The sequence below is a fragment of the Pseudomonas sp. SIMBA_067 genome (assembly GCF_046534675.1).
GTDB lineage: Bacteria > Pseudomonadota > Gammaproteobacteria > Pseudomonadales > Pseudomonadaceae > Aquipseudomonas > Aquipseudomonas putida.
Window position 1 is genome coordinate 1 of record NZ_JAWRYH010000003.1, and the last position, 57,178, is coordinate 57,178.

Here is a 57,178-nt window from a genome sequence, read left to right on the forward strand (position 1 = left end):
CACCCACACGAATTGCTTGATTCAATTTGTTAAAGAGCGTTTGGTTAAGAGCTTTTCGTCTCAACCGAGGCGCGCATCCTACGCTTTCCTCACTTGCTGTCAAGCGTTTATTTCGAAGTTTTTTACAACCGCTTCCTTTCGAAAGCTAACAACTTCAAACACTTACCGCTTGCCCCGAAGCGTTTGTCGCTGCGAGGTGGCGAATAATACGCGCTTTGAAATTAGAGTCAACACCTTGATCTAAAAAACTTTTCAAAGGTGTTTCGCTGCCTCCTGGCAACTAATGGAAGCGCAGCGGATCTGTAATGAAACACCCCCACGGAGCGTAGCGGCCATGAGCGATGGGCAAAGCGAGAAAACCCCGGGCCTGTCTGCAGATGAAGAGCAGGAAGTCAGCCACAACCAGCCGCCGCGGGCGGCAGTGCTGCACGAGATGATTCGTTCCCAGGGCGACCAGGAGCTGGAGCGTACGCTCGCCGCGCTGTGGTGGTCGGCACTGGCCGCCGGCTTGTCCATGGGCCTATCGCTGATGGCCATGGGGCTGTTCTACGCCCGCCTGCCGGACGGCGACAGTGCCCAGGTGATTGCCAGCATTGGCTACAGCGCAGGCTTTCTCGCCGTTATCCTGGCACGCCAGCAACTGTTTACCGAAAACACCCTCACCGCCGTGCTGCCAGTCATGACCGCCCCTACCCTGGCCAACTTCGGTCGCCTGTTGCGCCTGTGGGGCGTGGTACTGCTCGGCAACCTGGCCGGCACCCTGCTGGTGGCCTGGGTCATGCTGGAGCTGCCGATCTTCGACAGCAAGACGGATGTAGCCTTTTTGGAGATTGGCCGCAAGGTCATGAAGAACGACGTCAGCCAGATGTTCGCCAAGGGCATCGTCTCGGGCTGGATGATCGCCACCATGGTCTGGATGATCCCATCCATGGAGCACGCCAAAATCTGGATCATCATGATGATCACCTACCTGATGGCCCTTGGCGACTTCACTCATATAGTAGTGGGCTCGGTCGAAGTGTCTTATCTGGTCTGGGCCGGCGATGAGACCTGGCGCAGCTTCTGGCTGGAATTCGCCTTGCCGACCCTGGCGGGCAATATCATTGGCGGCAGCTTTATCTTCGGCCTGATCAGCCATGCTCAGGTACGCAGTGACAGCGGCAAGCCGCCCTCGCAACTATTGAAAGACGACCAGGACCGGCCCTCGCGCAGCAGGGACGACAAACATTGAAGCTCAGCGTGCCGCCATTGTGCGCTCGTTCGCCTGGCCCCGCTGGCGCACAGGCCGCGGCTTCCACCAGTTCTGCCCGGCATGCGGTGAGCCAAGGCTGACCCGCTCGCCCATCTGCGGCGTACTCAGGCGCACCTGAGCCTGATTGGCCAGCGTCAGTATGCGTTCGAAGGGCTCCTGCCAGCCGTGGGTAGACAGGTCGAAAGTGCCATTGTGAATCGGCAGCATCCAGCGCCCGCGCAAATCCAGGTGGGCCTGCAAGCTCTGCTCCGGCTGCATGTGCACATCGGGCCAGGCGACGTTGTAGGCGCCGGTTTCGATCATGGTCAGGTCGAACGGCCCGAAACGTTCACCTATCTGCTTGAAACCGTCGAAGTACCCGGTATCGCCACTGAAGAACACCCGCACATCCTCATCGACAATCACCCAGGACGCCCACAACGTCCGATTGCTGTCCAGCAACCCGCGCCCGGAAAAGTGCTGTGCCGGGGTAGCGACGAAGCGCACGCCTTCCACCACGCTTTCCTGCCACCAATCCAGCTGCCGGACTTTCGCCGGGGCCACCCCCCAGCGCATCAGCAGGTCGCCCACCCCCAGTGGCGCCAGAAACACCCCGGTGTGCGGCGCCAGCTGGCGAATCGCCTGCTCGTCGAGGTGGTCGAAGTGATCGTGCGACAGCACTACCGCAGCCAGCGGTGGCAACTGGTCCAATGCCAGCGGCGGCGCATGGAAGCGCAAGGGGCCCGCCCACTGCACGGGCGAGGCGCGCTCGGCGAACACAGGGTCGGTGATGAAGAAGCGCCCGCGCAATTTCAGCAATACCGTGGAATGCCCCAAGCGCCATAAGCTGTGGTCCGGGGCATCGAGCACCTGCTGGCGGGTCATGGGCTGGAGGCTGATTGGCATGGCTGGCCGGGTTTGCGGGGGCTTGCGCAGGAACAGGTACTTGAGCCCGATGCGCAGCTTTTTCAGCACGCTATCCTGCGGCCGCACCGCCTGGTTATGGAAACGCCCATCCTGCTGGGGTGCCGGCTCGCCAGCGTGGTTGGCCAAAGGAACCATCAGCAGCACTCCAAGCAACAGGAAAGCCTTCATGTTACCCCACAGTGATCGCATCAACCGTGAATTGGCTTGTAAGGTCATTTTTCGCCGATGAAACTGTGTTCAACAATATTCACGTGAGTTATGCGATAAACGGCACCCCGGCAGAAGAACAATGACCATGATGGACAATCGCAGCGGCAAAGGCCTTTCATTCGTCAAGCGCATCTACCTGCCGCGCGTTATCGGCATGGGCATCGGTCTGCTCAGCGTCATGGCCGGCATGGCTCCGCTGACGCCGCCTGCCTGGCTATGGGGCCTGCTGCTGTTCAACGGGCTGCTGTGGCCGCACGTGGCCTACTGTTGGGCTACCCGCTCGGTAACCCCTTACCAGGCGGAACAGCGCAATTTGCTGCTCGATTCACTGATGGGCGGGTTCTGGACCGCCGCCATGCACTTCAACCCGTTGCCCAGCGTGACCGTGCTGTCGATGATGACCATGAACAACGTATCTGCCGGCGGCAAGCGGCTGGTCGTGCGCGGGGCAGTGGCCCAGCTGGCCGGCATGCTAGTTGCCGTTCTGGTGCTCGGCCCCGGCTTGCAGCTGAACGCCACGCCCCTGCAGGTTTATGCCTGCCTGCCGATGCTGACGCTGTACCCGCTGGCCCTGGGCTGGGTGTGCTATCAACTGGCGATCAAGCTGGCCGACCACAAGCGCCGGCTGAGCGCCCTGACCCTCACAGACAGCCTGACCGGGCTGCTCAACCATGGCGCCTGGAAAGACCTGCTGCTGCTGAAGTTCCAGGCCTGTAAACAGCAACAAGGAGGCGCGGTCATTGCCCTGATCGACATCGACCATTTCAAGACCATCAACGACACCTTCGGCCACGTGGTCGGCGATTGTGTACTGCGCCAGCTCAGTGCCGAGCTACGGCGCAACCTGCGCGATGGCGACCAGGCCGGGCGCTACGGCGGCGACGAGTTCTGCGTCATCCTGCCGGACACCAGCGAAGCTCAGGCCTGCCTCGCCATGGAGCGCCTGCGCGAACGGGTCGCCAACTACCGTAACCCGCAGTTGCCGCACCTGCGTATCAGCCTCAGCATCGGCCTGTCAGCATTCGAGGCTAGCCTCGAGTCCCCGGAACACTGGCTGGAACAGGCGGACAAGGCGCTTTACACCGCCAAGCACGCAGGCCGTGACCAAGTCAATTTTGCCCGCGGCGAGGCTGCGACGCTTAGGCTGGCCTATCCTGATTGAACCTCCTGCCTGATTGCCCGGTGGGGGCTGCTTGAAGGAGCCGCTCGCGCATGGCCAGGACCGCCAACCTTCCACCCGCAAGCCCCACGCCGCGCTTTCAGGTACGCCACCTGATCGCCGGTTTCAGCGCTGTTTTCGGGCTGGCCTGCCTGGTCACCCTCGGAGCGCTGTTCAATATCGCGACCACGCTTGACCAGCAGGAGCGCCAGCGTAGCGCCTTTCATGCGACCCAGGCGCTGGAGCAACGGCTGCTGGCCTCACGCCAGTTTCTGTCCAGCTATGCCGTATGGGATGCCGCCTTCGAGCACCTGGCGGGGAATGCCGACTGGAAGTGGGCCTACGAGGAAAAGAACATAGGCGAGTCGCTGTACAGCGCCAGCGGCTACGAAGGGGTGTTCGTGGTGGAAAACGACCGCACCATCTATGCCTTGTTCAAAGGACAACCCAGCCAGGCAGGCGCCAACACCTATATAGATGCGCCGTTGCAGCCGATCATCGACCTGGCCCGGGCGGCGGCCATTCCCCGCGAGCAGATCACCCGTTTCGTGCTGTTCAATGGCTGGCCGGCCGTACTCAGTGCCGCAGCCGTACGCCCGGACCGCGACGTCACCGACAGCGAGGTAAGCCAGGCGCCAGTGATGCTGTTCGTCGACCAGCTTACCGAAGAAAAACTGGCGCAGCTGGGCAAAGGTGCCGGCCTGGCCGGCATGCATGTGGAAAAGGAAGACATGCAGCAGCATGACCACCTACGTATCGACCTGGGTGACACCGGCTATCACCTGTCCTGGAGCAGCCCGCTGCCTGGTCACCAATTGCTGTGGGCGGTAATGCCAGCCCTGCTGGGCGCGCTGCTGATACTCGGCCTGATCATGCTGTACCTGTTCCGCCTCACCTTGCGCAGCTCGCGGGCAATCGGCCTGACGCTTTCACACTTGCAGCAGAGCAACCAGGCCCTGGAGGCCAGCGAGCAGCGGTTTCGCGCGGTGGCCGAGTCGGCATCCGACTGGATCTGGGAAACCGACCGGCAACAACGCCTGACGTACCTGTCGCAGCGCTTTGCCAATGTCACCGGCTACCCGGTGGACGACTGGCTGGGTCACCCGCTCAACCAGTTGCTGGCCTGCGATACCACGCCGCTCTCACCTTGGCTGGACGCCCTCGCCAACGCAGACCCGCAACAGTTGGCCAACCTGCGCTGTACTTACCGCGACCAGAATGGCCAGAACCGCTACTGCAGGATTTCGGCCCGCGCGATCTGGCATGACGACAAACCCATCGGTTTTCGTGGCACCGCCAGTGACATCACCGACGAGGTCGACGCCCATGCCCGCATCCAGCACCTGTCGCTACACGACCCACTCACCGGCCTGGCGAACCGCAACAAGCTAGCCAGGCACCTGGAGCAGGCCCTGCTGCGCGGCAATGAATCGCCGCCACTGACCTTGCTGCTGCTGGATCTGGACAACTTCAAACCGATCAACGACTCCCTCGGCCATGGCGCCGGGGATGCGGTGCTGCAGGAAGTGGCGACGCGCCTGCGCGACACTACCCGCGATGGCGACCTGGTCGCACGCCTGGGCGGCGATGAGTTCATTGTGGTGCTCAGCGGCATGGACAACCGCAGCGAAGTGGACCGCTTCTGCGCACGGCTGATCGGCCTGCTGCAGCAACCCATCAGCTTTGACAGCCAACCGCTGCACGTCGGGGTCAGTATCGGTGTCGCGCAGACCCGCACCCAAGGCTTCGATGCCGGCGAGCTGATCCGCTGCGCCGACATCGCCCTGTACCAGGCCAAGGCCGATGGCAAGAATACCTGGCGCTACTTTGCCGCTGAAATGAACCAGCAGATCCAGTACCGCCGCCAATTGGAAAACGACTTGCGCCGGGCCCTGCGCAACCAGGAGTTCGTGCTGCACTACCAGCCACGCTACCGCCTCAGCGACCTGCGCATCGTCGCGGTCGAAGCCTTGCTGCGCTGGCAGCACCCACAGGAAGGGTTGCTGGGGCCGGATACCTTCATCCCGCTGGCCGAGCAGAGCGACATCATCGTCGCGCTGGGCCGCTGGGTGCTGCGCGAAGCCTGCCGCACTGCCCACGACTGGCCCGCCGACATTCTGGTTTCGGTGAACCTGTCGCCTGCGCAGTTCCTGCGTAGCGATGTGGTCGCCGACGTGCGCGAGATCCTGCTGGACACCAGCTTCCCGGCCCAGCGCCTGGAGCTGGAAATTACCGAAAACGTGATGCTCAACGACATCGAGGGCGCGCTGGGCACCATGCTGTCACTCAAGGAACTGGGCGTACGCCTGAACATGGACGACTTCGGCACCGGCTACTCATCGCTGGGCTACCTGCGTACCTACCCGTTCGACAGCATCAAGATCGACAAGCGCTTCATCAGTGGCCTGAACAGCAACGGCGGCAGCGACCGCGCCGTGGTGCAGGCCATCATCAACCTGGGTGAGGCGATGGGGTTGACGGTAACTGCCGAGGGAGTAGAGAGCGAACAGCAACTCAGCGCGCTGGAAAAGGACCACTGCCACGAAGTGCAGGGCTTTTACCTGAGCCGGCCGCTGGACAGTGCCGGGCTGGCAGCGCTGCTGCAGCCCCCCTCTCAAAGCACTGCACAGCCCTTGTAGGAGCAGCCTTGTGCTGCGAAGAGGCCGGTACAAGCTGCACAGTTGATGGTGGCTTCACCGGCCTCTTCGCAGCACAAGGCTGCTCCTACAAGGGCCGGGTTTATTGCTGCATGCTGCGTTCGGCCACGATCTCTGGCAGATCCCGGCGGCGCAGGTAGGCGCGCAGTGGCTCAGCAATATTCAAGCGGTCATCCACATGCTGCTCCAGCAGCAGCGCCAGCCGCTCACGGCACAGCGCCATGCGCTGCCCTTGCTCGGCACGCCAGACAAACTCGCTGCAGGGGGTAATGCTGTCGTCGGCCACATCCATGCCGAACGAGTCCTCGGAAAAACGCACGATATGAACGCCGCGCTTGCCATGAAAACCGACAAAGCCCTTGAGCTGGTCGGCGGCATTGCAGATGTCCTGGGAAGTGATGGCCATGACGTAACCTCGCAATGATATCGGAAGATACGCACGCCTGGCGGAGATCGGTCGCCTCTACCGGGCAACTCGCAAACTGGAGCCTAACGCAAGTGCCAGGCCGTTCGCCAAGGTTTTTCGTGCTTGCCCCGCACGTCTGCACCTGCGCCCGGCACCCTGTTCAGCGTTCACTTGGCGCTGGGTCGACCTGCGACGCCAGCACCGACGCCAGCCACTGCATGAACGCCTGAACCCGGCGCGGAACGTGCCGTTGCCGGGCATACAACAGCGACACCGGCATGGCCGGGGCCTGCCAGTCTTCCAGCAGTGAAACCAGCTCGCCCCGCTGCAGGTGCTCGGCAACCCCCACCGCCGGTACCTGAATCAGCCCCAGCCCGGCCAGGCAAGCCGCCGAGTACGCCTCGGCGTTGTTGACCGTGACCACACCCGCCATGGCCTGATAGTGCAGCTCATCCCCTTGCAGGTACTCGAACCCGGCGCTGCGTGCACCCAGGTTGCGCACGTAATGCACCAGCTGGTGCCCGGCCAGTTCCTGCGGCGTCTGCGGTACCCCGTAGCGGGCCAGGTACGCGGGGCTGGCACAGTTGCGCATGCTCAATTGCCCGACCGGCCGTGCCACAACATCCAGGTCATGCAGGGTACCTATGCGCATCACGCAGTCGAACCCTTCGCGCAGCAGATCCACCTGGCGGTCAGTACAACTGAGCTCCACCTCCAGCCGCGGAAAGCGCTGCAGAAACTGCGGCAACGCCGGGATGATGACCCGCCGGGCCATCATGGTCGGCAGGTCGATGCGCAGGCGCCCGGCCAGCTCGGCATCGTCGGCCCTGAACAGGCTCTCGATCTCGTCCATGCCTGACAGCAGGTCTTTGCTGCGCTCGTACAGCAAGGCGCCATCCTGGGTCGCCTGTACCCGGCGGGTAGTACGGTTGAACAACTGCGTACCCAGCAAGCGTTCCAGCGCCTTTACCTGCTCTGACACGGTCGAGCGTGGCAGCCCCAGGCTCTCGGCAGCCAGGGTGAAGCTGCGGACTTCACTGACCCGCACGAAGGTGCGCAACAATTCAAGCTTGTTCATTCGGGCATCGACTATCCGGTTCTGGCGAACAGTATTTCCATTTTTACAGGATTTAACAGCCTCGCGCCGACCAATAATCTGACCTCATCCACCCACCCTGAGGTTTTCACCATGACTCGCAAAATTGCCCTGATCACTGGCGCCAGCCGCGGCCTTGGCCGTAATGCCGCCGAACACCTGGCCGCACGCGGTATCGATGTGATCGGCACTTACCACAGCAAGGCGGACGAAGCCCAGGCCGTCGTTGCCCGACTGGAACAGGCCGGGGTCAAGGCGGCCATGCTGCAACTGGACGTCAGCGACAGCAGCAGTTTTGCCAGCTTCGCCGAGCGCCTGGGCAGCACGCTGCAGCAGCACTTTGGCCGCGAGCGTTTTGACTTTCTGGTTAACAATGCCGGGATCGGCCTGAACGTGCCGTACATCGAAACCAGCGAGGCGCAGTTCGACCAGTTACTGAATATTCAGCTGAAAGGGCCGTTCTTCCTCACTCAGCGCCTGCTGCCGCTGTTGGTCGACAATGGCCGCATCGTCAACATTTCCACCGGCCTGGCGCGCTTTGCACTGCCGGGGTATGCCGCCTATGCCGCGATGAAGGGCGCCATGGAGGTGCTGACCCGCTACCAGGCCAAGGAACTGGGCGCGCGTGGCATCCGGGTGAACATTCTGGCGCCGGGGGCGATCGAGACCGATTTTGGTGGCGGCGTGGTGCGGGATAACCAGCAGGTGAATGAGTACATTGCCGGCAATACGGCGCTGGGCCGCGTGGGCTTGCCGGATGATATCGGCGCAGCGATTGCGCTGTTGCTGGAAGACGGCAATGGCTGGATTACCGGGCAACGGCTGGAAGTGTCGGGCGGCATGTTCCTCTGAGGCTCACGGCACGCCAGGCGATGCGCCGTACCTGCAGGAGCAGCCTTGCGCTGCGAAGAGGCCGGCATGGCCAACACAACTACATTGCCTGTACTGGCCGCTTCGCAGCACAAGGCTGCTACAAGTTAGCAAGGCAGCACCATCACTGCTCGCCCCGGTCTTCATGCACCTGCACGCTCGCGGTCATGCCTGCACTCAGGGTCACCCCTTCCGGTACCTGGTCCAGGCGAATCCTTACGGGTATGCGTTGGGCCAGCCGCACCCAGTTGAAGGTTGGCTCTACCTCCGGCAGCAACTGGCTGTCCGGGTTGCTGTTGCGGTCGGTGATGCCGCGGCTGATGCTCTCCACATGCCCCTGCATCGGCTCGCCCGCACCCATCAGCCAGACTTTCACCGTGTCTCCCACGCGAATACGCGGCAGCTTGGTTTCCTCGAAGTAGGCCTGGATATAGAAGGTTGAATCATCCACCAGGGCCATTACCGATTGCCCGGTGTTCACATAGTTACCCTCGGCCAGACGCAGGTTGGTGATATGCCCGCTGCGTGGCGCCCGCACTTCACTGCGCGCCAGGTTGATCTTGGCAACCTGCAACTGCGCTTCGGCTTCATGCAGTTCGCCACGCGCAATGGCTGCATTGATCTGGGCATTTTCACGCAGTTCGGCACTGATCGCTTCTGGCCCCAGGGCGGTACGCCGGGCTGCCTCGCGCTCGCGCAAGCGCAGTTGCTGCGCGCGGGTCTCAGTCACCGCACTGGCCTGGTCGAAGGCCGCCTGGAAGCGCTCGCGGTCGATGCTCATCAACAGGTCGCCAGCCTTGACCTGCTGGTTATCACGGGCCTTGAGCTCACGTACCCAGCCGGACACGTCAGGGGCGATCACCACCACATCGGCGCGCACACGGGCGTCGCGGGTCCAGGGCGTAAGCATGTAGTACTGCCACAGCTGGTAGCCGGCCCACACGGCCAGAGCCACCACACACAGCGTCACCAGGGTACGTACGGCCGCACGCATCGAAACACTCCTTTATAAAGCTCCCAGCAGCCTCACCACCAGGAACAACACACAAACGAACAGCGCTGCATCGAACAACGCTTCATGCCAGATCCAGCGCCCCAACGGCGTCGCCTGCACCACCAGGCGCAACACGCCGGTTATCACCAGCGCCAGCAACACATAAAGCAGAAACGGGCTGAGCAGCACGCCGCCCACTTCCCATTCACGCAACCCCATGGGCTTCCTCCTGCCAACGGCACCACTTGCCCCAGCTTTTCTGCAACTGCAGCACAGCCCCTTCGGCCAGCCGCAGCGGGTCACTCGCAGGCAGCCGACGCAAGGCGGCAATGAATTGTTCACTGGCGGCGTCCAGGCGCTGCCCACGCCCGGCGGCCGGCCCTTTGGCCAATACCGCCTCCACCTGCTGCAAGTACTCGCGCTCGGCCCGCCCCAAGGGGGCCTGGGCAACCGCCAGGCACATGCGCAGGTGCACCAGTTCATCGCCGATATCCAGCCCGTGCAGGCCGTCATCCCAGCGCTTGCGCTCGTTTTCGGGCAGCTCGCCAGCATGCCGCGCCAGTTGCATCAGGCGGTCGGCCATGCGCCCGCCAAACCAGCTGTCGGCGCCGCGCAGGTCGCGCCTGGTCAGGCGCACCAAGTCGCTCTGGGTGGCGGCACGCAGGCGCCGGCCCAGCCAGGCCGGGTGGCGGAATACCAGTAACCGGAAGGCCATCACCGCTGCCGACACCCCTACCAGCATCGCCAACGCACTGTTGAGCATGGTCGCCACACCAAACTGCATGGCGTTGAGCGGGGATACCAGCACGATGAAGTGCAGGCAATAGGAAGTGGCGGTGGCCCCGGTGCGTGGGTGGGCCATGCCCAATGCGCCGAGAAACAGCGGCACGCCCATGCCCAGGCAAAGCATGGCGAAGCTGCTCCATTGCGGCAGCAGGATCTGCCCCACCAGAAACGCCGCAGGTATCGCCAGGAAGATCCCGCGCAGGAAGCTCAGGCCAATCTGCGCGCCGTTCTCGCGGCTGGCGAACAGGCTGCAGACCACGCAAGTCAACACCAGGCCTCCCGGCGCCGAAGGCCACGCTGTCGCCAGCCAGAAGCCGCTCATCACCAGAAAAGCCAGTGCGCTGCGTGAGCCGAACAGCAAGGCCAGCGACCAGTCGCGGTGCACGGCCAGGCCTTGGGATACATCCTTGGGCGCCCTGCCCGCCTCCACATCCTCCAGCGCCAGGCTGGCGGCCATGGCGTAATCCAGTAGCAAGGCCATGCGCGCCAGGCAGTAGTGCTCCGTCGAACTGATCTGCTCATCATGGGCGGCATCCCAGATGCGCTGGCGCAGCAGCAACAGGCTGGGCTGGTCGGGTTTGGCCAGAAGCGCGCGCACCTCTTCCAGCCAGTGTGCCAGGTGTGCTGCCTCACGCTCATCGAGTTGCCGCCACTGCCGGCGCACCGAGCGCGAGATGCGCAACAGCACCATCAGCTTCTGGCTGAGACCACGAATGGCGCGAGCTCGCTGGCGCCCGCGGTTGCCTTCGAACCAGGCATGTTCACGCTGGCTGTCGATGGCAACGATACGCCCCAGGCTCTCCAGCAAGCCTTTGCGCGCCTCGTCCTCGCCGCCCAGCATGGCACTGGCAGCCTGCAGGCCGTTCTGCCAGGCCTGCCGCGCCTGCCCGCCCAATTGCTGCTCCACCCGCATTGGCCAGAGCAAGGCACTGGTGGCGGTGGCGCAAAAAATGCCCAGGCAGATCTCGGTACACCGTGCCACGGCCTGGTCGAACACCTGCAACGGGTGGTCGATGGCCGGCAAGGCAATAATCGCCGCGGTGTAGCCAGCCAATACAAAGGCATAGGCCCAGGCGCTGCGCAGTTGGGTCGAGGCAGCAGTGCACAGCGCCAACCACAGCGCCAGGGTAATGAGGAACAAGCCAGGGGTCTGGGCAAACAGGCCGATGAACACCACTGACATGACCGTGCCGACCAAGGTACCGGCCAGCCGTGCCAGGCCTTTCTGCACCACCATCCCTGACAGTGGCTGGGCGACGATGAAGGCGGTCATCAGTGCCCAGGACGGCTGCTCCAGGCCCCAGCGCATCGCCAGCCACAACGCCAGGCCGCCACCGAGCAAGGTCTTGATGGCGAACTTGAGGGCGAGGCTGGTGGGGGCGAACAGGGCCTGAAGAGTGATGGGCACTAGGCGGACCTTGCGGGGGATGGTCGTACTGGAAAGATAGACAATGATGAGGAGGATAATGCGGAAACGATTAATTAGCTAGCTAATCATCTTTATTGGAACATCGGTAAGCCTGTGCCGGCCCTTTCGCAGCACCAGGCTGCTCCTACAGAGATCCCGTAGAGCCAGGCATCACGCTCAACCTGTAGGAGCAGCCTTGTGCTGCGAAAGTGCCGGCACAGGCAACACTTAAATCCCAGGCAAAAAAATGGGCGACCGAAGTCGCCCTAAATGCCTTGCGTGCTCGTGTACCCGAAAGGTCAGCGCGGCTTGCGCTTGTTCGAGTCCTTCCAGATGAAAATGCCCAGACCGGCAAAGAAAGCGACCATCAACCCGACCGTTACCACACCAGCGATAACCACGTTGTCGAAGAACATGCTGGCCTCCCATTCGTCTGCCGTTGTCCGATGGGTGAACGTTAACCAATGTGAGGGGGGAGAAAATTGATCGGGGTCAATGGTGCCCGGGGCCGGGCACGCGAGGCGGGTGCAGGGTTGACCTGCGTCAAGTTTCAGCGCTTCTTCGGTTTGCCCTTGGGCTTCTTTTTCTTGCTGGTGCTCAACGGCAGGGCCTGCTCGAACGCGTTGCGCATTTCGTTCAGGCGCTTTTCCTTGAGGTCGTGGACGCGCTTGGCGCGTTCGGCATCAAAATCGATGAGGTTGTCTTGGCTCATGGGCGGGCTCGACGATCAACTGAGGCTTGCATGATGAAGCCAGGCGCAGGCGCTGACCAGCCCCGCGTCAGACTTCGATATCCACCAGCAGCCCCTGGCGTACGTGCTCGCCCATCAACGGGGCGACCGGCACGGTGTTGTCAGCGTTGACCTCGTCACCTGGCACGGCACTGTAGCGATCCTGGTCGCCCTGCTTGCGACGTTGCTGCTGGCGCCGCTGCTCCTCGCGCAGCAACAGCACCTGCTCCTGCGGGTCGCGCTGGTGCTTGAGGTCGATGCCACTTTCGCTGGACGTAGGCTGCGCCGGCACCACCGGCTTGATGTCGGGGGTCGGCTTGACCGGGTCCAGTTGCGAGGTCACCGGGGCAGCGCTGAGCGGGATGATTGGCGGCAGCATGGACGTTCTCCTATGCCCCCTGTATCGGCAGGCGCGGGTTTACCTTGATGTCATGGACAACAATTACTCGGCTTCGTCGTCAGGATCATCGTCGCTTGGCGGGCTGGCTTCGCTCCAGGGCCGCTTGTAAACCTGCTGCCAGACCGCATCCATGTGGTCGCGCAGCACCTGCGGCGCGGCTTTGAGCGAGGCACTGTCATCCCGGTCACCGCCGATCGGCTCCTCACCCGCCGGGCTGATCAGTGACTGGCCGGTGATGGTGTAGCTGGCCTGCCCTTCGCGCATCTCGATAGCGATATCGTGCGGGTCGATGCCGCCGCCACAGAAGGCATGGCTGGCCACCGTAACCTCGGCCACATCATCCTTGTTCAGGTCGCTGACATCACTGACGTCGGTATAGAAGTCCACGTCCAGGTCCAGCCCCGGGCAGGTGGTTTCCTGCTCGATCTGCCAGCGCGCCTTGAATGCATCGCTTTCGGCAGTGCGCCCGTACAGGGTGGCCTTGAGTACCACCTTGTCCACTTCCTGCTCGCTTTCCGGGTCGCTGGCCTGGCCATCGCTGCGGCTCAATACCAACAGGCCTTCACCGTCGCGGTCACGAAAGTGCACGCTCTTGATCGGCGTCTGCACGCCCAGGACCTCAAGTTGCTCCATCGGGATGGCCGGCAAGGTCTCAAAGTTTTTCTGCTCGCAGGCGGCCAGCAGCAACAGGCTGCCCACGGCCATGGAAGCGCTGATCCAGCGGTGCTTGGCAGACATGTTGATCCGAGGCCCTCGTCAGCTGCACGGTGCAGGACGATGAAACGGCTAGACTGACTAACTTCCTGTTGTCGATCGGCACCTTTCGGTGCGTTCGCACTTTGGTCTGACCGGCCGATCCGTTAACATAATCGGCTTTTTCATCGCGGGAGTTCAGGCAGTATGGCGCAGCAGTATCAACCGGGGCAACGCTGGATCAGCGACAGCGAAGCAGAGCTCGGCCTGGGTACCATCCTGGCGCAGGATGGCCGCCTGTTGACCGTGCTCTACCCGGCCACTGGCGACACACGCCAGTATTCCCTGCGCAACGCGCCGCTGACCCGCGTGCGCTTCTCGCCAGGTGACCAGATCACCCACTTCGAGGGCTGGAAGCTGACCGTGCGCGAAGTCGACGACATCGACGGGCTGATGGTCTACCACGGCCTGGACGGTCAGAACCAGCCGCGTACCCTGCCAGAAACCCAGCTGTCGAACTTCATCCAGTTCCGCCTGGCAAGTGACCGGCTGTTTGCAGGGCAGATCGACCCCCTGTCGTGGTTCAGCCTGCGCTACAACACCCTGCAGCACACCAGCAAGCAGATGCAGTCGGCGCTGTGGGGCCTGGGTGGCTGCCGCGCGCAACCGATCGCCCACCAGCTGCACATCGCTCGCGAAGTCGCCGACCGCAGCGCCCCGCGGGTACTGCTGGCCGACGAAGTGGGCCTGGGTAAAACCATCGAGGCCGGCCTGGTGATCCATCGCCAGCTGCTCTCGGGCCGCGCCAGCCGCGTGCTGATCCTGGTACCGGAAAACCTCCAGCACCAGTGGCTGGTGGAAATGCGCCGCCGCTTCAACCTGCAAGTGGCCCTGTTCGATGCCGAGCGCTTTATCGAAAGCGACGCCAGCAACCCGTTCGAGGATGCCCAGCTGGCGCTGGTTGCACTGGAATGGCTGGTCGACGACGAAAAGGCCCAGGACGCATTGTTTGCCGCTGGCTGGGACATGATGGTCGTCGACGAGGCCCACCACCTGGTCTGGCACGAAGACCAAGTCAGCGCCGAATACGGCCTGGTCGAGCAACTGGCCCAGGTGATTCCGGGCGTGCTGCTGCTCACCGCCACCCCCGAGCAGCTTGGCCAGGACAGCCACTTCGCCCGCCTGCGCCTGCTCGACCCCAACCGCTTCCACGACCTGGCCGCCTTCCGCGCCGAGAGCGAGCACTATCGCCCGGTGGCTGAAGCCGTGCAGGAGCTACTCGATGAAGGCCGCCTGTCGCCCAAGGCCCACGCCACCATCCAGGGTTTCCTGGGTGCCGAAGGCGAAGCCCTGTTGGCTGCAGTCAGCGACGGCGACAGCCAGGCCAGCGCACGCCTGATCCGCGAGCTGCTGGACCGCCACGGCACCGGCCGCGTCCTGTTCCGTAACACCCGTGCGGCGATCCAGGGCTTCCCCGAGCGCCAGTTGCACCCTTACCCGCTGGCCACACCCGAGCAGTACCGCGACCTGCCAGCCGGCGAGCACGCCGAGCTGTACCCGGAAGTCGCCTTCCAGGCCCAGGGTGATGTGGCTGACGACGAGCGTTGGTGGCGTTTCGACCCGCGCGTCGACTGGCTGATCGACACCCTGAAGATGCTCAAGCGCACCAAGGTACTGGTCATCTGCGCGCACGCCGAAACCGCCATGGACCTGGAAGACGCCCTGCGCGTGCGCTCCGGCATCCCGGCCTCGGTGTTCCATGAAGGCATGAACATCCTCGAGCGCGACCGCGCCGCCGCCTACTTCGCCGACGAAGAATTCGGTGCGCAAGTGCTGATCTGCTCCGAGATCGGCAGCGAAGGCCGCAACTTCCAGTTCGCCCATCACCTGGTGATGTTCGACCTGCCAGCACACCCGGACCTGCTCGAACAGCGCATCGGCCGCCTTGACCGGATCGGCCAGAAGCACACCATCCAGTTGCACATCCCGTACTTGCTGGGCAGCCCGCAAGAGCGCCTGTTCCAGTGGTACCACGAAGGCCTTAACGCCTTCCTCAACACCTGCCCCACCGGCAACGCCCTTCAGCACCAGTTCGGCCCACGCCTGCTGTCGCTGCTTGAAGGTGGCGAGAGCAAGGCCTGGGATTCCCTGGTGAACGACGCCCGCAGCGAGCGCGAGCGCCTGGAAGCCGAACTGCACACTGGCCGCGACCGCCTGCTGGAGCTCAACTCCGGCGGTGCCGGCGAAGGCCAGGCGCTGGTCGAGGCCATTCTCGAACAGGACGACCAGTTTGCCCTGCCGATCTACATGGAAACCCTGTTCGACGCCTTCGGCATCGACAGCGAAGACCATTCCGAGAACGCCCTGATCCTCAAGCCGAGCGAAAAGATGCTCGATGCCAGCTTCCCGCTGGGCGACGACGAAGGCGTGACCATCACCTACGACCGTGCCCAGGCGCTGTCGCGCGAGGACATGCAGTTCCTCACCTGGGAGCACCCTATGGTGCAGGGCGGCATGGACCTGGTGCTGTCCGGCTCTATGGGCAACACCGCCGTGGCACTGATCAAGAACAAGGCACTCAAGCCGGGCACCGTCCTGCTCGAATTGCTGTTCGTCAGCGAGGTGGTGGCACCACGCAGCCTGCAGCTGGGCCGCTACCTGCCGCCGGCGGCACTGCGCTGCCTGCTCGACGCCAACGGCAACGACCTGGCCTCCCGCGTGGCTTTCGAAACCCTCAACGAGCAGCTCGAAAGCGTGCCGCGTGCCAGCGCCAACAAGTTCGTCCAGGCCCAGCGGGACGTGCTCGCCAAGCGCATCAGTGGCGGTGAAGAGAAGATCATGCCGACCCACGTCGAGCGCGTAGCCGAAGCCCAGCGCCGTCTGGCAGCCGAGGCCGACGAAGAGCTCGCCCGCCTGGTGGCACTGCAAGCGGTCAACCCAAGCGTGCGCGACAGCGAAATCGACGCCCTGCGCAAGCAGCGTGAAGACGGCCTGGCGATGCTGGACAAGGCCGCCTTGCGCCTGGAGGCCATTCGCGTGCTGGTGGCTGGCTGATCTGACACGCCCGCTGGTGGCCTGACCACCATTTTGTAGGAGCAGCCTTGTGCTGCGAAGAGGCCGTATGCCCCACAACATTATTGTGAGGCTTACGGCCTCTTCGCAGCACAAGGCTGCTCCTACACGTATATGCCCCTCTTTATGCCTGATGGCGATTGGGTTGATAACCAAATCGTAGAAATCAATATGCCATTATTCAGGAAGGCTTAAACACCTCTTCCTATACTGCCTCTGGACAGTCTGCACAGGGTTGTAGAGCAGACGAGTGAAAACTCGATCATGGGGCACTCAATGGAATGGCTGGGGCTGCAACTGTTCGCCGACCTTCCGGCAACCGGGCGCATCGTTATCGATTGCCGCCATGAACCGTTCCTGGTGCTGCTTGCCTACTTCGTTGCCAGCGCGGCTTGCTTCGCGACCCTCGACATGGCCGAGCGCCACTCCCACAGCGAAGACCCCACTGCCCACCGACAATGGCACATGCTTGGCGCCTGCTGCCTGGCCGGTGGCATCTGGGCCATGCACTTCATCAGCATGCTGGCCTTCCAGGCGCCGGTGGAGGTGCACTACGACGTTTCCCTTACCATTCTTTCGCTGCTCATCGCCCTGGGCGTCGCCTGGGTGACCATGCACAGCCTCGACCGCAGCCAGATGCGCGCGCATCACTTCCTGCTGAGCGCAGTACTGATCGGCCTGGGCATCATCCTCATGCACTTTGTGGGCATGGCTGCGATGCAAACCGGCGCCCAGCAGTACTACCAGACTGGCCTGTTGCTGGTCTCTGCTGCCCTTGCCCTGCTCACCAGCCTGGCAGCGTTGTGCCTGGCCCGGTACTTGCGCAATGGCAGCGGCACGCTGCACCAGGCCATGAAGTACGGCGCCAGCCTGCTGATGGCCGGTGGTATCGTCGCCACCCACTTTACCGCCATGTCGGCCATGACCCTGGTGATCCCGGCCGATACCGCACTGCGCCTGCCCTCTGGTGACAACAGCCTGCAACTGGGGCTGGGCATCGGCTTCATCACCCTGCTTATCAGTGGCGCCAGCATCAGCGCCGCACTGGCCGACAAGAAGCTGCAGAGCAAGGAGCACGACCTGCGCCGGGTCAGCATACTGCTCAGCCAACTGGACCAGGCCCGCGCCTCGCTGCAGCAGGCCGCGCACTACGACGCCCTGACCAATCTGGTAAACCGCCGTGGCTTCAACCAGGTGTTCGCCGAGCGCCTGGCCGATCACCAGGCCACGGAAAACCGCCTGGCAGTGATGTTCCTCGACATCGACCACTTCAAGCGCATCAACGACAGCCTTGGCCACGACGCTGGCGACGAACTGCTCAAGGTGATCGCCAACCACATCAAGGCCGCCACCCGCAATCAGGACCTGGTTGCACGCCTGGGAGGCGACGAGTTCTGCGTGGTCACCAGCCTCAACAGCTGCGACGAAGCCCGCCACCTGGCACAGCGCATCATGCAACGGATGAAAGAGCCCATCGACCTGGGTGGGCGGCGCATGGTCATGACCACCAGCATTGGCATCAGCATTTTCCCCGACGATGGCAACAGCGCCGAAGAACTGCTCAAGCATGCCGACCTCGCCCTTTACCAGTCCAAGGATAGCGGGCGCAACAGCCTGCACTTTTTCAACCACAACCTGAAAACCCAGGCCTCCTTTGCCCTGCAACTGGAAGAAGAGCTGCGCCTGGCCCTGCTCGAAGAGCGTGGCCTGTGCGTGCATTACCAACCTATCTTCGACATGCACAGCGGGCAGGTGGCCAAGCTCGAAGCCCTGGTGCGCTGGCATCACCCCCAGCACGGCCTGCTGGCGCCCGATCGCTTCATCGGCATTGCCGAAGCCAACGGCCTGATCATCGACCTTGACCTGTGGGTGATGCGCCACGCCTGCGCCGACCTGGCGCACCTGCAGCGCCACGGTTATGGCGACATCAAGGTGACGGTGAATTGCTCAGCCGTAACCCTCAGCCACGATGAACTGCCCAACGAAGTGGAGAAGGCGCTGTTCCACGCCGGGCTCGCGCCCCGGAACCTGGAGCTGGAAGTGACCGAAAACGCCCTGATGGGCGATATCCAGCGTACCGTCAACCTGCTCAAGCGCGTGCGTGCCCTTGGCGTGGCGCTGTCGATCGACGACTTCGGTACCGGCTACTCGTCACTGGCCTACCTCAAGCGCCTGCCGCTGGACGTGCTGAAGATTGACCGCACCTTCCTGCAGGATGTGCCGGGCAGCCAGAAGGACCGCGAGATCGTCCAGGCGATCATCGTCATGGCGCATACCCTGCACCTGCAGGTTGTCAGCGAAGGCGTAGAAACCGTCGAACAGCAGGCATTCCTTGAAGCCCATGGCTGCGACTACCTGCAGGGCTACCTGCTGGGCCGCCCGGTACCGTTGGCCGATCTGCGGCCGCTACTTGAGCGGCTGCAGCGCCAAAGCGAGGGAGTCAGCCCTTGTTGCGGTACAGTTCTACAAGGGTCGCCGGATCTTTTTGCAGGTAACCCTGGCTACCGTGCAGGCGCATCAGCTGCGCGGCGAGGCCACTGAGCGGCGTCGCCGAACCCTGCTCACGGGAAAACTTGACTGCGCCGTCGAGGTCTTTGAGCAGCGTGCGCACGTGCCACTTGATTGGCTCGAAGCGGCTTTCGGCCATTTGCGGCGCGAGGATCTGCAGTGGTTTGGAATCGGCAAAGCCACCCGCCAGTGCTTCGGCGATCAGCGTCGCGTCCACCCCGGACTGCTCGGCCAGCGCCACCACTTCGGCGATTACCAGCGCATTGCACGCCACGATCATCTGGTTGCAGGCCTTGGTCACCTGCCCGGCCCCCACAGCCCCCATGTGCGTCACGCGCTGACCAAGCACGTGCAGCACTGGGCGTGCTCGCTCTAGGTCGGCCGCTTCACCGCCAACCATGATCGCCAAGGTACCGGCCTCGGCACCGGGTGTGCCGCCAGACACCGGGGCATCCAGCCAGGCCATGCCGCACAGTACCGCGAGTTCGGCGGCCATATCACGGGTGGCGGTGGGCTCCAGGCTGGAGAAATCGATCAGCAACTGGCCACTGCGCCCACCGTGAGCAATGCCGTGCTCGCCGAACACCACCTCGCGGACCACGGCCGTGTCGGCCAGGCACAGCAGTACCATGTCGCTGCCCTGGCACAATTCGGCGGGGCTGCTGGCCAGGCGCGCGCCGGCAGCGACCAGCGCAGCACACTTGTCCGGGCTGCGGTTCCACACGGTCAGCGGGTACCCCGCCGCCAGCAGGCGTCGGCACATGGGCAGGCCCATCAGGCCAATGCCGGCGAATCCAAGCGAAGGTAGTGCAGTGCTCATCAATGACTCCTGGCTATTCGAATTGTTTTCCAGGCTGGCCGGAACGGTGGACACATTACGCATCCCGTAAACTGTTACCGCCACGCCGAATTGTTACTTACCTCTACCCGCCTTGAACGCCTTCAAGCACCAAAACGGGGCTGCTGCGCATTTTTGCGCACCAAAAAAGATCATGCTTCAGTCGGGCGCTTCGCCTGAATCACGATGAACGGCGAAACCACCACGGCCCAGATCTCTGGATCGCGGCTTTGCAGGTCCAGTGCCTGCTCGGCCGATACCGGCCCAACAGTGCCATCACTACGCCACTTGGCGAAGATCTCGCTGCGATTCTCGGCCATTGCCTCGGCAACGGTGATCAGGTCGAGGCTGGGGTCGACCCAAATCAGGTCACCCTTGGCCCAGAAACGCTCCAGGGCTTTCCACTCGATGATTGCCGTCTCGCCAAGCAATTTGGCATAGAGGGTGCTTGTTTGATCAGTCATGGGCGTGTATCCGCAAAAATCGGCCAATAAAAAAGGTCGGCATTTTTGCAGAAAAACCCAGGTACAAATATGTAATTTGGTCGATTGACCCCGAACTTGTGGGGCGGGGTCGCAGATACAGGCCATTTGATGGCGCCTTTTTGTATCTTTCTGTCGAGCACGCGACAACCCAGGAAACAGGCACTTTTTGACGGCTTTCCAAGCGCTCAAACAGCGCTCTACACTGTACCGGTACAGTTCCGGGACATGTTCCGGGGGAAGGTGGGCTTGCGCGTTGGCATGGCCACGCTGCAAATCCCGCCCGGTCTGTAGCCCTGGCCGCCAGGACTATAAGAATTACAACAGAATGAGTGGAGCACTATGATCAAGATTTCCAAGCTGTTCGCCGCAATGGTACTGGCCGGGGTAGCCAGCCATTCGTTTGCCGCCGATACCATCAAGATCGGCATCGCCGGTCCGAAGACGGGTCCTGTGACCCAGTACGGCGACATGCAGTTCATCGGCGCCAAACAGGCCATCAAGGACATCAACGCCAAGGGCGGCGTCGATGGCAAAATGCTTGAAGCCAAGGAATACGACGACGCGTGCGACCCTAAACAGGCCGTGGCAGTCGCCAACAAAGTGGTCAACGACGGTGTCAAGTTCGTCATTGGCCACCTGTGCTCCAGCTCTACCCAGCCTGCGTCCGACATCTATGAAGACGAAGGCGTGATCATGATCACCCCCGCCGCCACCAGCCCGGAAATCACCGCGCGTGGCTATAAAATGATCTTCCGTACCATTGGCCTGGACAGCGCCCAGGGCCCAGCGGCCGGCAACTACATCGCCGACCACGTCAAGCCGAAGGTCGTTGCGGTGCTGCACGACAAGCAGCAGTACGGTGAAGGCATCGCCACCGCGGTCAAGCAGACCCTGGAAAGCAAAGGCACCAAGGTTGCCGTGTTCGAAGGCCTGAACGCGGGTGACAAGGACTTCTCCTCGATCATCCAGAAGCTCAAGCAGAACAATGTCGACTTCGTCTACTACGGCGGCTACCACCCAGAGCTGGGCCTGATCCTGCGCCAGGCACAGGAAAAAGGCCTGAAAGCCAAGTTCATGGGCCCAGAGGGTGTGGGTAACGACTCGATCTCGCAGATCGCCCAGAACGCCTCCGAAGGCCTGCTGGTCACCCTGCCGAAGTCGTTCGACGCCGACCCTAAAAACAAGGCCATCGTCGACGCCATCAAGGCCGACGGCAAAGACCCGAGCGGCCCGTTCGTGTTCCCTGCCTACTCGGCTGTCCAACTGATCGCCGAAGGCATCAAAGCGGCCAAGTCCGAAGACGCCGAGAAGGTGGCAGAAGCCATCCACGCCGGTACCTTCAAGACCCCGACCGGCGACCTGTCGTACGACGCCAAAGGCGACCTGAAAGACTTCAAGTTCGTGGTATACGAATGGCACTTCGGCAAGCCGAAGACCGAAGTCTCCCCTCAGTAACTGCGTGACTAAATAGCTGACCGTAGAAGCCCACTGTGCGAGCAGTGGGCTTTGTTTTACGAGGTTCATGGGCCCGACTCCCGCGATCCGGGGGCGGGCCCACCTGAAAATCTTAAAACCGTCACCCGCGGTTTCCTGGCATACCCCCGCCAGCGAAATGCAAATCAGGTTTTTAGGAGCGCTGTAATGCCTGAGATCTACCATTTCTTCCAACAACTGGTTAATGGATTGACCATCGGCAGCACCTATGCCTTGATCGCCATCGGCTACACGATGGTGTACGGCATCATTGGCATGATCAACTTCGCCCACGGCGAGGTGTACATGATCGGTTCCTACGTGGCCTTCATCGCCCTGGCGGGCCTGGCCATGATGGGCATCCATTCGCTGCCGATCCTGATGACCGTTGCCTTCGTCGCGACGATCTTCGTCACCAGTGCCTATGGTTACAGTATCGAACGGGTTGCCTACCGCCCCTTGCGCAACAGCAACCGTCTGATCCCGCTGATTTCCGCCATCGGCATGTCGATCTTCCTGCAGAACACCGTCTTGCTGTCGCAAGACTCCAAGGACAAGTCCATCCCCAACCTGATCCCCGGAAGTTTCTCGTTCGGGCCAGGCGGTGCGGAGGAAGTTCTGATCAGCTACATGCAGATCCTGGTGTTCGTGGTCACCCTCGTGGCAATGACCCTGCTCACCCTGTTCATCTCCCGTTCCCGCCTGGGCCGCGCCTGCCGCGCCTGCGCCGAAGACATCAAGATGGCCAACCTGCTGGGCATCAACACCAACAACATCATCGCCCTCACCTTCGTCATCGGTGCCGCCCTGGCGGCGGTGGCGGCCGTGCTGCTGAGCATGCAGTACGGGGTGATCAACCCCAACGCCGGTTTCCTGGTGGGCCTCAAAGCCTTCACCGCGGCGGTGCTGGGTGGCATCGGCAGCATTCCGGGCGCCATGCTCGGCGGGCTGGTGCTGGGCGTAGCCGAAGCCTTTGGCGCCGACATCTTCGGCGACCAGTACAAGGACGTGGTGGCATTCGGCTTGTTGGTTCTTGTCCTGCTATTCCGGCCGACCGGCATCCTGGGCCGCCCGGAGGTTGAAAAAGTATGAGCAAAAATCTCAAACAGGCGTTCTTCAGCGCCTTGCTGGTCTGGGCCGTGGCCTTCCCGGTGCTGGGCCTGAAACTGAGCATCGACGGCATCAGCCTGGTCGTGCACAGCCAGGGTTCGTTCACCATCAGCATCATCGCCGTGTGCTCGGTATTGATGTTCCTGCGCGTGCTGTTCGACAAGCAGTGGAGTTCGGTGATGGGCCGCCGTTCGGATCGCAAGCTGATCCCGCCGGCCGTCAGCAACTACCTGACCCTGCCCAAGACCCAGCGCTATGTGATCATTGGTCTGATCGTTGCGGCACTGGTGTGGCCGTTCTTCGGCTCGCGCGGTGCGGTCGACATCGCCACGCTGATCCTGATCTACGTGTTGCTGGGCCTGGGCCTGAACATCGTGGTCGGCCTGGCGGGCCTGCTCGACCTCGGTTACGTCGGCTTCTATGCCGTCGGCGCCTACAGCTACGCCATGCTCTCGCACTACCTGGGCTGGAGCTTCTGGGTGTGCCTGCCGATTGCCGGCCTGATGGCCGCCACCTTCGGCTTCCTGCTTGGCTTCCCGGTGCTGCGCCTGCGCGGTGACTACCTGGCGATCGTGACCCTTGGCTTCGGCGAGATCATCCGCCTGTTCCTGCGCAACCTCACCGACTGGACCGGCGGCCCCAACGGCATCAGCAACATCCCCAAGCCGGAGTTCTTCGGCCTGACCTTCGAACGCCGTGCCGCCGAGGGCATGCAGACCTTCCACGAGTTCTTCGGGCTGGAATACAACTCGATCAACAAGGTCATCTTCCTCTACCTGGTAGCCCTGCTGCTGGCCCTGCTCGCGCTGTTCGTGATCAACCGCCTGCTGCGCATGCCGATCGGCCGCGCTTGGGAAGCCCTGCGTGAAGACGAGATCGCCTGCCGTGCGCTGGGCCTGAACCCGACCATCATCAAGCTCTCGGCCTTCACCCTCGGTGCCTGCTTCGCCGGTTTCGCCGGCAGCTTCTTCGCTGCGCGCCAGGGGCTGGTCACACCGGAGTCGTTCACCTTCATCGAGTCGGCGATCATCCTCGCCATCGTCGTGCTCGGCGGCATGGGCTCACAACTGGGCGTGATCCTCGCGGCCATCGTGATGATCCTGCTGCCCGAGCTGATGCGTGAGTTCAGCGAATACCGGATGCTGATGTTCGGTGCGCTGATGGTGTTGATGATGATCTGGCGTCCGCAAGGCTTGCTGCCTATGCAACGTCCACACATGGAGCTGCATCGATGAGCCGTGAAATTCTGCAAGTCAGCGGCCTGAGCATGCGCTTCGGCGGCTTGTTGGCGGTCAACGGCGTGGCCCTGACCGTCAAGGAAAAACAGGTGGTGGCGCTGATCGGCCCGAACGGCGCCGGCAAGACCACCGTGTTCAACTGCCTGACCGGTTTCTACAAGCCCAGCGGCGGCACCATCCTGCTCGATGGCCAGCCGATCCAGGGCCTGGCCGGCCATCAGATCGCCCGCAAGGGCGTGGTGCGGACCTTCCAGAACGTGCGCCTGTTCAAGGAAATGACCGCGCTGGAAAACCTGCTGATCGCCCAGCACCGTCACCTGAACACCAACTTCTTCGCCGGCCTGTTCAAGACCCCGAGCTTCCGCCGCAGCGAGAAGGAGGCCATGGAACGCGCGCAGTACTGGCTGGAGAAGGTCAACCTGACCGAATTCGCCAACCGTACCGCCGGCACCCTGGCCTACGGCCAGCAACGCCGCCTGGAAATCGCCCGCTGCATGATGACCCAGCCGCGCATCATCATGCTCGACGAACCGGCCGCGGGCCTGAACCCGAAGGAAACCGAAGACCTCAAGGCACTGATCGCCTACCTGCGTGAGTCGCACAACGTCACCGTGCTGCTGATCGAGCACGACATGAAGCTGGTGATGAGCATCTCCGACCATATCGTGGTGATCAACCAGGGCACCCCCCTGGCCCACGGCACGCCGGAAGAGATTCGCGACAACCCTGATGTGATCAAAGCCTACCTGGGGGAAGCGTAAATGCTGAAGTTCGAAAACGTTTCCACCTTCTACGGCAAGATCCAGGCGCTGCACAGCGTGAACGTGGAGATCAACCAGGGCGAGATCGTCACCCTGATCGGTGCCAACGGCGCCGGCAAGTCGACCTTGCTGATGACCCTGTGCGGCTCGCCGCAGGCGCACAGTGGCAGCATCAAGTACCTGGGTGAAGAACTGGTCGGCCAGCCGTCCTCGCACATCATGCGCAAGAGCATTGCCGTGGTGCCTGAAGGCCGCCGCGTGTTCGCCCGCCTGACCGTCGAGGAAAACCTGGCGATGGGTGGCTTCTTCACCAACAAGGGCGACTATCAGGAGCAACTGGACAAGGTGTTGCAGCTGTTCCCGCGCCTGAAGGAGCGTTATATCCAGCGTGGCGGCACCATGTCTGGTGGCGAGCAGCAAATGCTCGCCATTGGCCGGGCGCTGATGAGCAAGCCCAAGCTGTTGCTGCTCGACGAGCCCTCGCTGGGCCTGGCGCCGATCATCATCCAGCAGATCTTCGACATCATCGAGCAACTGCGCCGCGATGGCGTGACCGTGTTCCTGGTGGAGCAGAATGCCAACCAGGCGCTCAAGGTCGCTGACCGCGCCTATGTGCTGGAGAACGGCCGGGTGGTGATGCAGGGGACAGGTGAAGCACTGCTGACCGACCCTAAGGTGCGCGACGCGTACCTGGGGGGTTGATCGGAAAAGGGCCTTCGGGCCCTTTTTCATGCCTGCCAGAAATGTCTCGCCAGTACCGGCCTCTTCGCGGTCTTGCACGCTCCCACAGAAAACCCACGGTACCTGTGAGAGCGGGCGAGCCCGCGAAGAGGCCGGCACTGGTAACCATTGACTTGAGATCCACCGCCGGCCTGAGTAACGTGGCCAGCTCTTTGCCAAAGATTCCCGGAGTTCGCCCGATGCGCCTCACCCCCACCCTGCTGCTCACCGCCCTGCTGCCCCTGTTCGCCGGCTGCCAGCTCATGGCTGACGCGCCAAGCGACCCGAATATCGGCACCACGCGCATGCAGGGCGAACTGCGTGCCGCCGGTGGCCAGCTGCTGTTCAAGCCGTGCAGCGAAAACCGCACGTTCGTGATCAACGACGTCGGCGCCACCGGCATCCTGCAGGAGGCCGCCAACCTCGCCAAAGACGCCAACGACAAACTGTTCGCCGACGTCCGTGGCCGCCTCACCGGCAGCAAGCAGGCCAACAACGACGGCCAGCTGGAAGTGCGCCGCCTGTACCGCCTGGAACCCTCCACGCGCGCCTGCGAAGACCCCAACTTCAAGCAGCTGACCCTGCGCGCCAATGGTCATGAACCCGAGTGGGACATCAAGGCCAGCGGCAAGGGCATGGTGCTCAGTCGCGTGGGCCAGCAGCCTTTGCCCCTGCCGTTTCTGGAAGAAGAAGTACCCGGCGGCGGCCTGACCCTTACCAGCGAAGCCAACGGCCAGCACGTGGAACTGTGGGTCGCGCCGCAGCGCTGCGTAGACAGCGCCACGGGCGCCATCCACCACATGCGTGCCGAGCTGCGCATCGACGGCAAGACCCTGCAGGGCTGCGGCTACTACGGCGGCGCGCGCGACAACTGATCACCGGGTACTTTTATCCTGCCAGTCGGGGCGGCGAACAGCTTATACTTGGCGGTTTGTGTAAAGCCGCCGGCCGCCCATGGCCGGGATACTGGACCCTGCCATGCTACGAATCACCGAACTCAAGCTGCCCCTGGACCATCCCGACGAAGCGCTGCGTGAAGCCATCGTCCAGCGCCTGGGCATCCGCGACGAGCAACTGCTCAGCTTCAACCTGTTCAAGCGCAGCTACGATGCGCGCAAGAAGAACAGCGAGTTGCTGTTCATCTACACCATCGACCTTGAAGCCAGCAACGAAGCCGAGCTGCTCGACAAGTTCGCCGACGATCACAACATCGGCCCGGCACCGGACGTGACCTACAAGTATGTCGGCCACGCCCCGGCCGACGTGCAGGAACGCCCGATCGTGGTCGGTTTCGGCCCGTGCGGCATCTTCGCCGGCCTGCTGTTGGCGCAGATGGGCTTCAAGCCGATCATCCTCGAACGTGGCAAGGAAGTACGCCAGCGCACCAAGGACACCTGGGGCCTGTGGCGCAAAAGCGTGCTCAACCCAGAGTCCAATGTGCAGTTCGGCGAAGGCGGCGCCGGTACCTTCTCTGACGGCAAGCTGTACAGCCAGATCAAGGACCCGCAGCACCACGGCCGCAAAGTGCTGGAAGAGTTCGTCAAGGCCGGTGCGCCGGACGAGATCCTGTACATCAACAAACCGCACATCGGCACTTTCCGCCTCACCGGCATGGTGGAGCAGATGCGCCAGGACATGATCGCCCTCGGCGCAGAAGTACGTTTCCAGGAAAAGGTCACCGACCTGCTGGTCGAAGACGGCCAGCTGACCGGCGTGGTGCTGGAGAGTGGCGAACAGCTGCACTCGCGCCATGTGGTCCTGGCCCTTGGCCACAGCGCCCGCGACACCTTCCGCATGCTGCATGCCAAGGGCGTGTACATGGAAGCCAAGCCGTTCTCGGTAGGCTTCCGTATCGAGCACCCGCAAACGCTGATCGACAAAGCGCGCCTGGGCAAGTACGCCGGCCACCCGAAACTCGGCGCCGCCGACTACAAGCTGGTGTACCACGCCAAGAACGGCCGCTCGGTATACAGCTTCTGCATGTGCCCGGGTGGCACCGTGGTCGCCGCCACCAGCGAACCAGGCCGGGTGGTCACCAACGGCATGAGCCAGTACTCGCGTAACGAGCGCAACGCCAACTCTGGCATCGTCGTCGGCATTGACCCCGAGCGCGACTACCCGGGCGGCCCGCTGGCCGGTATTGAACTGCAAGAGCGTCTGGAAGCCCACGCCTACGTGATGGGCGGCAGCAACTACCAGGCCCCGGCGCAGCTGGTGGGTGACTTCGTTGCAGGCCGGCCATCGACCGCCCTGGGCAGTGTCGAACCGTCCTACAAACCAGGCGTGACCCTGGGTGACCTGGCGCCGAGCCTGCCCGACTTCGCCATCGAGGCAATCCGTGAAGCACTGCCGGCGTTCGACCGGCAGATCAAGGGCTACAACCTGCATGATGCAGTGTTGACCGGGATCGAGACGCGCACCTCGTCGCCACTGCGCATTACCCGCGGTGAGGACTACCAGAGCCTGAACCTTAAAGGGTTGTTCCCGGCGGGTGAAGGCGCCGGCTACGCGGGCGGGATTCTGTCCGCGGGTGTAGACGGGATCCGTATTGCCGAGGCGGTAGCGCGGGATATGCTCGGCCTGTAATTTTGTATCGCCTGTCAGGGCCCTTTCGCGGGTAAACCCGCGAAAGGGCCCTTGCAGGAATCAGAAATATCCAACCCGAACATCAGACATTCCCTCCCCCTTCCACCCCCATCTGCATCTAGGCTTCACACAGCCCAGCCGGCAACAACATATAACAAAAACGAATATAGTTTTTGTTTTAAAGCATATCGTCACAGGCTAGGGTGTACGCCCGTATCATTCGTAAACTGCTCATGGAGAGCCTATAGCCCGTGCGTAGCCTGTTTACCCGTTTCTTCCAGCTTGAAGCCGCCAGCGGCCTGCTGCTGATCGCCGCCGCCGTCATGGCACTGATCATCAACAACTCGCCACTGTCCTACCTGTACAGCGGGCTGCTCGATGTGCCCGTCGCCGTCCAGGTCGGCGCGCTGAATATCGCCAAACCTTTGTTGCTGTGGATCAATGACGGCCTCATGGCCCTGTTCTTCCTGCTCATCGGCCTTGAGGTCAAGCGCGAGGTGGTCGACGGCCACCTGTCCAAACCTGCCCAGGTGATCCTGCCTGCCACTGCTGCCGTGGGCGGCATGGTGGTGCCAGCACTGATCTACTGGTTCATCAACCGCGACAACCCGGCGGCCGTGGCCGGCTGGGCGATCCCCACTGCCACCGACATCGCCTTCGCCCTTGGCGTGCTGGCCCTGCTGGGCAAACGCGTACCGGTATCGCTGAAACTGTTCCTGATGACTTTGGCGATCATCGACGACCTGGGCGCGATCATCGTCATCGCCCTGTTCTACTCCGGGACACTGTCGAGCGTGTCGCTGCTACTGGCTGCGGCCTGCCTGGTGGCGCTGGTAGCGATGAACCGGCTTGGCGTGGTCAAGCTTGGGCCGTACATGATCGTTGGCCTGATCCTGTGGGTCTGCGTACTCAAGAGTGGCGTACATGCCACGCTGGCCGGTGTCGCCCTGGCCTTGTGCATCCCGCTGCGTACCCGCAACGCCGAGACTTCGCCACTGCTGTCCCTTGAGCATGCCCTGCATCCTTGGGTCGCTTATGCCATTTTGCCGATTTTTGCCTTCGCCAATGCTGGCGTCTCGCTGGCAGGCATGACCGTAGACAGCTTCACCCACCCGGTGCCGATGGGCATCGCGGTTGGCCTGCTGCTGGGCAAGACCGTGGGCGTTTTCGGCCTGACCTGGCTGGCGGTCAAGCTGCGCCTGGCCGCGCTGCCTGAGGGTGCCGGCTGGGGGCAAATACTGGGGGTGGCGATACTCTGCGGCATCGGCTTCACCATGAGCCTTTTCGTTGGCTCGCTCGCCTTCGCCCCGGGTAGCAGCGATTACGCCGGTATGGACCGCATGGGTATTCTTACCGGCTCGTTCTTCGCCGCAGTGATCGGCTACGCCGTCATCGCCATGGCCAGCCGCAAAACCCGTGTTGGTTGACGTTACTGAAGCATGAAAAAACCCCGACTGGCAGCGGCCATGTCGGGGTTTTTGTTTTACTGCGCTACGGTCAGTGCGAAACGCGGCTGGTGCCATCAACAGTCATGATGCGCACGCGGTCGCCAACGCGGAAGATTTCGTTCTCCTGCACGGCCTGCACGTAGGCACGCATGCTGCCATCGTCCTCACGCACGGTGATTTCGACGCCTTGGGTGCGGGTCAGGCCTTCTTCTGCAGCGGAACCGGCCAGGCCACCGGCCACGGCACCGATCACGGCTGCAACAATGCTGCCACGGCCACCGCCTACAGCACTGCCGGCTACGCCACCAACGATGGCGCCAGCGCCACCGCCGATCGGGGTCTTGGTACCTTCGATCTTGACGGGGCGCAGGGATTCGATGGTGCCCATGCGCACGGTTTGCACGCGGCGGGCTTCATCACGGGAGTAGCTGTCACCGGTCAGGCTCGAGGCACAGCCCCCCAGCAGCAGCGACATGGTGGTAAAGGTCGCCACCAGCAAAGCGGATTTACGCATGGGTAAAGTCTCCATAAGTCAGGTGCTCATTAGACGCTGCACGTTGACGGCTGTCACGGTACAAACGTAATAAAATTGTTTTCATTCAGCCGGTGTACAGCCTGTGCGGTTGTGCCATAGGCTCATCAATTGAGACCAAGGATAGCCATGGATTACTTCATCGTCGTGGTCACCACCGTTGCCGGGCTGTATTTCCATTGGTGGCTGTATGTACGCATGCGCCGCTGGATGGACCGTGACCTGGCGTTGTCGCTGGCGGGGGCTGACCCTGAAAAGCGTGAGTACATGCTGGAAAGGTTGGCGCAGGCGCGGCAGGAGAAGGTGGGGCGCAAGCAACTGGCGGGGTGGTTGGAGCGCGAGGCGGCGGGGTATCGGGGGTAGCCTGATGGATCACTGGGGCTGCAAAGCAGCCCCAAATTCTCAGGGTGCCAGCCGCTCACGCAGCCATTGCCCGTCCACCAGCCGGTAGTTCAAGCGGTCATGCAGGCGGCTCGCCCGCCCCTGCCAGAACTCGATACGCTCAGGCAACAGACGATAACCACCCCAGTGCTCCGGGCAGTGCGGCTGGGTGTCGGAGAAGCGCGCTTCGGTGGCCTTGACCAGGCCCTCCAGCTCTTCACGACCGGAAATCACACGGCTCTGCGGCGAAGCCCAGGCGCCCAGGCGGCTGCCCAGCGGGCGCACCTGGTAGTAGTCGTCCGACTCCTTGGCCGTGACCTTTTCCACCCGCCCTTCGATGCGCACCTGGCGCTCCAGCGCCGGCCAGAAGAAGGTCATGGCCGCAAAAGGGTTGGCCTGCAGTTGCTGGCCCTTGGCGCTTTCGTAGTTGGTAAAGAAGGTAAAGCCCTGCTCATCGAGCCCCTTCAACAACAGTACGCGGCAATGTGGGCGGCCTTCGCCGTCCACAGTCGCCAGGGTCATGGCATTGGCTTCCACCGGTACCTGCTCGGTCTTCACCGCATCGGCAAACCACTGGTGGAACAAAGCGAATGGCTCCCCCGGGGCCTGGGCTTCGGCCAGGCCATCACGGGTGTAGTCGCGGCGCATATCGGCCAGGGATTGGGTCATTGCTGCGTTTCCTTGACGATCAGTTGGTCTTCGCAGGGCTGTTGGCAGCTACTTTCTTGTCAGCGGTAGCTTTCTTGGCGGCAGGCTTGGCGGCTGCCTTGGCCGGCGCAGCTGTTTTCTTGGCCGTGGTCTTGGCAGGGGCCTTGGCCTTGGCAACAGGCTTCTTCGCGGCAGGCTTCTTGGCTGCTGGCTTGCTGTCAACGGCCTTGGCTGCAGGTGCCTTGGCATCCTGCACCGCAACCATCGAGGCCGGGACAGGTGCCGGGGCGGCCTGCTGGTACTTGGCCAACAGTGCGACCATGGTGTTCTGCGGGGTCAGCAGCATTTCCACGCGACGGTTCAGGGCACGGCCCTCGATGCTGTCGTTGGCGGCACGTGGCATGACCGAGCCCATGCCCTTGAGGGTCAGGCGGTCACGCTGCAGGCCGCTAAGGCGGAAGATGGCCGATACCGAAGCGGCGCGTTCCAGGCTGAGCTTCTGGTTGGCAGCGGCAACGCCGCTGCTGTCGGCATGGCCCAGTACCAGCACGGCAGTCTTGGGGTCGCCTTCGACGGTCTTGGCCACACGAGTGATCGGGCCGAGGGTCATTGGCAGCAGCATGTTCGGGCGATCAGGGTTGTACGAGCTGTCCACCGGCAGGGTGACCGCCAGCACATTGTCGCGGCGCTCCAGTTCCAGCTTGCTGTCCTTGATGGCTTCACGCAGCTTGGGCTCGTACTCGTCCAGCCAGGCCTGGGTGGCCTTCTGGTCGATCTTCGGCACGACCGGCCCTTTGGCTTGCTTGTCATCGCCGCCGAACGGCCACCACCAGCGGCTGGCGCTTTCGGACTTGGCATCGGCCTTGGCCACTTTTTCGGTGACGGCTGCCTTCACTTCCTGCTCGGCGACCTTGTCGGAACCGAAAGGCCACCAGCTGGAGCCACCTTCCTTGGAGCCGTCCGGAGAATGACTGGCGCAGCCGGTAACGGCGGTCAGGCACAGGGCGAGTGCTAAGGTTTTATGTGAAGACATCAGCGATACACCATGAATTAGAAAGAGATTTTGCCAACGCACATGAGGCGTTGGCATTGAGGATAGTCAAAGGGGCGGGGCAATACCCGCATTACCCGATCAAAGGCAACTGGCAAGAACACGGACCAGTTTCTGGGCTCGTGGATCCATGAGCACGTAGGGACCAAGTGTATTGACCACGAAACCGAAGGCCACGTCGTGCTCCGGGTCGGCAAAACCGACCGAGCCACCAGCACCTGGGTGGCCGAAGGCGCGGGCGCCGAGGCCAAAGGTGGCATTGGCCACATCAGGCTGGTCGAGCATGCAGCCCAGACCAAAGCGGGTCTGGGTGAGCAAGGTGCGGTCCTGGCCGAGGCTGTGCTCGCGAGTCAGTTCATCAAGCAGTTCGGATTCGAGCAGGCTGCCGTCCAGCAAACCGGCATAGAACCCTGCCAGGCTGCGGGCATTGCCATGGCCATTAGCCGCCGGCTGTTGCATACGTCGCCATTCCGGCTTATTGGTGCTGGTCAGGATCGCCGGCGGGTTAGTGAAAGCACGGGTCGATAGCGCCTCGGGTTCGCGCATGGTCACCTGCAGCAAGCGCTGCGCGGCGGCGTCCCCGGGGTTGCCTTTGCCACGGGCGATGTGCGCCACGCGGTAGAACTCTTCGTCTGCCAGGCCAACATGGAAGTCCAACCCCAACGGGCGGGCGGTGCGGGCCACGATCGAGTCGCCAGGGCCACGGCCATCGGCGCGGCGAATCAGCTCGCCGATCAGCCAGCCGTAGGTGATGGCGGCATAACCGTGTTCGCTACCGGGTGTCCACCATGGCGTTTCAGCCGCCAGGGCATTGACCATGGCCTGCCAGTCGTACAGGGCTTCAGCGGGCAGCAGCTCACGGATGGCCGGCAAGCCGGCGCGGTGACTGAGCAGCTGGCGCAAGGTGATCGACTGTTTACCGGCCTGGGCAAACTCGGGCCAGTAATTGGCCACAGGTGCATCGAGGGCCAGCTTGCCCTCGCCCACCAGTTGCAGGGCGGTGACAGCGGTGAAGGTCTTGGTACAGGAGAACAGGTTGGCGATGGTGTCGCTGTGCCAGGCCTGCTGGCCATCCTTGTCGGCACTGCCGGCCCACAGGTCGACGACGGTTTCGCCACCGACCTGGATGCACAGCGCAGCGCCACGCTCCTGGGGATCTTCGAACAGCGCGGCAAAGGCTTCGCGCACGGCTTCGAACTTCAGCTCATAGTGACCCTGGATCTGCACCCGCTGTACTCCGTACGACCATGTCCAAAAAAGGTGTGCATTGTTTCAGTACTTGGGTGTTTTGCAAACTGGCTTGGGCCAAATGGTCGCGACGAACGGTAGCTTCGTGCTCAGGGAGCCGGTTTTTCCAGCAGGGTGCGCAATTGGCCCATCGCCTGCAGGTTGCTCTTGCGCACAGCGTCGACAAACCCCGGGTACGGCACATCGGTGATCGCCACCAGCCCGAGGTGGCCGTTTTCGCCGTCAAGCAGGCGGCCGCTGGCCGGCTGGTCGAGGTACTGGAACCAGTGCGCACCAACGATCATCGGCTGCGCCAGGGCCGCCTTGAGGAAGTTGCCGTAAGCCGGGCCGCGGTCTTCTTCCCGCGCCAGCTCCAGCGGCCCCGGCCAGAACGGCCCGCGATCTCGTGAACCGAACTGGAACTCGGACACCAGCACCGGCTTGTCCAGCTCGGCCAGGCGGGCAAAATCGTAGCCGTCCTGCGGCTTGAGGGTATAGAAGTTGAAGCTGAGCACATCGCAGAACTCGGCACAGGCCTTGACCGCCTCCGGCGTGCTCACCGCGTAGCGGCCACCGAGCAGCAGGTGATTGGGGGCATGCCACTTCAATGAATCGGCAATGGTCTTGAAGTAGGTCTCGGCGAACACCTGCTGGAAGTGCTGGTAGTCGCGCTCGATTTCCGGGTGTTGCGGGTCGGGCAACGGCGCCTCGAAGCCCGGGTCTTCCATGAGTTCCCAGGCGGTCAGTTCGATGCCCCAGGCCTTGGACAGCCCTTGCTGATTGCGGTACTTGTCACGCAACTGCTTGAGGAAGGCGCGCTTGGCCGGTACATCGGTAGTCAGGCGCAAAGTGCCATAAGCCAGGCCATACCGGGCTTTAGGGTCGCTGCCTGGGGCAGCCCAGGCCAGCTCGTTGTCGGCGAAATAGCCAATCAGCCAAGGATCGTCACGGTGATCACGGGCGGCAATGGCCACGGCGCGCTCGGTGGCCATGGCAAAGCGCGGGTCGAACGGGTCGGGCATGCTGCCCCACCAGTCCATGCCGGTGCTGATGCTGGCGTAATCACCCACGATCGACAGCGGCAGGGTGTAGGGCATGCGCTTGGCCATGCCCAGGGCGGGCTCGCTCCAGTTGCCGATCGTGTTGAAACCCCAGGCCTGCAAACGGTCCAGCGCATGCGTTTGCCAGCGGGCAGCGTCCAGAACCAGTGGCGGGCAGTTGGCTGGCTGCCCTTCTGCGCCAGGCGGGCAGGGTTTGCCGTAGGTACGCTGCACGTTGGCGGCATAAAAATCGAACCAGCGCCCTTGCTTGAAGTGGCGCCCTTGCGACGAGGCATTGCCATCGTCGTTGTTGCCCTCGCCGTAGAATGCGGCCAGAGCATCGCCCTCGCCCGGCAACCCCTTGAACATGCCTTCACGGCCGGCGACGTAGGTACGCCCGCCATCTGCGGCGACGGCGTTCACCCCCAGGGAATAGAACGGATGCCCTTCCGGTGTTACCAGGTACCAGCGGCCATCACGCTTTTCGGTGCGAAAGAAGCCCTTGGCCTCGAAGGCCGGCCCTGCCAGCAGCCCGCCGTAGCCATCGAGTTGCTGCTTGCCGCGTTCAGCCAGCCAGCCCTTGAGCTGCTGCTGTTCACGCGTATCGGCCGCCTTGAGCTGCTCGTCATTGGCAACCTTCTCGGGCCAATTGCCGCGCGTGGACTGGCCATAGGCATCGATCAAATCCTTATAGGCCGCCTTGTAGGCCTGGTCATCATCCTGAATGCCTACTCGCTCGATCAGCAGGTTCTGCGCCACCTTGGGGCTGGGGATGCTCAGGCTGACCGAGGCCACCTGCTTGAGGTCTACCGCGCCCGCGCTGCTGGTCAGCAGCAAGCGCTGGCCACCATGGTGCCACGGCATGGGTGGGCCGGCGCGCATGCCCTGGCTCAGCGGCGAGCTGGCCGTCAGCGGCACCATCACGGTTTGCGCGGGGCCGGCCGGCAGGTCAACGCGGCTGGTCAAGGTGCGGCCATCGCTGCCTTGCACCGTGACATCCACCGTCAGCGCCCAGTCCATGGCACTTTGCATGCGCAACGTGAGGAACTGCCCGGTGGACCAATCCCACGCCTCGCCTTGCGGGCTCAGCCGCAGGGTGGGCCGCTCGACCGGGTTGAACACCACTCGCCGCAACACCTCGCCCTCGGCCGTTTGCTCCGCGTTGTACTGCGGCATGCCGGCATCCTCGGTCACCACATTGACCACCGAGGCCGGGCGCACGAAGCTGAACAGCGTCTGCTGCCCCGCCAGCAAGGGCGAGCTGAACAACAGGGCGAAAACGGCAGGCAGGGTGAGGCGGACCATAAGGCTGGGGCTCTCCTTCAGGCCCCTTACGGGACCAAGACTGAGTAATGGACAACGCGCCGGAGCAAGTGCTCCGGCGGTCAGGAAATCTCCCGCCGGAACGGCGGCAGCGCATTGAGAATAGCCTTGCCGTAGCGCTGGGTGACCAGGCGCCGGTCAAGCAAGGTGATGACACCGCGATCTTGCTCGGTACGCAGCAGGCGCCCGCATGCCTGGATCAGCTTCAGCGAGGCGTCGGGTACGGCAATTTCCATGAACGGGTTACCGCCGCGGGCTTCTATCCACTCCGCCAGTGCGGCTTCGACCGGGTCATCGGGCACGGCAAATGGAATCTTGGCAATCACCACATGCTCGCAATAGGCGCCAGGCAGGTCGACACCCTCGGCAAAGCTTGCCAGGCCGAACAGCACGCTGTGCTGGCCATCGTCGACCCGCGCCTTGTGCTTGTTCAGGGTTTCCTGCTTGGACAGGTTACCCTGGATCAGGACCAGCTTGCGCCAGTCACGGTCCAGGCCATCGAACACATCCTGCATCTGCTTGCGCGAGGAGAACAGCACCAGCGCGCCACGGGCATCTTCGACGATGTTCGGCAGCTCGCGGATGATTGCCGCGGTGTGTGCCGCCGCATCGCGTGGGTCGGCCTTGAGGTCGGGCACCCGCAACAGGCCAGCGTCTCCGTGCACGAACGGGCTGGGCACCACACAGGTCATCGCATCACGCGGTAAACCGGAGCGCATGCGGAAGCGGTCGAACTTGCCCAGCGCGGTCAACGTCGCCGACGTCACCAGCGCACCATGGGCAACGCTCCACAGGCTGCGGCGAAGCATCTCGGCGGCAAGGATCGGGCTGGCGTTGACTTCGATGTCGAACATCGCACCGCTCTCGGCCAGCGTCAGCCAGCGAGCCATGGGCGGGCTGTCTTCCGGGTCTTCGGCGGTGAAGGCCGTCCACAGTTCCCAGTTGCCCTGGGCACGGGTGACCAGGCTGCCGAACAGCGGGTACCACTCCTCGGCCTGGTGGCTGGCGATGCCGATATTGACCTCGCCGTCCATGCCTTCCTTGAGCAGATCGGCCAGGCGGGTGAACAGGTCGTTGAGGCGGGCAAAGCCCTTCTTCAGCTCGATACCCACTTCACGAAGCTGTTCCGGCACGACGCCGCCTTCGAAGCGATAGCGCGGGCGCTCACGGCCCTCGGTGTCTTCACTGGGGCGGAAGTCGGCAACCTGCTCGCAGAGGGTGAACATGAACTGCTGCTGGGTGCGCACTTCGCGCGCCAGCTCCGGGACCTGTTCGATGTACTTGCCCAGGTCGCCGGGCAGCGGGTGCTGGGCCAGCAGCTTGGTCAGGTTCTTGGCGGTCTGTTCCAGCCAGTCTGCGGTGGAGCGCAGGCGCGAATAATGAGCGAAGTGGCCGATGGCCTTGTCTGGCAGGTGGTGGCCTTCGTCGAACACGTACATGGTGTCGCGCGGGTCGGGCAACACTGCACCCCCGCCCAGGGCCAGGTCGGCCAGCACCATGTCGTGGTTGGTAACGATCACGTCTACCTTGCCCATGCCTTCACGGGCCTTGTAGAACACGCACTGCTGGAAATTCGGGCAGTGGCGGCCGGTGCACTGGCTATGGTCGGTGGTCAGGCGGGCCCAGTCCTGGTCTTCCAGGGCTTCTGACCAGCTGTCACGGTCACCGTCCCAGCGGTTGCCGGCAAGCTTCTCGATCATGCTGTTGAACAGCTTCTGGCTGCGCTCGTCGACCTCGATGCGGAAGCCTTCTTCCTCGAACAACTGGGCAGTGGCCGACTGGGCGTGACCCTCCTGCAGCAGGATGTCGAGCTTGGACAGGCACAGGTAGCGGCCACGGCCCTTGGCCAGGGCGAAGCTGAAGTTGAGCCCGCTGTTGCGCATCAGGTCGGGCAGGTCCTTGAAGACGATCTGCTCTTGCAGGGCCACGGTAGCGGTGGCGATCACCAAGCGTTTGCCAGCGGCCTTGGCGGCCGGGATGGCGGCCAGGCTGTAGGCCACCGTCTTGCCGGTACCGGTGCCCGCCTCCACGGCAACCACGGCAGGCTCGCCGGTGCGGCGGCCTTCATCGTCGCAGGCAATGTCGCCAAGCACCTTGGCCACTTCGGCGATCATCAGGCGCTGGCCATAGCGAGGCTTGAGGCTCTTGGCTTCGAGAAAACGCGAGTAGGCGCCCTGGATGGTGGCTTTGAGTTCGTTGCTGATCATGGTCTGCAGGCGCCCGTCGGGCTGGATATATTTTCAGTGTTTCGCATGGGGCGGCTATCATACCCCGCTATTGCCCTTTATGCCGCATGGAGATCCGGATGCTCGCCTTTGCCCTGCCCTACACACTGCATGTTCTGGCTGCCCTGGTATGGGTCGGCGGCATGTTCTTCGCCTGGCTGGTGCTGCGCCCGGCAACGGTTGCGGCCCTTGAAGGGCCTGCGCGGCTGCGGCTGTGGGTGGAAGTTTTCCGACGCTTCTTCGGCTGGGTCTGGCTGGCGGTGGCGATCTTGACGATAAGTGGTATCGGCATGTTGCACATGCGTTTCAGTGGCTTCGAGACTGCGCCGAAGTACGTGCAGGTAATGATCGGTGGCGGCATCGCCATGTTTGCCTTGTTCATGCGCATTCAGGCGCTGCTGCTGCCGGAGCTGAAGACGGCGGTGCAGGCCGAGGACTGGCCGACGGGTGCGGCGGTGCTGGGGCGGATTCGGCGGATGGTGGGGATCAACCTGCTGCTGGGCCTGGCAGTGGTCGCTGTGGCCAGTTCGCGCCTGATGATCTGACGGCTGAGTTATGCGTTGGAGATAGATCGAGCGCCGCGCGGGCGGCGCTCGATCGCATAGGCGCTGCAATTTCCCTCGCGAGAACTTCGCAGCCAAAAAGGTTCACAGGTGCTGCAGAATCAGCTCACCTGCGGCGCCTGCCAGGCCGGGCTGCCCAGGCTGCCCTGGCCGGCCATTGGCGCCAGCATCGGTGCTGTACACCAGGCAACCCTTGCTAGCTCCCCCTTTACCCGCCTTGCCCGCCGCCCCGGGCTTGCCTGGGGCGCCACCATCCAGGCGCACGACAACGCGCTCTTGCGCGAACCCCTGCGGCACGCTCAGGCGAATGCGCCCTCCCGGCGCGCCATCATGCCCGTCGCCGCCGTTATCGCCATTGGCACCACGACTGGCCTGGCCCCAGGTGCAGCCACCCGCCTGGCCGTTGCCACCATCAAGCCCCACATAACCCGGAGCGCCCGCGCCACCACGGGCATCGATCGCCACCCGTTCGGCATCCACTTCAGCCAGTTTCAGGTCCAGGCTGCGGCCCGGACGAGCTGCCCGCTGATAACTACCCGCCGCCCCGGGGGCACTGAATTCACTGCCCTCACCCAACTTCGCGCTACGCGCCTCGATCACCAGGGGGCTATCGGAGGGTGCGATGGCGATGCGCGCATCACGCCCCAGTTCCAGCTGGTCGACCGTCAATTGCGCAAGCGAGGCAGGCAGCAACAGGGTTGCCGCATCCGCGACACGCAGGTGCGTGAAGTGCACGCTGGCCGACTTGTCGGGCAGGCGCAGCATGGAATTGGCGGCGACCTCCAGGCTTTCAGCCTGGGCCAGGGGAGCGGCCAACATGGCCAGCAACATCAGATTACGCATTTCGCGGCGCCTCCTGCGCACGGGGAATGGACATGACATGGAAGATACCTGTCAGCAGGATCTGCAAACGGTCGAACCAGCGGTGGCTGCGCCCACGCAGGCTGCCATTGAAGAACAGCACCTCGAGCAGGTGCAAGCCGAACAGGACGATGCCAGCGGCATTGATCAACAGATTGAAAGGCACAGGTTGTGGCATCAGCTGATTGAACAACGCCACACCCCAGAAAGCGACCGTCAGGACCTTGCCCAGGCCCAGGATGAACTTCATACCCCGCCCCTATTGAATGTTGTTATGTCGAGGCGGCCCGTTCGAGCGGGCCGTGCGACCCACATTAACTGCAATGCCAAGTCAGGCGCCAGCAGCGCTCAGTTGAGGTGCAGCTCCACCCGTCGGTTGCGCGCGCGGCCCTCCTCGCTTTCGTTATCGGTGATGGGCTGGCTTTCTCCGCGGCCCTGGCTGGTGACCTTGCCCGGCTCCAGGCCCTGACTGATCAGGTACTCGGCAACGCTGCTGGCACGGCGCTCGGAAAGCGCCTGGTTGTAGCTATCGGAACCCACGTTGTCGGTGTGCCCGATCACACTCACCTTGGCTATCGTCGGCGAGTCGAGTTTTACCACCAGGCCTTGCAGGCGTTGCTGCGCCGCCGGGGTCAGGTCGGCGGAATCGAAGGCAAACATCACCGCACCGTTGTCATCCAGGATGATCACCTCTGGCGAGGGCTCAGGTGCAGTGGCAGGCGCCGCTGCCGGGTACTCCTTCAGCGGGCAACCCATGTGGTCGACTGCAGTGTTGGCGGGGGTATCGGGGCAACGATCGCGGCGGTCGAAAATACCGTCGCCATCTTCGTCGCCATCCTGGGCGTAACAGATCAGCCCACCGGCGATAGCGCCCAGGGCACCGCCACCTGCGGCCCAGGTAGAACTTTCAATAGCGCCCAGGCCGCCACCGACCAGGCCGCCCAGCAGGCTGCAGATGGGCCAGGTCCTTTGGTTGAGCGGCGCACTACCATCGCTGTGGGTTGCACAACCCGCGAGCAGGCTGGCAGCCACCAACAGCGGCAATGCCGCCTTCGACGTCACACTCATGCTGAATGCTCCTGTGTCATCGGCCACGAACGGCTGACTGGCATGAAGACGCGCCCGCGCCACTGCTCAAGGCACGGGCGCACACCGTCTACCGCTGGATCTTGATTTCGGTACGGCGGTTCATGGCACGCCCGTCGGCCGTGGCATTGTCCGCCACCGGCTGGGTTTCACCAGCACCGACCACCGAAACGAAGCTGCTGCGCGGTACACCGCTCTCGACCAGGTAATCGGTCACCGAGTGGGCGCGGCGCTCGGACAGTTTCTGGTTGTAACTGTCGGAGCCGACGCTGTCGGTATGGCCGCTGACGCTCAGGCGGGCAGACGGCGCTTCCTGTTTCAGGCGCGTGGCAATGGTATTGAGGCGCTCTTTGTCACTGGCGGTCAGGCGCGCGGAATCGAACTCGAAGTGCACATCGCGGATGACGATGACTTCTTCCTTCTGCACCACCACTTCTTCCACCACCGCTACCGGCTCAGGCGGGCACCCGTTGGCATCGACCTGCACACCACGCGGGGTGCCCGGGCACTTGTCACGGCTATCCGGCACGCCGTCGCCATCCTCGTCGCCATCGCCATGGGCCCAGCAGTAGCCCGCCGCCAGGCCACCGCCCAGCAACGCACCCCAGCCAGCCCAGCTGGAACTTTCAATAGCGCCCAAAGCGGCGCCGCCTACACCCCCGACGGCGGCACATTTCGGCCAGTCGGTTTTTTGCAAACCTGCACAACCAGTCAACACACTGGTGAGCAGTACCAGGGGTAACGCTGTGCGTACTATGCTCATTTCATTGCTTCTCCTAGGGGGAATCGGCATAAGGCCGATCTCTGGGAGTAAAGACCGCGCTTTCCAACCCTGCCAGCAATAAGCCACGACGTGGTCACATGCCTCTTTGCCCACACGCCGCGGCCCGCTAGTCTTGGACGACTTGAACGAGGATTGGCAATGACCGACGGTTTTTCCCAACGCACCCCGCAGCAAGCCCTCGCGGCCCTGCTCGAACGCTTCACCCCGCAACGCCTGCTACTGGTCGGCACGCGCTTCCCGGCGCTGGACGCCTTCGCCCAGGCGCACCCCCGGGTGACGATCGCCACGGCTGCCCCGGGCCCGCTGCCGGCCGAACTGGCGGCCCAACGCTTTGATCTGGCGGTGCTGGTGGACTGCCTGGAACACCTGCCCAAGCGCACCGGCCTGGAACTGCTCGGCGGCATTCGCAACCTCAATGCCAGCCGGGTAGCGGTGCTGGCCGACCTGGCCGCCTGCGGCTGGCAAGACACCGACTTCTTTGCCCTGGCGCTGTCGGCCAGCGAGAAATTCTGCCGTGACCAGCAGGTATTGAGCCTGTTCACCTATGATCTACATGACTACAAGCAGGTCCCGGACTGGCTCAACGCCAGGTTCTGGGCCAACCCTGAAAACTTCGGCAAGTACTGGTGGTGATGATGAGTGTCTCGGTCTGCCCTTGCGGCAGTGGCAACCTGCTCGACGCCTGCTGCGGGCATTACCATGCAGGTACCCCGGCACCGGATGCCCAGACGCTGATGCGCTCACGCTACAGCGCTTACGTGCTGGGCCTGGTCGACTACCTGGTGGCCACCACCCTGCCGGCCCAGCAAGCCGGACTGGACCAGGCCGCCATGGCGGCCTGGAGCGCCCAGAGCACCTGGCCGGGCCTGGAGGTGGAAGACGCCGAAGTACTGGGCGGCCAGCCGGAGCACGGGTTTGTCACCTTCACCGCGCGCTGGCACGACCAGGATGGCGATCACCAGCACCGTGAACGTTCGGCATTCGTCCAGCATGCCGGGCGCTGGTATTTCATCGACCCTACGGTTGGGCTGAAGGCCGGGCGCAACGACCCCTGCCCTTGCGCCAGCGGGCAAAAATTCAAGAAATGCTGCGCCAGTTACGTGGGTAGCTGAGCATGATGGCCCGCGCCCGCCTGCTGCTGCCCTGCACACTGATGGCATGCCTGGCCTTGCTGGCGGGCTGTGCCAGTTGGGGGGGTGACGACTGGCGCGAACCCGAAGTGCACCTGGTCGAGGTCGAAACGGTCAAGGCCAGGTTGCTGGAGCAGGAGTTCGTGCTGCACCTGCGGGTCGACAACCCCAATGACAGCCGCCTGTTCATCCGCAACCTGTCGTATGCAATACGCCTCAACGACCTGCTGCTGGTCCAGGACGAAGCCAGTGTCTGGCGCAGCGTGGGCGGGCACGCCCGGCGCACCTTCAAGATTACCGCGCGCACCAACCTGTGGCAGCACCTCAAGCCACTGGCCAAGCTGCTCAAAAGCAGGCAGCCGCTGCATTACACCTTGGAGGGCGAACTGGCGACCGGGTTGGTCATCCATCGGGACCTGCACTTATCGCGCAGTGGTGAGATAATCCCCGGCGATCACATCCCGGAGTAACCCTGCAATGTCTCAACAACCCCACGTTCATGGCCCTGACTGCAACCACGACCATGATCATGACCACCACCACGATCATGGCCATGTACACGGCCCGCACTGCAACCACGGCCACCAGGAGCCGGTACGCAACGCCCTGAAGGACGTTGGCCGTAACGACCCTTGCCCGTGCGGTAGCGAGAAAAAGTTCAAGAAGTGCCACGGCGCCTGATCGACTGACTCGATTCAAAACCTGCTACGCGGCCTTTCGCCGGGTCGCCCCCAGCAAGTCCTGGTACCAGAGGCCGGCGTCATAGGCGATGGTGACCAGGGTGGTTGCTGCATAGCGCGGGTGCTGTGCCATGCGCTGGGCGACGGCGAGGCAGGCTGCGGCGGTATTCCCCACGAAAATGCCACTTTGCATGTAGAACCAGCGCTGTGCAGCCAGCATTTCGGCGTGCTGCACCTGAGCCCGTTCGTCCACCAGCGCCCAGTCCATGAAGGGTGGGCAAACACCCACCGCCATGCCTTCAAAGCGATGGTCCGTGAACACGCCCGCCCTTGAATCACAACCGCTGGGGTCGACCAACACGGTCGAAACGTCAAAACCGTGGTCCTTCAGCCCCAGGGTAATGCCTGTGAAACTTGCGCCAGTGCCGGCGCAGCCGACAAACAGGATTTCCCGCCCGGCCCCGACGTTGGTCAATTGCACGGCAAGCTCACTGGCCGTCTGGTAACGATGGGCTTCAATGCCCACCGGGTTGTTGAATTGATCGGTGTAGAAATAGGACTTGCCCAGTGCGGCCTGGTTCTCCAGGTGATGCATCACGACATCCTTGGGTGTGGCGCCGGCCACCAGCATCTCTTTGCCGATCAGCCTGGCACCAAAACACTCCAGCAAATCCCGTTTGGTCTGGCTGAAGCCAAGCCCTACTGCCAGTTCCACGGCAACCTGGTACTTGTGGCAGGCCGCCAGCAAGCCGAAACCGAAACTGCCGCCGGTTTTTTCAATGACCGTGGTCACACCCGGGATGATGTCGCCGTTGCGCAGGGCATGCTCGACAATGTGCCGGGCTGCCCGGTATTTGTGGCTGCCGCCCGGGTTGTTCATTTCCAGTTTGGTGTAGATGCGTTCGCTGACGCTGATGAGCTCGCTCATTTGCGGCTACCTTCCATTGAAGTGTGCAGACAGGCCTTGTTCTGCAGCAGGCCGGCAGTGGCGAAGAGCAAACCGATGCAAAGGGCCATGCAGATGGCATTGGTGCCATCCCAGCCAACCGTACTCAGCAACAGCGAAGGGCTGAACGCACCGACGGTTGCCAGAATGGCAATGGCGAGGTCGTTCTTGCCCTGCATCTGCATCGCTGCCGGGCTGTTTTGCAGCGACTGGGCCAGCAATGCGCCGCCGCCCACATACGTGAGGTTCCAGCCCAGCCCGAGGGCAATCAGCGCCAGGGTCATCATGGCGTAGCTGTGCGACCAGATATTCAGCGCCGAGCAACCGATCAACAGTGCCAGCCCGGCACAGATGGTGGTCTTGATGCCCAGCTTCTGAATGATTGCGCCGGTAAAGAATGACGGTGCAAACATGGCAACCACATGCCACTGGATGGCCAGGCGGACATCAGAGAAGTCCTCATGCATGTGTTTCATGTGCATCGATGCCTGAATCATGAGCAGGTTCATGATCCCGTAGCTCAGCGCCGCAACCGCCATGGCAACTTTCACCGACGGGCTGAACGGTTCGCGGGGAGTGGCCGATTTTTCCGCGTGCTGACTGGGTTTGGCGATGCCGGCATCGTCGGGCAGGCAAACGGCAATCAACAGCGACATCAGCGCAAGGCCAACGAACGAGGCATAACACAGCGAAAATAGCGGGTACCCACCCACGTCCCTGAGCCACTCCGTCAGAGTCGGCCCCACCACGGCTGCAATCACGCCCCCCGCCACCACCAGTGAAAGGGCCTTGGGCTTGAGGCTCTGGGCCAGGTTGTCAGTGGCCGCGAAGCGGTTGAAGTTGGCGAAGGCGATATAAACGCCCAACGCTGAATGGCTCAGTACCAGCAGCTGGAAGTGCTGGTATTCCACGGCCAGATAACCGCTGACACCAGAAGCCGCCAAGGGGATCGACCCCAGCATGAAGGCTTTCTTGCGACCGATACGGCTCATCAACCTGGAGACTGGGTACGTTGCCAGCATCAGGCAGAGAAACTGGAACCCGTAGGGCACGGTGGACCACGCAGCAGCCGGCGCCAATGCGGCCCCGACGATGGCGGCCATGGTCACGGACATGACAGCGGTCGTCAGGTTGATCGACTGTGCGGTGAAGTACAGGTAGGTACGCCGCGGGAGTGTGCTGTTCATAACGCAGGCTCGTGATAGGTGGAAACATCGATTTCGGCATCGGGGAACACGCAGATCAGCCGCTCTTTGCCTTTGCCCAGGCGTTTGCGGCGCACGGACATGCGCCCGATCCGCCGAGGCGACTCAAGGTGTGTGCCGCCACACGGGATTTCGATGCCGTTGTAGGTCCACAGGCGCGCGTCTTCCAGGCCCTGCACCGCGTAGTGTTCGATGGGCGCATCGCAGGCGATCAGCTCATTTGCACGCCGTTCTATCTCCACCACGTCTTCGGCAGTGAATGCGTCTTCGACCAGAAAGTCGAAACGCGCCGAGTCTTCCTTGATATGGCAGCCGATGGTCCACTGTTTCAGTTCTTCACGCAGGCTGATGGCGGCGGCATACAGGAAGTGACTGGCACTGTGAGACAGTGTCAACCGTTCGCGTCGGTCGATATCTATAGTGACGCGGGCCGGCATGCCGACGGTGACTTCATCCAGCAGGTGCAAGTCATCAGGGTGCAGGCTGTGAATAATGATGCCGCCCAGTTTTCCGCCTTTGAAACCTTCCAGGCGAATAGGGCTACCGTAGAGTTTTTTAACCCAGACAAAGCGCACAGTGCCTATCGGCAGTTCAATCGTGCCGACGTCAGCTTCCTGGCCGCCACCTTCGGGATAGGCCACGGTACTCTGCAATTCGATACCGTCACTGTGTACCCGCGTTACTTGAGTATTGGCACCCGCCAGGTATTGGTCCTTGTAATAAAGTTTCTCGGTATTGCGCAACACTTCATAATTCAGAGAATTCATGGTTCCAATACCACCTGCAGTGATGTTTTTACCTGCACACGGGCAGCGGCAGGGACGTCTTTGGTAATGATGCAGCCCGGCCCGATGAAGGCGCCGTCGCCGACGTGGATAGCACCCAGCACACTGGCGAACGCGCCGATCTGTACCCGGTTGCCCAAGGTCGGGTGCCTGGGGCTCGAAGGGTTGTCACTGATACCGCGGGCGCCCAGGGTGACGCCGCCCAGCACGTAGCAATCGTCACCAATGGTCGATGTTTCACCAATGACGGTGCCCATGCCGTGATCGATGATGAATCGCGCACCGATACGGCTGCGGAAATGAATTTCCGCCCCCGAGAGCATTTTTCCGCGCCTGGAGATCATGGCGGCCAGGCACTGGCCGCCAGCACCGTAGGTAGAGGCCGTATTGCAATAGACCCAGTGGGCAAGCCGATAATGCAAAACCGCAGAATAAGAGGTGTAAGTTCTTGCAATAAATACCAGGTCGCGGCCAGCCGCTGGATCTTTTTGGGCAAAGGCCTGCAAGTCGGCATGGGCCTGTTCGGAAACACTTTCAATAATCAGTGTTTCTTTCAGCGCTTCGAACTCGTCGATTGAACAGCATTCCAATAACGCCGAGGTCACAAGATTCTTGACTACTTTGAATGACGCCAGTTCGTCAGGCAAAGGGAGCCTGGCAATGACGGCAGATTGCATGTCCATAGTATGCATGGGCTTGATATCCAGTTGTCTGGTCTGCACAGACGCTAAAAGTGCCGCCTTTGCTGGCAGCCGAAAGTTCCGACAAGGGGATAGTGGCAGGTACTGGCCATTTGCAAACGAACAGTCGACAAGCATTTCCGTTAACTGTTAGGCTTTTTTTTCTAACGGTTTCGGACCTGCCATGGACCCCTCCAGCCTTCATCACCTGTTGAAACAGCGCCTGGATGCAGGCGAGTGGTCGCCAGGGCAACGCATGCCCTCCATTCGCAAACTCACGGCCGCCGTCGATTTCAGTTACCACGACGTGGTATCGGCGTATGCCCAGCTGGTCAGCGAAGGTGTGTTGACGGCCTCGCCCGGCCGCGGCTACTTCGTCGCCAACCGCAGCCGGCAGACGAGCGTGATCCACGAGCCCGAGTGCATGGCCGGCGATCCGCTATTCCGGCTGCTGCAGGGCGGCCAGCACTACACCAAACTGGGCAGCGGCTGGCTGCCGCCGGCGTGGCGCGACACCGAGCTGCTGGCCAAGGCGATTCGCCGCACCGCGCGGCTGGAGCAAAGCTCGCTGGCAGAGTACGGCGACATCCAGGGTTACCTGCCCATGCGCAAGCAGCTGTGCGTGCACATGAAACGGCTGACCCGTGTCGAAGCCCGACCCAACCAGTTGCTGACAACCCTGGGCGCCACGCAAGGCCTGGACCTGGTTGCCCGGTTGCTGATCAAGCCAGGCGACCACGTGTTCGTCGACGAGCCGGGCAACGGCAACCTGATCAAGCTGATCCAGCTGGCGGGTGGGCACGTCGTCGGTATCCGGCGGACCCAGGACGGGCCGGATGTGGAGGAAATGCGGCGCTACCTGGCCATCCACAAGGTCAGAGCGTTCTTCTGCAACAGCACCTTCCACAACCCGACCGGCAGCAACATCAGCCCGCACAACGCCTTCAGCGTGCTACGCCTGGCGGTGGAGCACGAGTTCTACGTGGTCGAGGATGATGTGTATGGCGACTTCAGCCCTGCCGTGCGCCAGACCTTCGCCGAGCTGGACAACCTTGACCGGGTCATCTACATCGGCAGTTTTTCCAAATGCCTGTCCGCCTCGTTGCGCGTGGGCTTCATCGCCTGCTCGCAAGACCTGATAGAACCGCTGACCCGCCTGAAACTGCTGACCTGCGTGGCCGTGCCTGCGTTTTGCGAGCGCTTCGTCAACACCATATTGTCGGACGGCACCTACGCCCGGCACATGAAGGATGTACAGCAGCGCCTGATCCGGCAGCAAGTCCAGACACAACGATTGTTGCTCGAGCGCGGCTGGCAGTTCGAGATCGCGCCGCAAGGGGGCATGTTCCTCTGGGTCTACCACCCGGACCTGCCCGACCTGCAACCCCTGGTGCGCAAACTGGAGCAGCACAAGATTCTGCTGATGCCCGGCTCTGCATTCGCGGTCACCCGTGACTACCGACGCTATGCGCGTATCAATTGCACGCATTTTTCCGACACGCTGGCAGACCACTTCAACGTTTGAGCCCGCGCAGGCAAATAAACCGACACAGGACCTTGCACGGCGCCTGCGCGCTTACTACCTTAGCGCCTTTCGAAACCCGCCTCGCCTTGCAGGAGCCCTTGTCATGGCCGCCCCCGCCTTTCCTCCCTTCCGCCTGCGGTTTGCAACCGCCGCCACGCTGCTCGGCATGCTCGGGCTGGCCGGCTGCCAGACGGGCGGCCACCAGGACAGCGTGCCACCGACCAGCGGCGTGCAGCCGCTCAAAGGCCTGGCGCAGAACGTCTCGATCCGCCGCAACGCCATGAGCGCGCCATTGATCGAAAGCAGCAGCTTCCATGATGCGCTGTTCAGCCTGGGCTACGTGCACGCGGGCGACCGTATCGAACAGATGGTCGCCATGCGCCTGCTCGCCCAGGGCCGCCTGGCCGAACTGGCCGGCAGCGACGCGCTGGACATCGACCGCCTGATGCGCGCAGCCAACCTCAAGCAGAGCGCCGCCCAGCAATACGCCGACGCATCGCCACGGCTCAAGCGCTTCTTCGAAGTGTATGCACGCGGGGTCAACGCCTACCTGTTCCGCTACCGCGACAAGCTGCCGGCCGACCTTGCCAACAGCGGCTATCGCCCCGAGTACTGGAAGCCCGAAGACTCGGCGCTGATCTTCTGCCTGTACGCGTTCAGCCAGTCGGTGAACCTGCAGGAAGAACTGAGCGCCCTGACCCTGGCGCAGAAAGCCGGCAGTGACAAGCTGGCCTGGTTGCTGCCCGGTGCACCGGATGAGCCGTTGGCCGAAACGGAAGTGGACAAGCTCAAGGGCCTGAACCTGGCCAGCCAGTTGCCGGGCCTGCCAGCGCTGGCGGCCGCCAGCCAGAAACTGGCCGACCTTGACCTGCTCGGCAGCCCGGGCTCTGCCAACCTGGCGCTGGGCCCGCAGCGCAGCCGCAGCGGCAAGAGCCTGCTGGCCAGCGACAGCCGCGCCGCCTGGGCCCTGAGCCCGGTACAAATCCACACGGGCAAGTACCAGGTTGCCGGCCTGTCGTTGCCCGGCCTGCCGATCGTGCTGGCTGGCTACAACGGCAAGCTGGCCTGGAGCAGCAGCGCCGTGATGGCCGACAACCAGGACCTGTACCTGGAGCAACTGCGTCGCCAGGGCAGCCAGCTGACCTACCTCGCCGATGGCAAATGGCTGCCGGCCCGCGCCCGTAGCGAAACCTTCTTCGTCCGGGGCCAGCGCCCGCTGCGCGAGGTGATGTACGACACCCGCCACGGTACCCTGCTGGCCCAACCTGATAACGCCAGCCTGGGCCTGGCGCTGAACCTGCCACAGTTCAAGGGCGACCGCAGCCTGGATGCACTGTTTGACCTGACCCGTGCCAAGAACGTCGAGCGCGCCTTCGACAGCACCCGTGAAGTGACCGCCGCCGCCCTCAACTTCGTCTTCGCCGAGCCCGACCATATCGGCTGGCAGGTCAGCGGCCGTTACCCCAACCGCCGCGAAGGCCAGGGCCTGCTGCCCTCGCCGGGCTGGGACGGGCGCTATGACTGGGACGGCTATGCCGACCCAATGCTGCACCCCTACGACCAGGACCCACCCGCCGGCTGGATCGGCCACGCCAACCAGCGCAGCCTGCCACGTGGCTATGGGATGCAGTTGTCCAGCACCTGGTACTACCCGGAACGCGCTGAACGCCTGGCCCAGCTGGCCGGCAATGGCCGCCACGACAGCCGCAGCCTGATGGCCCTGCAAAACGATCAGGAGACCCTGCTGGCCGCCAAGCTCAAGCAGATGTTCGATGCCCCTGGCATGGCCCAGCCACTGAAACAGGCGATCGATGCCCTGCCCGCCGCACAGCGCGACAAGGCCAAAGACGCGCTGGCCCGGCTGAAAGCTTTCGACGGCCGTCTGAGCCCGGTGTCGGCGGATGCAGCGCTGTACGAGCTGTTCCTCCAGGAAGTTGCACGGCAAACGTTCCTCGACGACCTCGGCCCAGAGTCCGGCCCGGCGTGGCAGGCGTTCGTCAGCAATGCCCGGTTGTCGTTCTCGGCGCAGGCCGATCACCTGCTGGGGCGCGACGACAGCCCGTTCTGGGATGACCGCAGCACCCCGCAGAAAGAAGACAAACCCACCATCCTCGCCCGCAGCCTGGCTGGCGCGGTGGATGCCGGCACCGCACAACTGGGTGCCGACCGCCGCGCCTGGCAGTGGGGCAAGCTGCACCAGTACCGCTGGCCGGCACCGGCCTACCATGGCCTGGGCGATGCCACCAGCCGTTCGCCGCTGGCCGCTGGCGGCGATTTCACGACCCTGGCCCTCACGCCGTATGCCTGGGGCAGCGACTTCGACACCCGTCTGCCGGCCTCGGCGCGGATGATCGTCGACTTCGGCCAGGCCGAACCTTTGCAGGTGCTGACCAGCAGCGGCCAGTCCGGCAATCCGGCCAGCGCGCACTACAGTGACGGGCTGGATGCCTGGTTCAAAGGGCGCTTCATGAGCCTGCCGCTACAGCCGCAAAACTTCGGCAGGGCGTATGGCAACCCGCGGCTTACGTTGGTGCCCGGCAAATAAACGGCATTGCCTGCTTTGGGGCTGCTTGGCAGCCCCAACCATTTCCTGTCGAACTTCCTTTCACCCGCATGGCTCCTAACTGGTAACTCCAAACCGGCGCCCATGCCATGGACCTCGTTATCGCCCGCCCCGAAGGCCTCTACTGCCCGCCCGGTGATTTCTACATAGACCCTTGGCGGCCGGTGGACCGCGCCGTGATCACCCATGGCCACGGTGACCATGCACGCACCGGCAATGGCCATTATCTGACCGCCAGCCCCGGCGCCGGTATCCTGCGCAGCCGCCTGGGCCAGGGTATCAATTTGCAGACCCTGCCCTATGGCGAGCGCCTGATACACCACGGTGTGACCCTGAGCCTGCACCCGGCCGGGCATGTGCTGGGCTCGGCGCAGGTGCGCCTGGAGCATCAGGGCCAAGTCTGGGTCGCCTCTGGTGACTACAAGGTAGAGCCCGATGGCACCTGCACCCCCTTCGAACCGGTGCCGTGCCACACCTTTATCACCGAATCGACCTTCGGCCTGCCGATCTACCGCTGGCCAAGCCAGGGTGAGATCTTCGCCGGCATCAATGCCTGGTGGCGGGCCAACAGCGAACAGGGCAAGGCCAGCGTGCTGTTCTGCTACGCCTTCGGCAAGGCCCAGCGCATTCTGCATGGGCTGGACCCCAGCATCGGCCCGATCCTCGTGCATGGCGCCGTCGAGCCGCTCAACCGGGTGTACCGGGACGCCGGCATACACCTGCCGCAGACCCACTATGCCGGCGATATCCCGCGCAACGACCCTTTGCTGCGCCAGGCGCTGGTCCTGGCACCACCCTCGGCCGGTGGCAGCAGCTGGATGCGCCGCTTCGGCGAGTACAGCGACGCCTTCGCCAGCGGCTGGATGCTGTTGCGCGGCGCCCGCCGACGGCGCGGCGTGGACCGGGGCTTCGTGCTCTCGGACCATGCCGACTGGCCCGGCCTGCTGTGGGCAATCGGCCAGACCGGCGCCGAACGGGTGATGGTTACCCACGGCTCGGTCAATGTGCTGGTGCGCTACCTCAACGAACAAGGCCTTGATGCCCGCGCCTTCGCCACCGAGTACGGCGACGAGGACGACGTCGCCACTACCGAACCTGCACCATGAAAGCCTTCGCCACGTTGTACCTGCGCCTGGACGCGACCACGTCCAGCAATGCCAAGCTTGAGGCCCTGCGCGACTATTTCGCCAGTGCCCCCGCCGAGGATGCGGCCTGGGCCGTGTACTTTCTGGCCGGCGGGCGCCCGCGCCAGCTGGTGCCCACGCGCGTGTTACGCGAACAGGCAACGGCACAGGCCGGGTTGCCGGACTGGCTCTTTGAAGAAAGCTACCAGGCAGTAGGTGACCTGGCCGAAACCATTTCGCTGTTGGTGCCCGTACACGCCGATGGCAGCAATGAAGGCCTTGCCACCTGGGTGGAGCAATATTTGCTGCCGCTGCGCGTGCTATCGCCTGAGCAGGTTCAGCAGCGCCTGCAGCCGCTGTGGGCGCAGCTGGACCGCCCCAGCCTGATGCTGTGCCTGAAGCTGATCACGGGCAGTTTTCGCGTGGGCGTGTCCAAGCTGCTGGTCACCCGCGCCCTGGCACAACTGGCCGGGCTGGACGCCAAACGCATCGCCCAGCGGATGGTCGGCTATACCGATATCAGCCACCGTCCAACAGCGGCCAGCTACCAGAGGCTGGTTGCAGCCGAGTCGGCCGATGAACACAGCCAGCGCGGCGGCCAGCCCTACCCGTTCTTCCTGGCGCACCCGCTGCAAGCGCCAACGGAACAGTTCGACACACTGCTTGGGCCGCCAAGTGCCTGGCAGATCGAGTGGAAATGGGACGGCATCCGCGCCCAAGTGGTCAAGCGCGAAGGCCAACTGTGGGTTTGGTCGCGTGGCGAAGAGCTGGTTACCGAACGCTTCCCCGAGCTGCACAGCCTGGCGCAGACGTTACCCGATGGCGTGGTGCTGGATGGTGAAATCCTGGTATGGAAGCCAGGCGATACCCCCGCTGAACTGGCCGTCCAGCCTTTTGCCCTGCTACAGCAGCGCATCGGGCGCAAGACGCTGGGCAAAAAATTGCTGAGCGATGCCCCGGTGGTGCTGCAAGCCTACGATCTGCTGGAGTGGCAAGGCGAGGACTGGCGCAACCGGCCGCAGCACGAGCGCCGCTGGCAACTGGAACGGTTGGTGGAAGACCACCCACTGGCCCCGGTGCTGCTGTCGCCCCTGCTTGATGGCCCGGACTGGGCCGACCTCGCCCGCCAGCGCGAGCAATCACGCAGCCTGGGTGTCGAGGGCCTGATGCTCAAGCAACGTGAAGCCTTGTACGGCGTTGGGCGCACCAAGGACATGGGCACCTGGTGGAAGTGGAAGATCGACCCGTTCAGCGTCGATGCCGTGCTGATATACGCCCAGCGCGGCCACGGCCGGCGGGCCAGCCTGTACAGCGACTACACCTTCGCCGTGTGGGACGCACCGGCCGGCACCCAGGGGCGCGCACTGGTGCCCTTTGCCAAGGCCTACTCCGGGCTCAGTGACGAAGAAATGCGCAAGGTCGACGCCATTATCCGCAAGACCACGGTGGAAACCTTCGGCCCGGTGCGCAGTGTGACGCCGACGCTGGTGTTCGAACTGGGCTTCGAAGGCATCGCATTATCGAAACGCCATAAAAGCGGCATCGCCGTGCGCTTTCCGCGCATGCTGCGCTGGCGGCTGGACAAGCCGGTGGAAGAGGCGGATGACCTGGCGACCCTGCAGGCATTGCTGGCCTGAGGCAGTTTCGGCCCCCGGAGGGCCTTTTCGCGGGCATGCCCGCGAAGAGGCCAGCACGGTGATCGAGGCGCAAGCGATGGAGGCGCAAGGCCAAAAACTATGCTTCTATCTTTGTGCCGACCCGTGTCGCAGACCGTATTCGCCACGCATCCAGGACCACCATGCACCATTCAACACACGACCTGCTCTCACCCGTTCCGGGCATCACCCGCCAACTGCACAGCTTTCACTTCGGCCCCCGCGGTGGTGGCAAGGTCTATATACAGGCCTCGCTGCACGCCGACGAGCTACCGGGCATGCTGGTGGCCTGGCACCTCAAACGCCGCCTGGCGGACCTTGAACAACAAGGCCGCCTGCAACGTGAAATCATCCTGGTACCGGTGGCCAACCCGGTCGGCCTGGAGCAAGTGCTGCTGGATGCGCCACTGGGGCGCTTCGAACTGCAAAGCGGCGAGAACTTCAACCGCAATTTCGTCGACCTGTCGGACAGCATCGGCGACCAGATCGAAGAACACCTGGCCCAGGACCCGGCCCACAACATCGCACTTATCCGCGAATACCTGCGCCGTGGGCTGGACGCACACCCGGCCCGCACACCCCTGCAGGCCCAGCGCCTGATCCTGCAGCGGCTGGCCTGCGACGCCGACATGGTGCTGGACCTGCACTGCGATTTCGAGGCGGTCGAGCACCTGTACACCACTCCAGACGCCTGGCCGCAGATCGAGCCGCTGGCCCGCTACCTGGGGGCCCAGGCCAGCCTGCTGGCCACCGACTCGGGCGGACAGTCGTTCGACGAATGCTTCAGCCTGGTCTGGTGGCAGTTGCAGCAACGCTTCGGCAAGCGCTTCCCGATTCCGCTGGGCTGCTGCTCGGTGACCGTCGAGTTGCGCGGCCAGGCGGATGTTTGTCATGACCTGGCCAGCAAGGATTGCCAAGCGATAATCAACTTCCTGACCCACGCGGGTGTAATCGAAGGCGCCAGCCCCTCCTTGCCAGCATTGCTCCACCCCGCCACGCCGCTGGCCGCTGTGGAACCGGTGTCGACGCCACTCGGCGGCTTGCTGGTGTATCACGCCAAACCCGGTCAGCACCTGGAAGCCGGCCAGTTGATCGCGGAAATCATCGACCCGCTCAGCGACCGGGTGACCGCAGTGCGTAACAGCCAGCCGGGCCTGCTGTACGCCCGCAGCGTGCGGCGCATGGCAACGGCTGGCATGGTCATCGCCCATGTGGCCGGCGAGCAGGTGTGCCGCAGCGGCTATCTGCTGGGCAACTGATTCGGTAAAACCATTGCCCCTGGCGGATGGTCTGTAGAAGCACACCCTTCGACGGACCACTGCCTCATGCCCGCCGCCACCGACCTTGCCAATGCCTGGTTCGCCAAACGAGGGTGGAAGCCGTTCGCTTTCCAGCGACGCGTGTGGGCAGCTGTCGAGCGTGGTGAGTCTGGCCTGCTGCACGCCAGCACCGGCGCCGGCAAGACCTACGCCGTGTGGCTCGCCGCGCTTCGCGCTTTCAAGCCCAAGCCCCAGGGCAGCCAACCTGTGCCCTTGCAGGTGGTGTGGGTCACGCCCATGCGGGCCTTGGCCGCCGACACTGCGCGCGCCTTGCAGGCGCCGCTCGATGAGCTTGAACTGCCCTGGCGTGTAGGCGTGCGCAGCGGCGACACCGGCAGCGCCGAACGCGCCCGGCAAGCACGGCGCCTGCCCAGCGTGCTGGTCACCACCCCCGAAAGCCTGACATTGCTGCTGACCCGGGCACAGGCGCGCGAAGATTTCGCCACGCTGCGCCTGGTGGTGGTGGATGAATGGCACGAACTGCTGGGCAACAAGCGCGGTGTACAACTGCAACTGGCGCTGGCCCACCTGCGCCAGTGGCACCCCGACCTGCCCACCTGGGGCCTCTCTGCCACGCTTGGCAACCTGCAACACGCGCTGGAGGTGCTGTTGCCGCAAGGCGGCCTGCTGGTGCAGGGCCGCCAGGACAAGGCGCTGCAGGTCGATACCCTGCTGCCGGCGGCAATAGAGCGCTTCCCGTGGGCCGGCCACATGGGCCTGAAGATGCTCGACCAGGTCAGCCAGGAGATCGATGCCAGTGCCAGCTGCCTGGTGTTCACCAATACCCGTGCCCAGGCCGAACTCTGGTACCAGGCCCTGCTTGAAGCCCGCCCCGACTGGGCAGGGCTGATTGCCTTGCACCATGCCTCGCTGGCCCGGGAAACCCGAGACTGGGTCGAGCGCAGCCTCAAGCAGGGCAGCCTGAAGGCAGTGGTCTGTACGTCCAGCCTGGACCTGGGCGTGGACTTCCTGCCGGTGGAGCGGGTGCTGCAAATCGGCTCGGCCAAGGGCATTGCCCGCCTGATGCAGCGGGCTGGCCGCTCCGGCCATGCACCGGGGCGGCGTTCGCGCATAACCCTGGTGCCCACTCACAGCCTGGAACTGGTGGAAGCCGCAGCGGCGCGCCAGGCACTTGCGGCCGGGCACATCGAAGCGCGCGTCTCGCCACGGCTGTGCATGGACGTGCTGGTGCAGCATTTGGTCAGCATGGCCCTGGGCAGTGGCTTTGACGCCGAACAGCTACTGGCCGAAGTGCGCAGCACCTGGGCGTTCGCCGCATTGCGCGACAGCCAGTGGCAATGGGCCCTGGACTTCGTCTGCCGCGGCGGCGGCTCACTCAGCGCCTACCCGGACTACCAGCGTGTCGAACGCCAGGCCGATGGCATTTACCGGGTCGCCAGCGAGCGCCTGGCGCGGCGCCATCGCATGAGCATCGGCACCATCGTCAGCGATGCCAACCTGCAACTTAAATATTGGTCCAAGGGCGGCGGGGGCAAGACATTGGGCAGTGTTGAAGAGGCATTCATTTCACGCCTGCGGCCCGGCGATACGCTGGTATTTGCCGGGCGCGTGCTGGAACTGGTGCGCGTGGAAAACATGACGGCCTATGTGCGTCGCAGCACTGCGCGCAAGGCTGCGGTGGCCCGCTGGAATGGCGGGCGCATGCCGCTGTCGAGCGAACTGGCCGACGCGTTGGTCGAACAGCTCGATGCCGCAGCCCATGAACGCTTCGACGGCCCTGAGATGCGTGCGGTGCGCCCGCTGCTGGCGCTACAGGCCCAATGGTCAGCGTTGCCCACCACCGGCACATTACTGGCCGAGACGTTCAAATCCCGCCAGGGCTGGCACTTGTTCCTGTACCCGTTTGCCGGGCGCATGGCCAACCTGGGCCTGGCCAACCTGATCGCCTGGCGGGTCAGCCACGTGCAGCCACTGTCGGTGTCCATTGCTGTCAACGATTACGGGTTCGAACTGCTCAGCCCCGGTAACGTGGACTGGGCGGCGCACTTACCTCAGGCGCTTGCAACCGGGCAACTGCT

Annotated in this window: 52 protein-coding genes (1 of these 52 cut by a window edge); 26 read left to right on the forward strand and 26 right to left on the reverse strand. The window is 63.3% G+C overall.

What is annotated here, in order from left to right; all coding sequences use genetic code 11:
• Positions 1-334: 334 nt before the first annotated feature.
• Positions 335-1,231 (forward strand): formate/nitrite transporter family protein, encoded by an 897-nt coding sequence (locus tag SB765_RS08450; RefSeq protein ID WP_341796583.1) that lies wholly within the window; start codon positions 335-337, stop codon positions 1,229-1,231.
• 3 nt (positions 1,232-1,234) lie between these two features.
• On the opposite strand, the gene SB765_RS08455 is transcribed toward SB765_RS08450, so the two are convergent.
• Positions 1,235-2,326 carry an MBL fold metallo-hydrolase gene (locus SB765_RS08455; RefSeq protein ID WP_410931191.1) on the reverse strand — a complete coding sequence of 364 codons (1,092 nt, stop codon included), beginning with the start codon at positions 2,324-2,326 and terminating at the stop codon, positions 1,235-1,237.
• 130 nt (positions 2,327-2,456) lie between these two features.
• On the opposite strand from SB765_RS08455, the gene SB765_RS08460 reads away from it, so the two are divergent.
• Positions 2,457-3,530 carry a diguanylate cyclase gene (locus SB765_RS08460; RefSeq protein WP_341798921.1) on the forward strand — a complete coding sequence of 358 codons (1,074 nt, stop codon included), beginning with the start codon at positions 2,457-2,459 and terminating at the stop codon, positions 3,528-3,530.
• A gap of 50 nt (positions 3,531-3,580) precedes the next feature.
• Positions 3,581-6,166 (forward strand): EAL domain-containing protein, encoded by a 2,586-nt coding sequence (locus SB765_RS08465; protein WP_410912654.1) that lies wholly within the window; start codon positions 3,581-3,583, stop codon positions 6,164-6,166.
• Between the two features lie 100 nt (positions 6,167-6,266).
• Here SB765_RS08465 and SB765_RS08470 read toward each other — a convergent pair whose 3' ends face one another.
• Complete coding sequence (locus SB765_RS08470; protein ID WP_016498271.1) at positions 6,267-6,590, reverse strand: DUF2025 family protein; 324 nt, start codon at positions 6,588-6,590, stop codon at positions 6,267-6,269.
• Between the two features lie 160 nt (positions 6,591-6,750).
• Entirely contained in the window at positions 6,751-7,668 is a 918-nt protein-coding gene (locus SB765_RS08475; protein ID WP_410912656.1) for a LysR family transcriptional regulator, read from the reverse strand.
• Between the two features lie 111 nt (positions 7,669-7,779).
• On the opposite strand from SB765_RS08475, the gene SB765_RS08480 reads away from it, so the two are divergent.
• A complete protein-coding gene (locus SB765_RS08480) occupies positions 7,780-8,538 on the forward strand; it encodes an SDR family NAD(P)-dependent oxidoreductase (RefSeq protein WP_341796587.1) in 759 nt (252 codons plus the stop codon).
• Between the two features lie 142 nt (positions 8,539-8,680).
• On the opposite strand, the gene SB765_RS08485 is transcribed toward SB765_RS08480, so the two are convergent.
• The 7 genes from SB765_RS08485 to SB765_RS08515 all read right to left on the reverse strand — a co-directional run bounded on the left by SB765_RS08485 (position 8,681) and on the right by SB765_RS08515 (position 13,612).
• Positions 8,681-9,550 carry an HlyD family secretion protein gene (locus SB765_RS08485; protein WP_016498268.1) on the reverse strand — a complete coding sequence of 290 codons (870 nt, stop codon included), beginning with the start codon at positions 9,548-9,550 and terminating at the stop codon, positions 8,681-8,683.
• Positions 9,551-9,562: 12 nt separating this feature from the next.
• Entirely contained in the window at positions 9,563-9,769 is a 207-nt protein-coding gene (locus tag SB765_RS08490; RefSeq protein WP_016498267.1) for a DUF1656 domain-containing protein, read from the reverse strand.
• Entirely contained in the window at positions 9,756-11,744 is a 1,989-nt protein-coding gene (locus tag SB765_RS08495; protein WP_284365204.1) for an FUSC family protein, read from the reverse strand. Before SB765_RS08495 ends, SB765_RS08490 begins: the two co-directional genes overlap by 14 nt.
• 299 nt (positions 11,745-12,043) lie before the next feature.
• Entirely contained in the window at positions 12,044-12,160 is a 117-nt protein-coding gene (gene ccoM / locus SB765_RS08500; protein ID WP_003254862.1) for a cytochrome c oxidase subunit CcoM, read from the reverse strand.
• A gap of 134 nt (positions 12,161-12,294) precedes the next feature.
• Positions 12,295-12,456, reverse strand: coding sequence for a hypothetical protein (locus SB765_RS08505; protein ID WP_003254864.1), 162 nt, complete (start codon positions 12,454-12,456; stop codon positions 12,295-12,297).
• Positions 12,457-12,523: 67 nt separating this feature from the next.
• Positions 12,524-12,853, reverse strand: a complete 330-nt coding sequence (locus SB765_RS08510; protein WP_016498265.1) for a hypothetical protein — start codon at positions 12,851-12,853, stop codon at positions 12,524-12,526.
• Positions 12,854-12,916: 63 nt separating this feature from the next.
• On the reverse strand, positions 12,917-13,612 hold the full coding sequence (locus SB765_RS08515; protein ID WP_049278000.1) for a M949_RS01915 family surface polysaccharide biosynthesis protein: 696 nt from the start codon (positions 13,610-13,612) through the stop codon (positions 12,917-12,919).
• Between the two features lie 162 nt (positions 13,613-13,774).
• Here SB765_RS08515 and rapA point away from each other — a divergent pair, with 162 nt between their 5' ends.
• Both rapA and SB765_RS08525 read left to right on the forward strand, forming a co-directional pair.
• Positions 13,775-16,621: an RNA polymerase-associated protein RapA gene (rapA, locus tag SB765_RS08520; protein ID WP_341796588.1), complete on the forward strand. Its 2,847-nt coding sequence runs from the start codon at positions 13,775-13,777 to the stop codon at positions 16,619-16,621.
• A 294-nt stretch (positions 16,622-16,915) separates the two neighbouring features.
• The gene (locus tag SB765_RS08525; protein WP_341798922.1) at positions 16,916-19,180 is read left to right on the forward strand and encodes a putative bifunctional diguanylate cyclase/phosphodiesterase; all 2,265 of its coding nucleotides are present in this window, start codon (positions 16,916-16,918) and stop codon (positions 19,178-19,180) included.
• Here SB765_RS08525 and SB765_RS08530 read toward each other — a convergent pair.
• Complete coding sequence (locus SB765_RS08530) at positions 19,080-19,967, reverse strand: NAD(P)-dependent oxidoreductase (protein WP_341796589.1); 888 nt, start codon at positions 19,965-19,967, stop codon at positions 19,080-19,082. The genes SB765_RS08525 and SB765_RS08530 overlap by 101 nt on opposite strands.
• 170 nt (positions 19,968-20,137) lie before the next feature.
• Positions 20,138-20,449 carry a DUF2288 domain-containing protein gene (locus SB765_RS08535; RefSeq protein ID WP_063422167.1) on the reverse strand — a complete coding sequence of 104 codons (312 nt, stop codon included), beginning with the start codon at positions 20,447-20,449 and terminating at the stop codon, positions 20,138-20,140.
• A 360-nt stretch (positions 20,450-20,809) separates the two neighbouring features.
• Here SB765_RS08535 and SB765_RS08540 point away from each other — a divergent pair, with 360 nt between their 5' ends.
• From SB765_RS08540 to nhaA, 8 genes are all read left to right on the forward strand, one after another.
• On the forward strand, positions 20,810-21,925 hold the full coding sequence (locus SB765_RS08540; RefSeq protein ID WP_341796590.1) for a branched-chain amino acid ABC transporter substrate-binding protein: 1,116 nt from the start codon (positions 20,810-20,812) through the stop codon (positions 21,923-21,925).
• Positions 21,926-22,111: 186 nt separating this feature from the next.
• Positions 22,112-23,035, forward strand: a complete 924-nt coding sequence (gene livH / locus SB765_RS08545; protein ID WP_008097482.1) for a high-affinity branched-chain amino acid ABC transporter permease LivH — start codon at positions 22,112-22,114, stop codon at positions 23,033-23,035.
• Entirely contained in the window at positions 23,032-24,288 is a 1,257-nt protein-coding gene (locus SB765_RS08550) for a high-affinity branched-chain amino acid ABC transporter permease LivM (protein WP_341796591.1), read from the forward strand. The genes livH and SB765_RS08550 overlap by 4 nt, the downstream gene beginning before the upstream one ends.
• Positions 24,285-25,052: a high-affinity branched-chain amino acid ABC transporter ATP-binding protein LivG gene (livG, locus tag SB765_RS08555; protein WP_003254878.1), complete on the forward strand. Its 768-nt coding sequence runs from the start codon at positions 24,285-24,287 to the stop codon at positions 25,050-25,052. Before SB765_RS08550 ends, livG begins: the two co-directional genes overlap by 4 nt.
• On the forward strand, positions 25,053-25,754 hold the full coding sequence (locus SB765_RS08560) for an ABC transporter ATP-binding protein (RefSeq protein WP_016498257.1): 702 nt from the start codon (positions 25,053-25,055) through the stop codon (positions 25,752-25,754).
• Positions 25,755-25,972: 218 nt separating this feature from the next.
• A complete protein-coding gene (locus SB765_RS08565) occupies positions 25,973-26,647 on the forward strand; it encodes a COG3650 family protein (RefSeq protein ID WP_341796592.1) in 675 nt (224 codons plus the stop codon).
• A 103-nt stretch (positions 26,648-26,750) separates the two neighbouring features.
• Entirely contained in the window at positions 26,751-28,358 is a 1,608-nt protein-coding gene (locus tag SB765_RS08570; RefSeq protein WP_041167602.1) for an NAD(P)/FAD-dependent oxidoreductase, read from the forward strand.
• Positions 28,359-28,609: 251 nt separating this feature from the next.
• Positions 28,610-29,785: a Na+/H+ antiporter NhaA gene (gene nhaA / locus SB765_RS08575; RefSeq protein ID WP_410931192.1), complete on the forward strand. Its 1,176-nt coding sequence runs from the start codon at positions 28,610-28,612 to the stop codon at positions 29,783-29,785.
• Positions 29,786-29,855: 70 nt separating this feature from the next.
• On the opposite strand, the gene SB765_RS08580 is transcribed toward nhaA, so the two are convergent.
• Positions 29,856-30,320 (reverse strand): glycine zipper 2TM domain-containing protein, encoded by a 465-nt coding sequence (locus SB765_RS08580; protein ID WP_009684613.1) that lies wholly within the window; start codon positions 30,318-30,320, stop codon positions 29,856-29,858.
• A gap of 147 nt (positions 30,321-30,467) precedes the next feature.
• Here SB765_RS08580 and SB765_RS08585 point away from each other — a divergent pair, with 147 nt between their 5' ends.
• Positions 30,468-30,701, forward strand: coding sequence for a hypothetical protein (locus SB765_RS08585; protein WP_341796595.1), 234 nt, complete (start codon positions 30,468-30,470; stop codon positions 30,699-30,701).
• Positions 30,702-30,740: 39 nt separating this feature from the next.
• Here the strand turns inward: SB765_RS08585 and pdxH are convergent, their stop codons facing one another.
• The 5 genes from pdxH to dinG all read right to left on the reverse strand — a co-directional run bounded on the left by pdxH (position 30,741) and on the right by dinG (position 38,215).
• Positions 30,741-31,388 carry a pyridoxamine 5'-phosphate oxidase gene (gene pdxH / locus SB765_RS08590; protein ID WP_341796596.1) on the reverse strand — a complete coding sequence of 216 codons (648 nt, stop codon included), beginning with the start codon at positions 31,386-31,388 and terminating at the stop codon, positions 30,741-30,743.
• A gap of 19 nt (positions 31,389-31,407) precedes the next feature.
• A complete protein-coding gene (locus tag SB765_RS08595) occupies positions 31,408-32,400 on the reverse strand; it encodes an OmpA family protein (protein ID WP_197899080.1) in 993 nt (330 codons plus the stop codon).
• 99 nt (positions 32,401-32,499) lie between these two features.
• On the reverse strand, positions 32,500-33,645 hold the full coding sequence (locus SB765_RS08600) for an EstA family serine hydrolase (protein ID WP_043197536.1): 1,146 nt from the start codon (positions 33,643-33,645) through the stop codon (positions 32,500-32,502).
• 110 nt (positions 33,646-33,755) lie between these two features.
• Positions 33,756-35,990, reverse strand: a complete 2,235-nt coding sequence (locus SB765_RS08605; RefSeq protein ID WP_410931193.1) for a beta-galactosidase — start codon at positions 35,988-35,990, stop codon at positions 33,756-33,758.
• 80 nt (positions 35,991-36,070) lie between these two features.
• Positions 36,071-38,215, reverse strand: a complete 2,145-nt coding sequence (dinG, locus tag SB765_RS08610) for an ATP-dependent DNA helicase DinG (protein WP_341796600.1) — start codon at positions 38,213-38,215, stop codon at positions 36,071-36,073.
• A gap of 98 nt (positions 38,216-38,313) precedes the next feature.
• On the opposite strand from dinG, the gene SB765_RS08615 reads away from it, so the two are divergent.
• Positions 38,314-38,778, forward strand: a complete 465-nt coding sequence (locus SB765_RS08615) for a CopD family protein (protein WP_341796601.1) — start codon at positions 38,314-38,316, stop codon at positions 38,776-38,778.
• Positions 38,779-38,880: 102 nt separating this feature from the next.
• Here the strand turns inward: SB765_RS08615 and SB765_RS08620 are convergent, their stop codons facing one another.
• From SB765_RS08620 to SB765_RS08635, 4 genes are all read right to left on the reverse strand, one after another.
• A complete protein-coding gene (locus SB765_RS08620) occupies positions 38,881-39,639 on the reverse strand; it encodes a collagen-like protein (RefSeq protein WP_341796602.1) in 759 nt (252 codons plus the stop codon).
• On the reverse strand, positions 39,632-39,907 hold the full coding sequence (locus SB765_RS08625) for a DUF1145 domain-containing protein (RefSeq protein WP_341796603.1): 276 nt from the start codon (positions 39,905-39,907) through the stop codon (positions 39,632-39,634). The genes SB765_RS08620 and SB765_RS08625 overlap by 8 nt, the downstream gene beginning before the upstream one ends.
• Before the next feature lie 98 nt (positions 39,908-40,005).
• Positions 40,006-40,725: an OmpA family protein gene (locus SB765_RS08630; RefSeq protein ID WP_341796604.1), complete on the reverse strand. Its 720-nt coding sequence runs from the start codon at positions 40,723-40,725 to the stop codon at positions 40,006-40,008.
• 88 nt (positions 40,726-40,813) lie between these two features.
• Positions 40,814-41,506, reverse strand: a complete 693-nt coding sequence (locus SB765_RS08635; protein WP_338744993.1) for an OmpA family protein — start codon at positions 41,504-41,506, stop codon at positions 40,814-40,816.
• Positions 41,507-41,665: 159 nt separating this feature from the next.
• On the opposite strand from SB765_RS08635, the gene SB765_RS08640 reads away from it, so the two are divergent.
• Genes SB765_RS08640 through SB765_RS08655 form a run of 4 tightly spaced genes read left to right on the forward strand, consistent with a single transcriptional unit; the run spans position 41,666 to position 43,338 of the window.
• On the forward strand, positions 41,666-42,160 hold the full coding sequence (locus tag SB765_RS08640; protein WP_341796605.1) for a DUF6231 family protein: 495 nt from the start codon (positions 41,666-41,668) through the stop codon (positions 42,158-42,160).
• A 2-nt stretch (positions 42,161-42,162) separates the two neighbouring features.
• Positions 42,163-42,639 (forward strand): YchJ family protein, encoded by a 477-nt coding sequence (locus SB765_RS08645; RefSeq protein ID WP_410931194.1) that lies wholly within the window; start codon positions 42,163-42,165, stop codon positions 42,637-42,639.
• A gap of 2 nt (positions 42,640-42,641) precedes the next feature.
• The gene (locus SB765_RS08650; protein WP_410931195.1) at positions 42,642-43,127 is read left to right on the forward strand and encodes an LEA type 2 family protein; all 486 of its coding nucleotides are present in this window, start codon (positions 42,642-42,644) and stop codon (positions 43,125-43,127) included.
• 7 nt (positions 43,128-43,134) lie between these two features.
• A complete protein-coding gene (locus tag SB765_RS08655) occupies positions 43,135-43,338 on the forward strand; it encodes an SEC-C metal-binding domain-containing protein (RefSeq protein ID WP_019471879.1) in 204 nt (67 codons plus the stop codon).
• A gap of 24 nt (positions 43,339-43,362) precedes the next feature.
• Here SB765_RS08655 and SB765_RS08660 read toward each other — a convergent pair whose 3' ends face one another.
• From SB765_RS08660 to SB765_RS08675, 4 genes are read right to left on the reverse strand one after another with little or no spacing between them, the layout of a single operon-like run.
• The gene (locus SB765_RS08660) at positions 43,363-44,265 is read right to left on the reverse strand and encodes a pyridoxal-phosphate dependent enzyme (protein ID WP_341796608.1); all 903 of its coding nucleotides are present in this window, start codon (positions 44,263-44,265) and stop codon (positions 43,363-43,365) included.
• Positions 44,262-45,470 carry an MFS transporter gene (locus tag SB765_RS08665; RefSeq protein ID WP_410931196.1) on the reverse strand — a complete coding sequence of 403 codons (1,209 nt, stop codon included), beginning with the start codon at positions 45,468-45,470 and terminating at the stop codon, positions 44,262-44,264. Before SB765_RS08665 ends, SB765_RS08660 begins: the two co-directional genes overlap by 4 nt.
• Entirely contained in the window at positions 45,467-46,255 is a 789-nt protein-coding gene (locus SB765_RS08670) for an alanyl-tRNA editing protein (protein WP_410931197.1), read from the reverse strand. The genes SB765_RS08665 and SB765_RS08670 overlap by 4 nt, the downstream gene beginning before the upstream one ends.
• Complete coding sequence (locus SB765_RS08675) at positions 46,252-46,965, reverse strand: serine O-acetyltransferase (protein WP_016498234.1); 714 nt, start codon at positions 46,963-46,965, stop codon at positions 46,252-46,254. The genes SB765_RS08670 and SB765_RS08675 overlap by 4 nt, the downstream gene beginning before the upstream one ends.
• Positions 46,966-47,137: 172 nt before the next feature.
• Here SB765_RS08675 and SB765_RS08680 point away from each other — a divergent pair, with 172 nt between their 5' ends.
• The 6 genes from SB765_RS08680 to SB765_RS08705 form a co-directional block, all read left to right on the forward strand.
• Positions 47,138-48,478 (forward strand): PLP-dependent aminotransferase family protein, encoded by a 1,341-nt coding sequence (locus tag SB765_RS08680; protein WP_410931198.1) that lies wholly within the window; start codon positions 47,138-47,140, stop codon positions 48,476-48,478.
• A 103-nt stretch (positions 48,479-48,581) separates the two neighbouring features.
• Positions 48,582-51,023: a penicillin acylase family protein gene (locus SB765_RS08685; protein WP_410931199.1), complete on the forward strand. Its 2,442-nt coding sequence runs from the start codon at positions 48,582-48,584 to the stop codon at positions 51,021-51,023.
• Between the two features lie 107 nt (positions 51,024-51,130).
• A complete protein-coding gene (locus tag SB765_RS08690; protein ID WP_084966543.1) occupies positions 51,131-52,147 on the forward strand; it encodes a ligase-associated DNA damage response exonuclease in 1,017 nt (338 codons plus the stop codon).
• Positions 52,144-53,802, forward strand: a complete 1,659-nt coding sequence (locus tag SB765_RS08695) for an ATP-dependent DNA ligase (RefSeq protein ID WP_410931200.1) — start codon at positions 52,144-52,146, stop codon at positions 53,800-53,802. Before SB765_RS08690 ends, SB765_RS08695 begins: the two co-directional genes overlap by 4 nt.
• Positions 53,803-53,963: 161 nt before the next feature.
• Positions 53,964-55,079, forward strand: a complete 1,116-nt coding sequence (locus SB765_RS08700; RefSeq protein WP_341796613.1) for a succinylglutamate desuccinylase/aspartoacylase family protein — start codon at positions 53,964-53,966, stop codon at positions 55,077-55,079.
• A 66-nt stretch (positions 55,080-55,145) separates the two neighbouring features.
• Positions 55,146-57,178: the 5' portion of a ligase-associated DNA damage response DEXH box helicase gene (locus SB765_RS08705; protein WP_410931201.1), read on the forward strand. Its footprint extends 421 nt past the window's final position; the window shows 2,033 of its 2,454 coding nt (coding positions 1-2,033); the start codon lies at positions 55,146-55,148; its stop codon lies beyond the right edge, outside the window.

Coding starts and splice junctions, on each gene's coding strand:
- SB765_RS08450 (WP_341796583.1), top strand. CDS start 335: ATGAGCGATGGGCAAAGCGAGAAAACCCCGGGCCTGTCTGCAGATGAA.
- SB765_RS08455 (WP_410931191.1), bottom strand. CDS start 2,326: ATGAAGGCTTTCCTGTTGCTTGGAGTGCTGCTGATGGTTCCTTTGGCC.
- SB765_RS08460 (WP_341798921.1), top strand. CDS start 2,457: ATGGACAATCGCAGCGGCAAAGGCCTTTCATTCGTCAAGCGCATCTAC.
- SB765_RS08465 (WP_410912654.1), top strand. CDS start 3,581: ATGGCCAGGACCGCCAACCTTCCACCCGCAAGCCCCACGCCGCGCTTT.
- SB765_RS08470 (WP_016498271.1), bottom strand. CDS start 6,590: ATGGCCATCACTTCCCAGGACATCTGCAATGCCGCCGACCAGCTCAAG.
- SB765_RS08475 (WP_410912656.1), bottom strand. CDS start 7,668: ATGAACAAGCTTGAATTGTTGCGCACCTTCGTGCGGGTCAGTGAAGTC.
- SB765_RS08480 (WP_341796587.1), top strand. CDS start 7,780: ATGACTCGCAAAATTGCCCTGATCACTGGCGCCAGCCGCGGCCTTGGC.
- SB765_RS08485 (WP_016498268.1), bottom strand. CDS start 9,550: ATGCGTGCGGCCGTACGTACCCTGGTGACGCTGTGTGTGGTGGCTCTG.
- SB765_RS08490 (WP_016498267.1), bottom strand. CDS start 9,769: ATGGGGTTGCGTGAATGGGAAGTGGGCGGCGTGCTGCTCAGCCCGTTT.
- ccoM (WP_003254862.1), bottom strand. CDS start 12,160: ATGTTCTTCGACAACGTGGTTATCGCTGGTGTGGTAACGGTCGGGTTG.
- SB765_RS08505 (WP_003254864.1), bottom strand. CDS start 12,456: ATGAGCCAAGACAACCTCATCGATTTTGATGCCGAACGCGCCAAGCGC.
- SB765_RS08510 (WP_016498265.1), bottom strand. CDS start 12,853: ATGCTGCCGCCAATCATCCCGCTCAGCGCTGCCCCGGTGACCTCGCAA.
- SB765_RS08515 (WP_049278000.1), bottom strand. CDS start 13,612: ATGTCTGCCAAGCACCGCTGGATCAGCGCTTCCATGGCCGTGGGCAGC.
- rapA (WP_341796588.1), top strand. CDS start 13,775: ATGGCGCAGCAGTATCAACCGGGGCAACGCTGGATCAGCGACAGCGAA.
- SB765_RS08525 (WP_341798922.1), top strand. CDS start 16,916: ATGGAATGGCTGGGGCTGCAACTGTTCGCCGACCTTCCGGCAACCGGG.
- SB765_RS08530 (WP_341796589.1), bottom strand. CDS start 19,967: ATGAGCACTGCACTACCTTCGCTTGGATTCGCCGGCATTGGCCTGATG.
- SB765_RS08535 (WP_063422167.1), bottom strand. CDS start 20,449: ATGACTGATCAAACAAGCACCCTCTATGCCAAATTGCTTGGCGAGACG.
- SB765_RS08540 (WP_341796590.1), top strand. CDS start 20,810: ATGATCAAGATTTCCAAGCTGTTCGCCGCAATGGTACTGGCCGGGGTA.
- livH (WP_008097482.1), top strand. CDS start 22,112: ATGCCTGAGATCTACCATTTCTTCCAACAACTGGTTAATGGATTGACC.
- SB765_RS08550 (WP_341796591.1), top strand. CDS start 23,032: ATGAGCAAAAATCTCAAACAGGCGTTCTTCAGCGCCTTGCTGGTCTGG.
- livG (WP_003254878.1), top strand. CDS start 24,285: ATGAGCCGTGAAATTCTGCAAGTCAGCGGCCTGAGCATGCGCTTCGGC.
- SB765_RS08560 (WP_016498257.1), top strand. CDS start 25,053: ATGCTGAAGTTCGAAAACGTTTCCACCTTCTACGGCAAGATCCAGGCG.
- SB765_RS08565 (WP_341796592.1), top strand. CDS start 25,973: ATGCGCCTCACCCCCACCCTGCTGCTCACCGCCCTGCTGCCCCTGTTC.
- SB765_RS08570 (WP_041167602.1), top strand. CDS start 26,751: ATGCTACGAATCACCGAACTCAAGCTGCCCCTGGACCATCCCGACGAA.
- SB765_RS08580 (WP_009684613.1), bottom strand. CDS start 30,320: ATGCGTAAATCCGCTTTGCTGGTGGCGACCTTTACCACCATGTCGCTG.
- SB765_RS08585 (WP_341796595.1), top strand. CDS start 30,468: ATGGATTACTTCATCGTCGTGGTCACCACCGTTGCCGGGCTGTATTTC.
- pdxH (WP_341796596.1), bottom strand. CDS start 31,388: ATGACCCAATCCCTGGCCGATATGCGCCGCGACTACACCCGTGATGGC.
- SB765_RS08595 (WP_197899080.1), bottom strand. CDS start 32,400: ATGTCTTCACATAAAACCTTAGCACTCGCCCTGTGCCTGACCGCCGTT.
- SB765_RS08605 (WP_410931193.1), bottom strand. CDS start 35,990: ATGGTCCGCCTCACCCTGCCTGCCGTTTTCGCCCTGTTGTTCAGCTCG.
- dinG (WP_341796600.1), bottom strand. CDS start 38,215: ATGATCAGCAACGAACTCAAAGCCACCATCCAGGGCGCCTACTCGCGT.
- SB765_RS08615 (WP_341796601.1), top strand. CDS start 38,314: ATGCTCGCCTTTGCCCTGCCCTACACACTGCATGTTCTGGCTGCCCTG.
- SB765_RS08620 (WP_341796602.1), bottom strand. CDS start 39,639: ATGCGTAATCTGATGTTGCTGGCCATGTTGGCCGCTCCCCTGGCCCAG.
- SB765_RS08625 (WP_341796603.1), bottom strand. CDS start 39,907: ATGAAGTTCATCCTGGGCCTGGGCAAGGTCCTGACGGTCGCTTTCTGG.
- SB765_RS08630 (WP_341796604.1), bottom strand. CDS start 40,725: ATGAGTGTGACGTCGAAGGCGGCATTGCCGCTGTTGGTGGCTGCCAGC.
- SB765_RS08635 (WP_338744993.1), bottom strand. CDS start 41,506: ATGAGCATAGTACGCACAGCGTTACCCCTGGTACTGCTCACCAGTGTG.
- SB765_RS08640 (WP_341796605.1), top strand. CDS start 41,666: ATGACCGACGGTTTTTCCCAACGCACCCCGCAGCAAGCCCTCGCGGCC.
- SB765_RS08645 (WP_410931194.1), top strand. CDS start 42,163: ATGAGTGTCTCGGTCTGCCCTTGCGGCAGTGGCAACCTGCTCGACGCC.
- SB765_RS08650 (WP_410931195.1), top strand. CDS start 42,642: ATGATGGCCCGCGCCCGCCTGCTGCTGCCCTGCACACTGATGGCATGC.
- SB765_RS08655 (WP_019471879.1), top strand. CDS start 43,135: ATGTCTCAACAACCCCACGTTCATGGCCCTGACTGCAACCACGACCAT.
- SB765_RS08660 (WP_341796608.1), bottom strand. CDS start 44,265: ATGAGCGAGCTCATCAGCGTCAGCGAACGCATCTACACCAAACTGGAA.
- SB765_RS08665 (WP_410931196.1), bottom strand. CDS start 45,470: ATGAACAGCACACTCCCGCGGCGTACCTACCTGTACTTCACCGCACAG.
- SB765_RS08670 (WP_410931197.1), bottom strand. CDS start 46,255: ATGAATTCTCTGAATTATGAAGTGTTGCGCAATACCGAGAAACTTTAT.
- SB765_RS08675 (WP_016498234.1), bottom strand. CDS start 46,965: ATGCATACTATGGACATGCAATCTGCCGTCATTGCCAGGCTCCCTTTG.
- SB765_RS08680 (WP_410931198.1), top strand. CDS start 47,138: ATGGACCCCTCCAGCCTTCATCACCTGTTGAAACAGCGCCTGGATGCA.
- SB765_RS08685 (WP_410931199.1), top strand. CDS start 48,582: ATGGCCGCCCCCGCCTTTCCTCCCTTCCGCCTGCGGTTTGCAACCGCC.
- SB765_RS08690 (WP_084966543.1), top strand. CDS start 51,131: ATGGACCTCGTTATCGCCCGCCCCGAAGGCCTCTACTGCCCGCCCGGT.
- SB765_RS08695 (WP_410931200.1), top strand. CDS start 52,144: ATGAAAGCCTTCGCCACGTTGTACCTGCGCCTGGACGCGACCACGTCC.
- SB765_RS08700 (WP_341796613.1), top strand. CDS start 53,964: ATGCACCATTCAACACACGACCTGCTCTCACCCGTTCCGGGCATCACC.